This window comes from Flavobacterium sp. PL11, from assembly GCF_035985025.1.
Classification (GTDB): Bacteria; Bacteroidota; Bacteroidia; order Flavobacteriales; family Flavobacteriaceae; genus Flavobacterium.
The window spans coordinates 1-53,463 of record NZ_JAXCIA010000024.1 but is presented as its reverse complement, the minus strand read 5'-3'; the positions used below and the strand labels follow the sequence as shown (position 1 = coordinate 53,463).

The 53,463-nt window shown below is 29.5% G+C and carries 47 protein-coding genes; 28 read left to right on the top strand and 19 right to left on the bottom strand.

What is annotated here, in order from left to right:
* A partial coding sequence (locus tag RCH18_RS12500) for a transposase family protein (RefSeq protein ID WP_326937096.1) occupies window positions 1-266 on the bottom strand: 266 nt, incomplete at its 3' end.
* A gap of 113 nt (window positions 267-379) precedes the next feature.
* Entirely contained in the window at window positions 380-1,780 is a 1,401-nt protein-coding gene (locus RCH18_RS12495; protein ID WP_326937095.1) for an anthranilate synthase component I family protein, read from the bottom strand.
* Window positions 1,781-2,402: 622 nt separating this feature from the next.
* Between RCH18_RS12495 and RCH18_RS12490 the strand changes: the two genes are divergently transcribed.
* On the top strand, window positions 2,403-2,555 hold the full coding sequence (locus RCH18_RS12490; RefSeq protein WP_326937094.1) for a hypothetical protein: 153 nt from the start codon (window positions 2,403-2,405) through the stop codon (window positions 2,553-2,555).
* A gap of 275 nt (window positions 2,556-2,830) precedes the next feature.
* The gene (locus RCH18_RS12485) at window positions 2,831-3,418 is read left to right on the top strand and encodes a glutathione peroxidase (RefSeq protein ID WP_326937093.1); all 588 of its coding nucleotides are present in this window, start codon (window positions 2,831-2,833) and stop codon (window positions 3,416-3,418) included.
* A 69-nt stretch (window positions 3,419-3,487) separates the two neighbouring features.
* On the opposite strand, the gene RCH18_RS12480 is transcribed toward RCH18_RS12485, so the two are convergent.
* From RCH18_RS12480 to RCH18_RS12450, 7 genes are all read right to left on the bottom strand, one after another.
* Window positions 3,488-4,438, bottom strand: a complete 951-nt coding sequence (locus RCH18_RS12480; protein ID WP_326937092.1) for a tRNA dihydrouridine synthase — start codon at window positions 4,436-4,438, stop codon at window positions 3,488-3,490.
* A gap of 361 nt (window positions 4,439-4,799) precedes the next feature.
* Window positions 4,800-5,090: a DUF202 domain-containing protein gene (locus RCH18_RS12475; RefSeq protein WP_326937091.1), complete on the bottom strand. Its 291-nt coding sequence runs from the start codon at window positions 5,088-5,090 to the stop codon at window positions 4,800-4,802.
* Window positions 5,091-5,644: 554 nt separating this feature from the next.
* Window positions 5,645-8,053, bottom strand: coding sequence for an alpha-ketoacid dehydrogenase subunit alpha/beta (locus RCH18_RS12470; RefSeq protein WP_326937090.1), 2,409 nt, complete (start codon window positions 8,051-8,053; stop codon window positions 5,645-5,647).
* 254 nt (window positions 8,054-8,307) lie between these two features.
* Window positions 8,308-10,044, bottom strand: coding sequence for a hypothetical protein (locus RCH18_RS12465; RefSeq protein WP_326937089.1), 1,737 nt, complete (start codon window positions 10,042-10,044; stop codon window positions 8,308-8,310).
* A gap of 140 nt (window positions 10,045-10,184) precedes the next feature.
* The gene (locus RCH18_RS12460; RefSeq protein ID WP_326937088.1) at window positions 10,185-10,460 is read right to left on the bottom strand and encodes a hypothetical protein; all 276 of its coding nucleotides are present in this window, start codon (window positions 10,458-10,460) and stop codon (window positions 10,185-10,187) included.
* 177 nt (window positions 10,461-10,637) lie between these two features.
* Window positions 10,638-10,979 (bottom strand): hypothetical protein, encoded by a 342-nt coding sequence (locus RCH18_RS12455; RefSeq protein WP_326937087.1) that lies wholly within the window; start codon window positions 10,977-10,979, stop codon window positions 10,638-10,640.
* A gap of 180 nt (window positions 10,980-11,159) precedes the next feature.
* Window positions 11,160-11,888, bottom strand: coding sequence for a TIGR00730 family Rossman fold protein (locus RCH18_RS12450; protein ID WP_326937086.1), 729 nt, complete (start codon window positions 11,886-11,888; stop codon window positions 11,160-11,162).
* 895 nt (window positions 11,889-12,783) lie between these two features.
* Between RCH18_RS12450 and RCH18_RS12445 the strand changes: the two genes are divergently transcribed.
* A complete protein-coding gene (locus tag RCH18_RS12445; protein WP_326937085.1) occupies window positions 12,784-13,134 on the top strand; it encodes a heavy metal-associated domain-containing protein in 351 nt (116 codons plus the stop codon).
* 245 nt (window positions 13,135-13,379) lie between these two features.
* On the opposite strand, the gene RCH18_RS12440 is transcribed toward RCH18_RS12445, so the two are convergent.
* Window positions 13,380-13,745, bottom strand: coding sequence for a DUF559 domain-containing protein (locus tag RCH18_RS12440; RefSeq protein WP_326937097.1), 366 nt, complete (start codon window positions 13,743-13,745; stop codon window positions 13,380-13,382).
* Between the two features lie 308 nt (window positions 13,746-14,053).
* Window positions 14,054-16,885 carry an excinuclease ABC subunit UvrA gene (gene uvrA / locus RCH18_RS12435; protein ID WP_326937084.1) on the bottom strand — a complete coding sequence of 944 codons (2,832 nt, stop codon included), beginning with the start codon at window positions 16,883-16,885 and terminating at the stop codon, window positions 14,054-14,056.
* Window positions 16,886-17,021: 136 nt separating this feature from the next.
* On the opposite strand from uvrA, the gene RCH18_RS12430 reads away from it, so the two are divergent.
* From RCH18_RS12430 to RCH18_RS12405, 6 genes are all read left to right on the top strand, one after another.
* Complete coding sequence (locus tag RCH18_RS12430) at window positions 17,022-17,945, top strand: ketopantoate reductase family protein (protein ID WP_326937083.1); 924 nt, start codon at window positions 17,022-17,024, stop codon at window positions 17,943-17,945.
* 711 nt (window positions 17,946-18,656) lie between these two features.
* Window positions 18,657-19,154, top strand: a complete 498-nt coding sequence (locus tag RCH18_RS12425; protein WP_326937082.1) for a T9SS type A sorting domain-containing protein — start codon at window positions 18,657-18,659, stop codon at window positions 19,152-19,154.
* A 4-nt stretch (window positions 19,155-19,158) separates the two neighbouring features.
* On the top strand, window positions 19,159-19,896 hold the full coding sequence (locus RCH18_RS12420) for a hypothetical protein (protein ID WP_326937081.1): 738 nt from the start codon (window positions 19,159-19,161) through the stop codon (window positions 19,894-19,896).
* A complete protein-coding gene (locus tag RCH18_RS12415; RefSeq protein ID WP_326937080.1) occupies window positions 19,893-22,334 on the top strand; it encodes a fibronectin type III domain-containing protein in 2,442 nt (813 codons plus the stop codon). The genes RCH18_RS12420 and RCH18_RS12415 overlap by 4 nt, the downstream gene beginning before the upstream one ends.
* A 1,328-nt stretch (window positions 22,335-23,662) precedes the next feature.
* The gene (locus tag RCH18_RS12410) at window positions 23,663-23,893 is read left to right on the top strand and encodes a helix-turn-helix domain-containing protein (RefSeq protein ID WP_326937079.1); all 231 of its coding nucleotides are present in this window, start codon (window positions 23,663-23,665) and stop codon (window positions 23,891-23,893) included.
* A gap of 92 nt (window positions 23,894-23,985) precedes the next feature.
* Window positions 23,986-24,189, top strand: coding sequence for a helix-turn-helix domain-containing protein (locus RCH18_RS12405; RefSeq protein ID WP_326937078.1), 204 nt, complete (start codon window positions 23,986-23,988; stop codon window positions 24,187-24,189).
* A gap of 91 nt (window positions 24,190-24,280) precedes the next feature.
* On the opposite strand, the gene RCH18_RS12400 is transcribed toward RCH18_RS12405, so the two are convergent.
* A complete protein-coding gene (locus tag RCH18_RS12400) occupies window positions 24,281-24,748 on the bottom strand; it encodes a UpxY family transcription antiterminator (protein ID WP_326937077.1) in 468 nt (155 codons plus the stop codon).
* A 703-nt stretch (window positions 24,749-25,451) separates the two neighbouring features.
* On the opposite strand from RCH18_RS12400, the gene RCH18_RS12395 reads away from it, so the two are divergent.
* The 17 genes from RCH18_RS12395 to RCH18_RS12315 all read left to right on the top strand — a co-directional run bounded on the left by RCH18_RS12395 (window position 25,452) and on the right by RCH18_RS12315 (window position 43,862).
* Entirely contained in the window at window positions 25,452-26,735 is a 1,284-nt protein-coding gene (locus RCH18_RS12395) for a polysaccharide biosynthesis protein (protein ID WP_326937076.1), read from the top strand.
* A 37-nt stretch (window positions 26,736-26,772) separates the two neighbouring features.
* Window positions 26,773-27,750, top strand: coding sequence for a glycosyltransferase family 2 protein (locus RCH18_RS12390; protein WP_326937075.1), 978 nt, complete (start codon window positions 26,773-26,775; stop codon window positions 27,748-27,750).
* Between the two features lie 36 nt (window positions 27,751-27,786).
* Window positions 27,787-28,767, top strand: a complete 981-nt coding sequence (locus tag RCH18_RS12385) for a hypothetical protein (protein ID WP_326937074.1) — start codon at window positions 27,787-27,789, stop codon at window positions 28,765-28,767.
* A gap of 208 nt (window positions 28,768-28,975) precedes the next feature.
* Complete coding sequence (locus tag RCH18_RS12380; RefSeq protein ID WP_326937073.1) at window positions 28,976-29,962, top strand: glycosyltransferase family 2 protein; 987 nt, start codon at window positions 28,976-28,978, stop codon at window positions 29,960-29,962.
* A 3-nt stretch (window positions 29,963-29,965) separates the two neighbouring features.
* Window positions 29,966-31,042: a hypothetical protein gene (locus RCH18_RS12375; protein WP_326937072.1), complete on the top strand. Its 1,077-nt coding sequence runs from the start codon at window positions 29,966-29,968 to the stop codon at window positions 31,040-31,042.
* A 146-nt stretch (window positions 31,043-31,188) separates the two neighbouring features.
* Window positions 31,189-32,445, top strand: coding sequence for a glycosyltransferase family 4 protein (locus RCH18_RS12370; protein ID WP_326937071.1), 1,257 nt, complete (start codon window positions 31,189-31,191; stop codon window positions 32,443-32,445).
* 31 nt (window positions 32,446-32,476) lie between these two features.
* Entirely contained in the window at window positions 32,477-33,787 is a 1,311-nt protein-coding gene (locus RCH18_RS12365; RefSeq protein WP_326937070.1) for a hypothetical protein, read from the top strand.
* Entirely contained in the window at window positions 33,788-34,960 is a 1,173-nt protein-coding gene (locus tag RCH18_RS12360) for a glycosyltransferase (RefSeq protein ID WP_326937069.1), read from the top strand.
* Window positions 34,957-36,036: a glycosyltransferase gene (locus RCH18_RS12355; protein ID WP_326937068.1), complete on the top strand. Its 1,080-nt coding sequence runs from the start codon at window positions 34,957-34,959 to the stop codon at window positions 36,034-36,036. Before RCH18_RS12360 ends, RCH18_RS12355 begins: the two co-directional genes overlap by 4 nt.
* A gap of 60 nt (window positions 36,037-36,096) precedes the next feature.
* Window positions 36,097-36,591, top strand: coding sequence for a putative colanic acid biosynthesis acetyltransferase (locus tag RCH18_RS12350; RefSeq protein ID WP_326937067.1), 495 nt, complete (start codon window positions 36,097-36,099; stop codon window positions 36,589-36,591).
* The gene (locus RCH18_RS12345; protein ID WP_326937066.1) at window positions 36,584-37,402 is read left to right on the top strand and encodes a glycosyltransferase family 2 protein; all 819 of its coding nucleotides are present in this window, start codon (window positions 36,584-36,586) and stop codon (window positions 37,400-37,402) included. Before RCH18_RS12350 ends, RCH18_RS12345 begins: the two co-directional genes overlap by 8 nt.
* A gap of 222 nt (window positions 37,403-37,624) precedes the next feature.
* Window positions 37,625-38,371: a glycosyltransferase family 2 protein gene (locus RCH18_RS12340; protein ID WP_326937065.1), complete on the top strand. Its 747-nt coding sequence runs from the start codon at window positions 37,625-37,627 to the stop codon at window positions 38,369-38,371.
* A gap of 111 nt (window positions 38,372-38,482) precedes the next feature.
* A complete protein-coding gene (locus RCH18_RS12335) occupies window positions 38,483-39,244 on the top strand; it encodes a polysaccharide biosynthesis/export family protein (RefSeq protein ID WP_326937064.1) in 762 nt (253 codons plus the stop codon).
* A gap of 131 nt (window positions 39,245-39,375) precedes the next feature.
* A complete protein-coding gene (locus RCH18_RS12330) occupies window positions 39,376-41,703 on the top strand; it encodes an exopolysaccharide transport family protein (protein WP_326937063.1) in 2,328 nt (775 codons plus the stop codon).
* Between the two features lie 50 nt (window positions 41,704-41,753).
* Window positions 41,754-42,161: a VanZ family protein gene (locus RCH18_RS12325; protein ID WP_326937062.1), complete on the top strand. Its 408-nt coding sequence runs from the start codon at window positions 41,754-41,756 to the stop codon at window positions 42,159-42,161.
* Window positions 42,162-42,164: 3 nt separating this feature from the next.
* Window positions 42,165-43,565, top strand: a complete 1,401-nt coding sequence (locus RCH18_RS12320) for an exopolysaccharide biosynthesis polyprenyl glycosylphosphotransferase (protein ID WP_326937061.1) — start codon at window positions 42,165-42,167, stop codon at window positions 43,563-43,565.
* Window positions 43,566-43,583: 18 nt separating this feature from the next.
* Window positions 43,584-43,862: a hypothetical protein gene (locus tag RCH18_RS12315; RefSeq protein ID WP_326937060.1), complete on the top strand. Its 279-nt coding sequence runs from the start codon at window positions 43,584-43,586 to the stop codon at window positions 43,860-43,862.
* 340 nt (window positions 43,863-44,202) lie between these two features.
* Here RCH18_RS12315 and RCH18_RS12310 read toward each other — a convergent pair whose 3' ends face one another.
* Complete coding sequence (locus RCH18_RS12310; protein WP_326937059.1) at window positions 44,203-44,988, bottom strand: NYN domain-containing protein; 786 nt, start codon at window positions 44,986-44,988, stop codon at window positions 44,203-44,205.
* Between the two features lie 295 nt (window positions 44,989-45,283).
* Here RCH18_RS12310 and RCH18_RS12305 point away from each other — a divergent pair, with 295 nt between their 5' ends.
* Window positions 45,284-46,546: an aminotransferase class I/II-fold pyridoxal phosphate-dependent enzyme gene (locus RCH18_RS12305; RefSeq protein ID WP_326937058.1), complete on the top strand. Its 1,263-nt coding sequence runs from the start codon at window positions 45,284-45,286 to the stop codon at window positions 46,544-46,546.
* A gap of 181 nt (window positions 46,547-46,727) precedes the next feature.
* Here the strand turns inward: RCH18_RS12305 and RCH18_RS12300 are convergent, their stop codons facing one another.
* Genes RCH18_RS12300 through RCH18_RS12285 form a run of 4 tightly spaced genes read right to left on the bottom strand, consistent with a single transcriptional unit; the run spans window position 46,728 to window position 49,620 of the window.
* Entirely contained in the window at window positions 46,728-47,462 is a 735-nt protein-coding gene (locus RCH18_RS12300) for a head GIN domain-containing protein (protein WP_326937057.1), read from the bottom strand.
* A gap of 25 nt (window positions 47,463-47,487) precedes the next feature.
* Window positions 47,488-48,549 carry a hypothetical protein gene (locus RCH18_RS12295; RefSeq protein ID WP_326937056.1) on the bottom strand — a complete coding sequence of 354 codons (1,062 nt, stop codon included), beginning with the start codon at window positions 48,547-48,549 and terminating at the stop codon, window positions 47,488-47,490.
* Window positions 48,533-49,069: an anti-sigma factor gene (locus RCH18_RS12290; protein ID WP_326937055.1), complete on the bottom strand. Its 537-nt coding sequence runs from the start codon at window positions 49,067-49,069 to the stop codon at window positions 48,533-48,535. The genes RCH18_RS12295 and RCH18_RS12290 overlap by 17 nt, the downstream gene beginning before the upstream one ends.
* Window positions 49,066-49,620 carry an RNA polymerase sigma factor gene (locus RCH18_RS12285; protein WP_326937054.1) on the bottom strand — a complete coding sequence of 185 codons (555 nt, stop codon included), beginning with the start codon at window positions 49,618-49,620 and terminating at the stop codon, window positions 49,066-49,068. The genes RCH18_RS12290 and RCH18_RS12285 overlap by 4 nt, the downstream gene beginning before the upstream one ends.
* Before the next feature lie 174 nt (window positions 49,621-49,794).
* Between RCH18_RS12285 and RCH18_RS12280 the strand changes: the two genes are divergently transcribed.
* Window positions 49,795-50,238: an META domain-containing protein gene (locus tag RCH18_RS12280; protein ID WP_326937053.1), complete on the top strand. Its 444-nt coding sequence runs from the start codon at window positions 49,795-49,797 to the stop codon at window positions 50,236-50,238.
* 172 nt (window positions 50,239-50,410) lie between these two features.
* On the opposite strand, the gene RCH18_RS12275 is transcribed toward RCH18_RS12280, so the two are convergent.
* Together RCH18_RS12275 and RCH18_RS12270 are read right to left on the bottom strand one after the other, a co-directional pair.
* Window positions 50,411-51,532 carry an ABC transporter permease gene (locus RCH18_RS12275; RefSeq protein WP_326937052.1) on the bottom strand — a complete coding sequence of 374 codons (1,122 nt, stop codon included), beginning with the start codon at window positions 51,530-51,532 and terminating at the stop codon, window positions 50,411-50,413.
* Window positions 51,533-51,566: 34 nt separating this feature from the next.
* Window positions 51,567-52,673, bottom strand: coding sequence for an ABC transporter permease (locus RCH18_RS12270; RefSeq protein ID WP_326937051.1), 1,107 nt, complete (start codon window positions 52,671-52,673; stop codon window positions 51,567-51,569).
* Window positions 52,674-53,463 lie beyond the last annotated feature (790 nt).

Below are 53,463 nucleotides of genomic sequence, written 5' to 3'. Positions count from 1 at the left end.
ACTTTTACACCGTCCTTATTGCATTTTATTCTAGGAACTTTAATGTTTAAATAACAACGATAATCAAATAAATCCAAATGCCTAATACGTTTTACATGCCCATCATGAACCTTACATAGCTCACCACAACTTGGACATTCAAATTTTGAACCTCTTTCGTAATCGATATAAACATCAATAACTTGAGTATGATGTTGAACGTCTATCTTTTTTAAAATCCATGGAGATTTAACTCCTAGCAAAACTCCTAATCCATCTAATTCCATACCCCAAAATTAGCTAAGTTTTTAATAATCCACTAATTTAAGCGAAGAACCAATTTTTTATTACTTTAAGTTTTAAGCGCTGAACACTAAAAACGGAGTACTGACTATTTTTTTTAAATCGTCTCTGCTAAATCAAGCGCTTTATTTAACGCTAATAACTTATTATACACCTCTTGCATTTCGCTTTCTTCATCTGAACTTGCTACAATTCCAGCACCTGCTTGACTATGCAGTTGATGATTTTTACTTAAAAAAGTTCTTATCATGATTGCATGATTAAAATTCCCTTCAAAATCCATAAATCCTATTGCCCCGCCGTAAAAATTGCGATTGGTTTTTTCATATTCTTCTATTAATTGCATCGCTCGATGTTTTGGTGCTCCGCTCAAAGTACCTGCGGGGAAAGTATCCGCAACAACTTGCATTGTAGTAGCTTTTTCATGCAAATGTCCCGTAACTTTAGATACTAGATGAATTACATGAGAAAAAAACTGTACTTCTCTATATTTCTCTACATTTACGTTATGACCGTTGCGACTCAAATCATTTCTAGCTAAGTCAACAAGCATGACATGTTCGCTGTTTTCTTTCTTATCTTCTGATAATTGTTTAGCGAGAACGGCATCTTTTTCATCATCGCCTGTTCTTTTAAAAGTTCCTGCAATAGGATGAATTTCAGCTTTACGGTCTTTTACAATGATTTGGGCTTCCGGTGAAGAGCCAAATATTTTAAAATCTCCGTAATCAAAAAAGAATAAGTAGGGTGAGGGATTGATACTTCTCAAAGCTCTGTACACATTAAATTCATCTCCCTTAAAACCTTGAGTGAATCTTCGGGAAAGAACTAATTGGAACACGTCACCTCTATAGCAATGTTTTTTGGCTAAAGCCACATTATGTTTAAATTCATCGTCAGTCAAGTTAGAAAAACCTTTTCCCTCTTTTAAAAATTTGTACGAGGCTATATTTCTGGATTGTAATAATTGTTCAATCTCTGAAATATTATTGGTATCATTTATACTGTGACAAAAAATATAAGCTTCATTTTTAAAATGATTGATCGCAATTATATTTTGGTAAACAGCATAATAAATATCAGGAATGGTATTGCTATTTTCTTTTTTAGCAATAGTTACCTTTTCAAAATATCTGACAGCATCGTAAGAAATGTAACCAAACAGTCCATTGTTTATAAACTTGAAATCATTTTTCTTTGACTTAAACTGATGTGAAAACTCTTGGATAACTAGCGGAATGTTAGTTGCATCATCGATTGCAATATTTTCTGTAGATCCATCAGGGAAAGTTTTAAAAATGGATTCATTTTCTATTTTAATCGATGCAATAGGATTACAACAGATATACGAAAAACTATTGTCGTTGCCATGATAATCACTACTTTCTAGTAATAAACTATTTGGAAATTTATCTCTAATTTTAAGATACACACTTACTGGAGTAATTGTGTCAGCTAGTATTTGTTTATAATTTGTATTTAGTAAAAATGATTTCATTTTTTTATTTTTTATTTATGACTGATTTACAGTAATCAGATGTTGCTATTGAATTTCTAATTAAAACAGAAAAAGGCCTGTCGTGATGACAAGCCTTTTATATTTATAGTTTTAAATAATACTATAGGAGCTTAGTTCACGACGATTGACGTAAATTGTTCCACCACCAAGTATTTTTTAAAATTGTGTTCATGTTTTATTTTATTGGCACAAATGTATAAATGAAATTTTAATAATCAAATAAATTGTCAATTTTATTTTTTAAGAAGCTAAATTCTTTTCTGAATCGCATTTTGACTTTTAAATTATAAAAAGTTGATTTAGCCACTAACATTATAGAATCTTGAAATATCAGACTCATAATCAGTATTTTAATAAATGTTGCTATTTTTATTTACTATTTAATTAAACGATGTATGTTTCTTTTATACAAATTCTAATTTCTAGAATGCACTTTTTAAATAAAGAGTGTATTAATATTTTATCACTTTAGCAAATTTAAACGCTGAAAGTACTTTTAAAGCAATAACCTATTCGCTTTTTATCAAACCACAAAATTATTATAACTAAACTTAATACTTTAATCGAATATCTGCATTTTCGAAATAAAATACCACATAGTATGGCTGTAGAAAATATTTTTAACAATGATTGGAATGAAACTCAGTTTACAATTGAATTAAGATTACAAAATGAAAAGGAAAGCGTTGAAGAAGTTCACTTCACACCAGGAACACCCTTTTTTATAGATGGAAAAATAACTTATACTTTTTAGCTGATTGATGATTTTTGGATGTTGTAAAAACTTTACGTGTGATTCTTAATGACAAAGAAAATAATTAAATTAATTTTTTTGATTTTAGATAAATAATGGTTCTTCGCTTATTAAATATTGAAAACAGCATTTAAGAAATTATTTTATTTATTAATTAATATTTGTTAAATAACATATTAACATGGGTTTTAACTCTAAAATTTTATTTAACACTCGTTTAACTAAATTAAGTTTTAGCGCAACAGTAATTTGTTTAATTTTATAAAAAAATTGATATGAAAAATATTTTAGTTATGGCATCATGTGCTATATTTTTATTCAGCTGCCAAAATCAAGCGCAACCAAAAAAATCCGATACAAATATGAGCGAAACACCAGTAGCTAAAGAAACAATTTACCAATTTAAAGTGCAAGATTTATCTGGCGATACATTTGATTTTGCTACTTTAAAAGGTAAAAAAATTATGATTGTAAATACAGCTTCAAAATGTGGAAATACGCCACAGTATAAAGATTTAGAAGCTACTTACAAGCAATATAAGGACAAAGGCTTTGTTATTATTGGATTCCCAGCAAATAATTTTATGTCTCAAGAACCAGGAACTAATGCTGAAATTGCAACTTTTTGTCAGCAAAATTATGGTGTAACCTTTCCTATGATGGATAAAATATCTGTAAAAGGAGATGATATGGCAGCGATTTACAAGTTTTTGACCCAAAAATCGAGAAACGGATTGGAAGATTCTAAAGTAGAATGGAATTTTCAAAAGTACTTAATTAATGAAAATGGAGAATTAGCTAAAGTAGTTTCTCCAAGAACTTTAATTACTGATCCAGAAGTAATGAATTGGATAAAAGCATAACTAATAGAAGTTTTAAATTAAAAAAGCGATTTTCAGGAAAACTGAAAATCGCTTTTTTTATCACTGCATTTAAAATTTTTCATTTCTAAAAATTTCAACAACAGCGGCTTCATAGTTCCGAATGCTTTGTGCCTTTTTAATTTTTTTTAAAACTTTTTGTGGATTAGAGAATGTAACTGAAAAATATTCCCAAAGATGATACATTTTCAAAAGTATATGTGCAGAACCAGAAAGTGACTCGCTATATATGGCATACAAGATATCATGAAAAGCATTAAATAACTCTATTTTATTTTCTGGATATTCAGTGCTATTATTTCTTATCATACTCGGTAGAAAAGGATCCGCAATTAATCCTCTACCTATCATCCAGTGATCTATTGTAGGGAAGCGCTGTTGCATTTCCTTAAACTTAGCTACTGAAGTAATGTCTCCATTATAATACAATTTTTGTTTTGTATTGTCAATACACCTTTGAAATGCATCTAAATAAACACCTCCTTTATAGAGTTGCTTTCCAATACGTGCGTGAATGGCTATATTTTTTATAGGATAGCGGTCTAAAACAGGTAATACTTCAAGAATTTCCTCAGTGGTATCATAACCTAAACGCATTTTCATAGAAACTAAAATATCTGATTCTGCGTGAGCTCTTTCTAAAATATGGTTAATTTTTTCTGGATTACTTATTAAACCAGAACCCATTCCTGATTTTGTAACCATTGGGTATGGACAACCTAAATTCCAGTTTAACTCCTTGTATCCCAATTCTCTTACATATTTAGCTACGAACAAAAATTCATCAGCATCATTTGTAATTACTTGTGGAATTACCTCTAAACCAATATTATTCTCTGGCAGAAGATCTCTTTCATAAGAGGCTTTAATAATCATTTTTCCATTTAACCTTATGTAAGGCGAGTAAAAAGTATCAATTCCTCCAAAAAGTTTGTTTTGGGCATTTCTAAAACGAAAGTCAGTAAATCCTTGTAAAGGAGATGAAAGTAAGGTGTAGTCCATTAAATTTTTTAATTACGCAAATATACCATTTATTTTATCAAATTATTTTCCACAAGTGCTAAGCGACAAATACGACAAGATTTGTATTTATTATGACTTCACAATAAATTTTAGAGGTGTTAATCAAAAGCAGTTAAAATTTAATTTGTTAATGTATAAAAAGTTATCAAAAATTACTAAAGTGTAGGTGATCTCAAAATTAAAGATCACACCTGATAAGTGAAGTATAAATTATAAGAATTTAAAGTTTTTAATTAATTAGAACTTAATAAAAAAGCTACGAATTTGACAATTATAGATTATTAGTATTAAAAAATGGCTGTCCTTTATTTATTATTAATCTATTAGATATGTTTATAGATTATAATTTATAATATTCCAATTGATAATCTCCAACATGCTTTTTATTATTAATTATTGATTTTTTATGGCTTATAAAATTATAAATTCCAACCAGAAGAATAATAAATGAAATTACAAAAAATGAAATTTCTATAACTAGAGCATTTTCAATCTCTAATAAATTTCGTACACTCAAACCAGCAATCAAAAAATACATTGATGTTCTCAAAAAAGATAAAAAGGTAGATTGATTAGCTAATGTTGTACGTTGTAAAGCGAGTTTTTCTCTTAATATTAAATCTTTATTCATAATATACTTTAACTTATATTCTACTGATGTAACATTTTAAATTCTCTACAAAAATAAGTAAATTAGTTTATTTTCAAATGAATATAAACTGCTGATACTTTTTTAAAATTATTTGTAAGGATAAAATAGTTCCTTTTGCAAGAATATAAATAAAATAAAAATTTATTGCTATTTATTAGATATAATGAAAATGGACGTGGTATTTTAATAAAAAAAATTAATTTTACACTTTACATTAGCTCAAAACCATTCAATAAAGAGAAATAAAAGTTAGCTTTTGTAACTAACAAACGATACACTAATTATTTAAACTATTGCATATTTTTTTTCTTAACTAGTTTCAATAATTTACAGTTAATCCTTGTTTAATTATACAATGAGCTTTTAAAAAAAACGTAAGTAACAAAACAAAACAATACTATTTATATAGTCAATAAATAAAATCTTCTACATTACATTATAAATCCTTAATTAAAATAAGATAACTATTCATTTAATTTTAAAATTTCGGGCATAAAAAATCCCAATAATAATTGGGATTTAATAAATTTAATTTAATATAAACTAGGATATTTAGAAGGATTCACTTCATTCATCATTGCATATATTTTTTCATAAATATCCTCAGCGGATGGTTTCGAAAAATAATCACCATCTGTACCATAAGCTGGTCTATGTTCTTTAGCAGTTAAGGTTTGAGGTTTACTGTCTAAATAGTGATAGGCATCTTGCTGCTCTATAATTTGTTGTAAAATAAATGCAGACGCTCCTCCAGGCACATCTTCATCTATTATCAGAAGTCTATTTGTTTTCGCAATACTTTTTACAATATCTTGATTTTTATCAAATGGGAGTAATGATTGTAAATCAATTATTTCACAATCAATACCCATATCCATCAATTCATTTGCTGCTTGTTGAACCAATCGTAATGTAGAACCATAGGAAACTAAAGTGATATCCGATCCTTCTTTTAAGGTTTCTACAACACCAATAGGAGTCTTAAATTCTCCGTAATTTAATGGCATTTTCTCTTTTAATCGATACCCATTCAAACATTCAATCACTAGCGCTGGTTCATCACACTTTAATAAGCTATTATAAAATCCAGCCGCTTGTGTCATATTTCTAGGAACTAAAACGTGTATTCCTCTAATTGCATTAATGATCATTCCCATAGGAGAACCTGAATGCCAGATTCCTTCTAATCGATGACCACGTGTACGGATAATTAACGGTGCTTTTTGCTTACCTAATGTTCTATATTGTAATGTAGCCAAATCATCACTCATGATTTGGATGGCGTATAACAAATAATCTAAATATTGAATTTCAGCAATAGGACGTAAACCCCTTAGAGCTAACCCGATCCCTTGACCTAAAATAGTAGCTTCACGAATTCCAACATCGGCAACTCGAAGTTCACCATATTTTTCTTGCATGCCCTCTAAACCTTGATTAACATCGCCTATAGCTCCTGCATCTTCGCCAAAAATTAGCGTTTCAGGGTATTTAGTAAAAATTGCATCAAAGTTATCGCGTAAAATCATTCTCCCATCAGTATCTTCTTTTGCATCAGATTCATATTGCGGTAAAACTTTTTCAACAGAAAAAACATTGTTTTTAGTCTCAGAAAATAAATTACTACTAAAATTCTTTTGTGTTTTATGAGTATAGTTGCTAATCCAAGATGAAAGCTCATTTTTCCCTGATTCACTACTAATCAGTCTCAATATCTTACGAGCAGTGATCAGAATTTCTTTTTTAATTGGTGCTTTAATAGCCACTAAATCTGCTATATATTTTAAAATAGCTTCTTTACTTGGGCTATTAATTACAATATTTTGTAATATAGAAATTAATTCTTTTTGTTCTGCAATTATTGGTTCTAGAAAGGCATTCCAAGCTGCCTTTTTGCCCTCCATAACGTCTTTTTTTGCTTGTGCATCTACTTTATCTAACTCTTCTGGCGAAGCAATATTTATTGCAATCATCCACAATCGCATTTGGCGTACGCAATCAAATTCTTTTTCCCATGCCAGTCTGTTTCCATCTTTATAACGCTCATGTGAACCAGAGCTTGAATGTCCTTGTGGTTGCGTTAATTCATCAACGTGAATTAAAACTGGAATATGATTTTCTCTAGCAATTTTAGCCGCTTTTTCATAAGTTGCGATTAATTCTGCATAATCCCAACCTTTTACATTTAGTATTTCATAACCATTTGTATCTTCATCTTTTTGGTATCCTTTTAAAATTTCAGATATATTTTCTTTCGTAGTTTGATGTCTTGCATGTACCGAAATTCCATATTCATCATCCCAAACGCTCATCACCATCGGAACTTGTAAAACGCCAGCAGCATTGATTGTCTCAAAGAACAATCCCTCTGATGTACTTGCATTTCCTATTGTTCCCCATGCAATTTCATTTCCTTCATTCGAAAAATTAGCCGCATTTGGTATTCCCTTAACCTGCCTATAAATTTTTGATGCTTGTGCCAACCCTAACAATCGTGGCATCTGACCTGCCGTAGGAGAAATATCGGCGCTTGAATTTTTTTGTTGGGTTAGATTTTTCCACGAGCCATCGTCGTTTAAACTATGTGTTGCAAAATGTCCACCCATTTGTCTTCCAGCTGACATAGGCTCTTGCACAATATCAGTGTGCCCATATAATCCAGCAAAAAACTGTTGAATATTTAATTCGCCAATAGCCATCATAAAGGTTTGATCACGATAATATCCGGAACGGAAATCACCATTTTGGAAGGCTTTAGCCATTGCTAATTGAGGAACTTCTTTTCCATCACCAAAAATTCCAAATTTTGCTTTTCCAGTAAGTACTTCTTTACGGCCTAATAAACTGCATTCACGGCTTATTATTGCAATAGTATAATCTTTCAAAACTTCAACCTTGAAATCTTCAAATGTTAAAGCAGCATTGGCTTTTTCTTTTATCATAATTGAAAAGTGTAACTTTAGATTGCAAATTTAATCAAAAAGTACTGGTTTTCATAATTCAAATCGAAATTAGAATTTATTTTTACTATTTTATTCTGAAAAAAAGAACACTATTTTTTACCATTGTATATTTAAACTTGTTATTATCTGAGAATAATATAATATTAGGTTAAAAAGACAGCATATTAGAACCATTTTCGATTAAAAAGATTGATTAACATTTTAGGAGAAAAAGTAAAAATAAAGCGAATTTTTTAATTGTAGTTATTTTGTACATTTTCAAATCCATGACTTGAATAGATAGGAATATACAATTCAAAATAATCACTTACTAAATTGAGACGAATTCCACTATCATATATAACTCTTTGATAGCTAAATTCATTTTTTATAATTTCAATATCGCCATACGCTTCAATCCCGTTCCAAATGTTGTAACTCGCATTAAAACTTGTGATCCATCTATTAGCAAATGAAGATGCTATTTTTGACTTAAATAAACCCTCCGCTACAATATATTGCTGACTAAAAATTCCAGAATTTTCAGATCTTCCAAGGTAATTATAATCATACAGGTAATCAGTAGATCGATTTAAAGCAAAGCTAAAAAAATCGGATTGTGTTTTATTATATACAAAAGCTCCTGCATAAATACGCAAACTAAGTTGTCGGTTGCCTTCAAATAGTTTTCGGTATTCCAATTCACCAGGTATTTTGCCAAATTTTTCCGAAATTTGAATATTAGAAATAAAATTAAAGCGATTAGTCACTTCATTCTTTGTTTTTATGTATCGCGCACCAAAAACAGAATAATTTAGAGGAGAATTGTCAGTGGTCAATGAATTTTGTTCTTTATTGACGATAATTTGTCTCAATGAAATGAGCCGCTTTCGATTGTCTCTAAAGTTAGGCTGTCTAATTCTGAATTGAATTGAAGGATTTAGTCTTATATAAGTAGCATTTTCAGCATAATGAAAATAGGAACCACTAAGTGAATAACGGGCGTTGTATAACGTTTTATCTCTAAAATTTTGACTAATGACAAAAGTAGCAGAGCCAGATAGATTATTTGATTTCGTAGAATAGGAAGGATTTACATCAAAAATAAATGGTTTTTCTAATATTGTTCTATTGTGCAATCGCAACCCTGGCGTTATTCCGTCGTATAAATTATAACCTATTGAATAAATGTATACGATCTGATTATAATACGGATCCTCAAGATCTTTTATAAAAACAAACTTTATAGGACGATTAGTAGGGAAAAATCCCTCTAGTCTTTTCCAGTTATTTCTCAAGTTGTATTCAGGACCTTCGTTTTTGAGATTTAGAATTAGTTTATCAATATTACTTCTTGGAATGGTAAAAGTGCTATCGCATTCCTCGGTATCAAGCCACTGTTCAAAAATTATTTTCCCTTTTTTTAAACCATATATAGGAATTGGAAGTGGAGTTCTTGTTTTATTAAGTACTGAAAAAGTGATACTGTCTTTAGTTTTCAAAACATTTGAAAATTTATAATCTATAATCGCTCGGGATTTAATTACAGTATTAAAAAACCAATTGATATCTTTAACCGTATTGGTTTTTAAAATGGATGAAAAAGCAGAACAAGAAACTTGAATTGCTTCATTTTTTTTATAAAATTGACGAATACTTTTTTGTACAATATTATGAACCAAGTAATTATCTAAAAAACGAATACTTAACCCTGCACGATATTTACTGGCAATTTGTTCATTAAATTTTATCAAAGAATTCTTAGGACTTCCTAAGGGCTGATCTAAATTTCTGCGGGCCATCAGCATATAGAAATAACTATACTGTCCATTAAAATCTATTTTAGCTAGGTTATAACTTTTCAGCAATTTAATTGTAAAGGCATTACCAATCATTTTAGTATTGGGATAATGCTCCTCAATATACTTTATCATGGCATAAACTTGAATTCCATCATAAATCCAGTTATCTTTTCTAGGATCTAGATGCAAGCTGCTTTTCAAGAATTCATTAACATAGTTTTTTTAAAATTTTATTTCATAAATAAACTCATCTGGAAACGGACTTAAAATTGATGGTAACTGATTTAAACCATAGAATGGATTTTGTTCATAATTAATTTGAGAAATCACTATTTTTTATGAGGATAATCGCCAATCAAATCTTTAGTGAAAGCAACAATTTTATCAATTACGATTGCTTTTTGCATATCATTTAAATTATTATCTACTAAATCAGTAAGGACCTCAACTGATTTACTTTTATAACTTATGAAATTCACATTAGGTTGTATTATTAAAGTAAAATCAGGTCTATTTGTATCTGAAAGATGGTAATTTTTAAATCCGTTTATTTCAAAGGATTGTAAACACTCTAAATCAGTAATAGCAACGAGTGCAGCTGGCAATTTTAAATCTATTTCAAAATCGCTTACAGCATTAGCAATATCGTCTAAATTATAATTACTGTTCTTTATAAAACTATGGGCTTCATAACGAGCGGGTGTAATAAACCAATTTTTTAATGTAAATCCACAATTAGAATGGTATCCGTATTTTGTAAATTAGCAGTGGGAATTTTAGTTTTATAAGGTAGGCTGATTGTTATTTTTTGTGAAGGAAAAGTGGTTTTTGTAATTGTAAAATGATATAACTGGATTTTTTTCAGAACGTTCGTAATCTATGGTTTGCTCACTACTACGTATTAGTAAATCAGCAGTACCTACCCGCTCTTGCTCTTTTGCTAGATGAAAACCTCTATAAAATTCATCAGAAAAGCGCTTGGCTAATGGAGTGTTTTTAGTTGAATATGCATTGTTCCAATCATTTAAAACTATTATTCTTAAAGTATCATTGGTTTGGTTAAAAAAAGTGAGCTGTTGATTTATATATAGCACTTTACTTTTAGGATCAAGTGTAACCTCCATTTTAGAATAGTTTTGAGCATACTGTTTTGAACAGATCATCAAAACAAGAGAAACAAAAAAGATTTTATGAAATATTTTCAAGCAGTTAGCATTATGACTAAGGTCATTAAATGTAGCTATTATTCAATTGTAAATTTCAATTTGCCTCAAAAAAAAAGCTGTCGTTAAGACAGCTTTAAATTAAAAATTAGGAGATAAATCATATTTTTTATAAAATTTATCAAGAATTTCAACTACCTCATCTGCACCATCGACAATTTTAATTAAATTTAAATCATCAGCACCTACCGTAAGTTCTTTTTCTATTAATACTGTTTTAATCCAGTCAATTAATCCTGACCAAAAATCTTTGCCTACTAATATTATTGGAAATTTGGCTACTTTCTTAGTTTGAATTAAAGTTATGGCCTCAAAGAGCTCGTCTAATGTTCCAAAACCACCAGGCATAACGACAAAACCTTGTGAATATTTGACAAACATGACCTTACGGACAAAGAAGTAATCAAAATTTAAATTCTTATCACGATCAATGTAAGGGTTAAAGTGTTGCTCGAAAGGCAGCTCGATATTGAGTCCAACAGAAGCACCACCACCAAGATGAGCACCTTTATTGCCTGCTTCCATAATTCCTGGACCACCGCCAGTGATTACACCATAACCCGCTTTACTAATTTTATAAGCAATTTGTTCCGCTAATAAATAATTTGGTGCATCTGGTTTTGTTCTCGCTGATCCAAAAATTGTTACACAAGGACCTATTTGTCCCATTCTCTCATATCCATTTACAAACTCAGCCATAATTTTAAAAATCGCCCAGCTGTCATTCGTTCTAATCTCATTCCAAGTCTTTTGTTTCATTCGATCTTGGATTATTTTATCATCATCATTGTCAAAATCTTCTATTCTCATCGTATACTATTTTTTTTAATTATACTTTTTATTTTTTATTGGAGCTTTTCCTGCTTTGCGTTTCAATCTTTTGAGCTACTGGTTTTTTTTCTAAGAAATTACAAGAGCTTCCTTTGGTCGCTTTGTTATTTCAAGAAAAAATAACCACTAATTCAAAAGGATTTCCACTACAATCAGGGCTAAAATCAGTCTACTAAAGTACTTCTTTTTCTAAGAATTTCGTTGTGTCATTTTCCAATTTTTTTTCTTTCTTCTTTTTTTATACTACACCACCATACTTTATTGAAGTCATACAATTAACTTTATCTAAAGCGTAAATAAAAACGGTTTAGTGAAATGAAATCAAATGATAATTTTATACTATTGAAATCTTTTTTTTTGATTTAAAGTAAAAAAACTAGATTTTTTATATGTGTAAATGCATCTCATTATTCATTTTAAGATACTTTAATTAACAGTAAATAGGAGAATTATTCATTCTAGTATTAAATATCTTGAATACTTAGCTTTATTGCTTGAGGTGTATAAGTTCATTTAAAAAAATATTTTGCGGGAATTCAAGGCCCAATAATTCTTGTATAATTTAGAAAAACAAATTTATTTTGTTTCCTCCAGTTACAACTTTGGGATTAATTTTAGTTTGGATGAGAATTCTAAATTTTATGATCTTGACTCACAAGAAAGCAATCTTACTTTTTCATTATTCATGCAATAATTGAAAACAGTTTAATACATTAAACTAAAATAGTATTCCATTAAACTTTCCCCGGATGCAGTTTCTTCTAAAAAAATTTCCAGAAAGCGGTGTTATTTATAGACAATGTTGTTGTTACAACTTTGTTAAACTAGCGAGCCGTAATAATAAATTTAATATATTTGAGAAAAACTTAATCTCATGAAAAACTTGATAATAATTCTTTTCTTTAGTCTTTTCACCATTTCTAGCTACGCTCAAGAAACAAAGAAAAATCAAAAAGCAGTTATAAAAACGAATATTGTATGTGATCATTGTAAAGAATGTGAAACTTGTGGAGGAAATTTTCAAACTAATATGCTGAAAATTAAAGGCGTAAAAATGTACGAGCTTGATGAAAAAAATATGACAATTACTGTGTTTTACAATTCTCAAAAAACAAGTTTGGCAAATATTAAAGGTGCTATTTCCAAAATGGGTTATGATGCCGACGAAATTAAAGCTGATGCGGCAGGAGTAAGTCAACTAGACGATTGTTGTAAAAAAGTATAGATGTAAAGTTAGATTTAAGAATAAACGAATGCGCAATTTTTTTAATGTAAAAATTAAATAATTACTAAAAAATGTTTTGTTAAGATTTACGAAAATCAGTAATTATTTTATGAGTATTTAAAAAAATCTTTTTAAATATATAAACGTACTAAATACGATCATTTGACCTTAAACACGAAATCTAAAAATAATATCCTGATGCGCGAGCCAATGACATTATGTAAATAACAATGTAGTTTTCAATACTACATTCTATTCCGAGTCATTTTGGTTTCAAATTCTTTCACGATATTGTGTTCTAATTTGATCATGACATCATTGAGATCATGTTTTATCCTATTGTTGGGAATTCGGAAAAATTTGAACTGCAAGGAAACGAAATAATCTTCTCTTTTTTGGTCGTATAGCTCTTTGTTACTGTGACTAAGACCGTCAATTTCTACAATCAATCTAAAGGTTTTGACGTAAAAATCAACAATATAATTACCTATGATTCTTTGCCTGTCAAAATCTATATTCCAAAATTTTCCTTTGTGAACTTGTAACAAATAAATTATTTCTAATAAAACTCCCGCTTTTCTTAATGCTCGCGCTCTAGTTTTTAGATTAATGTTATGTGGTAAGTTTTCAGCGAAATTTCAATAGATCTGATTATTGTTGATGTAAGCTGTGATTTGGTAATCTTTTTCCATAAGTTGCCTTTTTTACGTTAAAATTATTTTATCTTTTGATGCGTAGTAATTGCGAGTAAATTTATGGAAAAAATAGGATTATTTTATAGTTAAAAAAGAAAAACCACCCCGCCCTATGGGCACCCCTCCAGTGGAGGGGAAGTAGGAGGCATCAACAATAATTTTAATAATTTGATTACAAAAGGAATAACCCCGCGCCCCACCAGCACACTCCAGCGACATGAATGTTATGCTAATTCTTTTTTTAGAAACTGCGCAGTATAACTTTTTTTGCTTTTGGCAACTTCTTCTGGTGTTCCTTTAGCAATTAGTTGTCCGCCACCTTTTCCGCCTTCTGGACCAATGTCAATAATATAATCCGCTAATTTAATCACATCCATATTATGCTCAATGATCAAAATAGTATTCCCTTTATCAACAAGTTTATTAATCACTTCCATCAAAACTCGAATATCTTCAAAATGTAATCCTGTAGTAGGTTCGTCAAGAATATAGAACGTATTTCCAGTATCTTTTTTAGATAATTCTCCTGCTAATTTAATTCGTTGGGCTTCACCACCAGAAAGCGTAGTACTTTGTTGTCCAAGTGTAATATATCCCAAACCAACATCTTGTATTGTTTTTACTTTGCGATAGATTTTTGGAATCAATTCAAAGAACGGAACCGCTTCATCAACGGTCATATTCAGCACATCTGAAATTGATTTTCCTTTATATCTTATCTCTAATGTTTCTCTATTAAAACGTTTTCCCTGACAAGTTTCACATTCTACATAAACATCCGGCAAAAAGTTCATTTCAATGGTACGCACTCCAGAGCCTTCGCAGGTTTCACAACGACCACCTTTTACATTAAAACTAAAACGTCCTGCTTTATACCCTCGAATCATACTTTCAGAAGTCATTGTAAATAGATTTCTAATTTCTGTAAAAACTTCAGTATATGTTGCAGGATTTGATCGCGGAGTTCTGCCAATTGGACTTTGATCAATATCAATAACCTTATCAATATGTTCTAATCCTTCAATTTTTTTATAAGGCTTTGGTTTTTTGACACCATTAAAATAATAAGCATTCAGAATTGGGTAAAGCGTTTCATTAATCAAAGTTGATTTTCCGCTACCCGAAACGCCTGTAACACAAATCATCTTGCCTAGTGGCAATTCAATTGAAACATTTTTCAAGTTATTTCCTGTCGCTCCAGTAAGTTTTAAAAACTTCCCGTTTCCTTCACGACGTTTTTTTGGAATTTCAATTTTCATTTCGCCATTGATATACATCGCTGTAATGGTATGGTGTTGTAAGATTTCTGCGGGTGTACCTTTACTAATAATTTCGCCACCAAATTTACCTGCTTTTGGCCCAATATCAATTACATAATCAGCACGCTCAATCATATCTTTATCATGCTCAACAACGATAACTGAGTTTCCAATATCTCGCAATTGTTCCAAAGAATGAATTAATTTTTCATTATCTCTTTGGTGTAAACCAATACTAGGTTCGTCTAAAATATATAAAACACCCACCAATTGTGAACCAATTTGGGTTGCTAATCTAATGCGTTGTGCCTCACCTCCAGATAATGATTTCGAACTTCGGCTTAAAGCCAAATAATCTAAACCTACATTCATCAAGAAGTTCAGACGATCTTTAATTTCTTTTATTACCTCAGTGGCAATGCGTTTTTGTTTATCACTCAAATGTTTATCAAGATCATTAAACCAAGCTGTCAAATCCGAGATGTCCATGTTGCATAATTCTGCAATATTCTTATTATTGATTTTAAAAAATAAAGCTTCTTTTTTTAGTCGAGACCCTTCGCAAACTGGACATTTAATTTCGTCCATAAATTCCTTTGCCCAGCGTTTAATTGCTGTTGATGTACTTTCTTCAAACTGATTTTTAATAAATTGAGAAATACCTTCAAAATCAATTTTGTATTCACGAGAAACCCCTAAATCTTTTGAATTAATGGTAAACTTTTCTTTACCACCATTCAATATCATTTCCATGGCTTCAGCAGGAATTTTATCAATGGCATCTGTTAATTTGAAACCGTATTTTTCTCCAATGATTTCAAGTTGTTTAAAAATCCAAGAGCTTTTATATTCGCCTAAAGGAGCAAAACCTCCTGCTTTGATTGTTAATTTGGAATTTGGTACAATCTTTTTCGCATTAATTTCATTTATAGTTCCTAAACCGTTGCAGTTTTCACAAGCTCCTTTTGGAGAATTAAATGAAAATAAATTAGGTTCAGGATTTTGATATGAAATTCCAGTAGTTGGACACATTAAATTTCTACTAAAGTAGCGCACTTCATTAGAATCTTGATCGAGTACCATCAATACATTTTCACCATGATGCATGGCGGTATTAATACTTTCACTCAAACGTTTTTCATTTTCAGGACTTTCGTCAATAACCATTCTATCCACCACAATTTCAATATCGTGCGTCTTATAACGGTCTAATTTCATTCCTGAAGTGATATCAACAACGACATTATTAACACGTACTTTGAGAAAACCTTGTTTGGCAATTTGTTGAAAAAGCTCAGCGTAATGACCTTTTCTAGCTCTAATTACAGGTGCTAAAATATTAATACGTTTTCCTGTAAAGTCTTTGATAATCAATTCTTTAATTTGATTATCAGAATACGAAACCATTTTTTCTCCCGTATTATAACTATAAGCATCGGCCCCACGAGCATAAAGCAAACGTAGGAAATCGTAAATTTCAGTTATGGTTCCCACAGTAGAACGTGGGCTTTTACTGGTAGTTTTTTGTTCTATGGCAATTACTGGCGAAAGTCCGTCAATTTTATCAACATCTGGACGTTCTAATCCGCCAAGAAACTGTCTAGCATAAGCCGAAAAAGTTTCAACATATCGGCGTTGCCCTTCGGCATAAATAGTATCAAAAGCGAGAGAAGATTTCCCAGAGCCAGAAAGTCCAGTGATTACCACTAGTTTTTCACGAGGAATAGAAACATCAATATTTTTAAGATTATGAACGCGAGCACCTTGAACTTCAATAGTATTATCTTTATCTAACATAATTTTTGCAAAAATGCAAAGTTACCACTTTGATTTGTTCTTTTATAACAACAGTTTAGAAGTTTATGTTAAAGATTTTGTACTTTTGAATAAATCAGAAATCGATAATTTAGTAAGTTAATTTTTTTAGTTTTTTATGAAAATAAGAATAGGAGTTATCGGTATTGGTGGAGTGGGAGGATATTTTGGTGGATTATTAGCGAAAGCATATTCAAATTCAAAATTTGTAGAAATAATATTTATTGCAAGAGGCGATATGCAAAAAGCAATCGCACAAAACGGATTAAAAATTATTACAGATACTGATGAAATAATTGTATTCCCTGATTTAGTGTCTAATGATCCAGATGTAATTGGAAAATTAGATTTTCTTATTTGTTGTACAAAAACATATCATATTGATGACAGTCTACTTTTTATAAAAAAATGCATTACTAAAAATACAGTTTTTTTACCCTTATACAATGGTGTAGATGCTCCAGAGCGAATTAGTACTTTGTTTCCTGAAAATGAAGTTTTACAAGCTTGCGTTTATATAGTTTCTATGATTGTTTCTGCAGGAGTTATTAAGAAAGTAGGTACGTACGAAAAACTATTTTTTGGCTCCACAATGGCACCTATTGCAACCTTAAATAAGTTACATTCTATTTTTAAAAGCGCAGCAATTGAAAGTTATTTGGTTGAAAATATAGAACAAACCGTTTGGGAGAAATTTATTTTCATTTCAACTTTGGCTTCAGCGACTTGTTATTTGAATCAAAATATTGGTGAAATTTTAAATACTAAAAAGAGTAGATTATTTTATATTGATTTATTAAATGAAATTACTTTGATTGCCGCCATAAAAGGATTGGATTTACCCAATGATATTATAATACAAAGTATCTTAAAACTCGAAAAATCTCCTTTTGATGCCACTTCATCAATGCATAGAGATTTATTAAAAGGAAGAAATATAGAGTTATATTCCTTAGTGGAGTTTGTTGTTAATGAAGGAGCAAAGTATGAGGTTGAAACTCCAACTTATCAAATGGTTTTGGATAAATTGTCCAAAAAATAATAGTATTGGTTGATTCAAGGTGCCTAAATGGATTACATTATTTTGTAATTTTTGCTCACTAAAACTTTTAATTTTAACGTTGGTAAAATTGAAAGTCATTTTAAAAAATTAGAGCAAAACTTAATTTTTTTGTATTAATTTATTATTTAAATAACGCACTATTTTTTACTGCTATAAAATTTATCTTTCTATATAAGTCCTTCTTACTTTAATTTCTGCACTAACTTAGGCGCAAGACCAAAAAATTTTTGTTTTAGCATTAAACATAAATAATTTTATCTTGAGAAAATTTCTTTAAAATTAAAATGCAATCTTTATTCCTACCAGCCCTAAACTATAGCGGTTCATCTTAATTTACTATAAGATAATACATTATTTTTAAAAAATAACCCACATAAATTTTGAGAAATAAATAGAATAAATTGATATTTTAATTATTGACATAATGTGAATATTTTAAAAATTAGAATTATCATTCTAATCCTCTAGTTTGTATTAATTGATTTACTAAAAATTAATGCTTGAACTATATTTGTTTTTAAATATAGGGAATAAACTATTAATAGTGTGTAAAAGATGTATTTCAACGGATTTATTACGCACTTTATCGGTATTAATGTTTAATTTCTATTTATTTGTAAATTATTAATACACCTACTAATAGTTATAAATATTGTGAAGATTAAAAATTTTTGGTTGCTAAATGTTTTTTTGCTAATAACAATTTGTTACTTTTCTCCATGTCGAAGTCAAAATTATAATCTCATCAGTGATGGTGATTTGATGATGACAATTAATACTTCGGGTAATAATGCTACTGGGACTTCTGGAACAGTTAGCTATTCTTTAGGACAAGTATTTTACACGTATACAGGACTTACAGATTATACACTCGCTGAAGGAATACAACACTTTAACATTGACAATATCTTAGCAATAAAAGAAAATAGTATTGTTATTAAAAATGAAATTTTACTTTTTCCTAATCCTGTAAACGATATTGTAAACTTAAATATTGGGGATTTCAACTCAGAAAAAGGAAAGCAGTTTTATCATCTTTATGATCTACAGGGAAGACTTTTGAGAGAAGATATAATTGAAGATCTGACTACTCAAATTAATCTTGCTGATCTTAAATCAGCGATCTATATTTTCAGTGTATTTTGTGATAATAAAGTTCTTAAAACCTTTAAAGTAATAAAAAATTAAAATAATGAAATTAACGTTTATCGTACTATTATTTGTAACGTCGATTGTAAATGTATTTGCACAATCACCAGAGAAAATGAGCTATCAGGCAATAATCAGACTGCAGGATAATACTTTAGCAATCAATTCAAATATTAATTTGAAAATTGTAATACATCAGGGTTCCATCAGTGGGACTACTGTCTATCAAGAGAATCATTCTATTAGAACAAATAGTAATGGTCTTGTAACTTTAGAAATTGGAACAGGAAAGAATTTAAATGGGAATTTTGATAAAATTGCTTGGGAAAAGGGTCCTTATTTTATAGAAACACAAGTAGATCTAGCTGGAGGTACTAATTACAATATTATTGGAAATACACAGTTATTAAGCGTGCCTTATGCTTTACATGCAAAAACAGCAGAAAATTTAGTTAGTTCAAAAGGTGCCTTTAGTTATAAAGCTAAAATTAATTCATTAGCAACTTCTAGAAATATTAGTACGTTAGATATAAATAATACAATTGAGTGCACAAAATCATCTATTTTATTATTGACATCTGGATTTAATAGTATGGAAGTAGGTGATGTAATTAATTTAGAAGCTCACAATGGAGCATTATTGACAATACAAGCAATTGAAGGTGTTTCCATTAATTATATTAAAAATGGTATTGCTAAATTTACTAGTATTGCTGGTAATGTGCGATTTGGATTTCTTAGAAAAATAAGCGAGAATGCTTATATAATTTCGGGACAATGAAATATTTAATTTTTTTTTTATTACTGACTTCAGTAGTTTTTTCTCAAAATTACAATTATGCAATTGAAGAAGCACAAGTTGATCTAATTAGTGCTCCAACAAGTTTGATAGCAAATAATATTACAGTTAATAGTGTTAACTTGTCCTGGATTGCTCCTAATTCTAACAACCCAATTTTAGAATATAAGATTTATAATAATAGCAATTTACTGGCTACCTCAGCTGGTGCTGCAACTAAATATACGTTAACTGGCTTAACCTCTGAAACTTCATATTCATTAACAATAAGAGCCACTGATTTGTCAGGGAAAATATCAGGTGATAGTAATTTTCAAGTATTTACTACGAATAGTGTATTAATAAATAATAATCAAGAAGAGGAAATAGCCTATTTCAACGCTTATTTATTACCGATATCACAAAAAGCAACCCTGCAACAGGCACTAGATCAATATAAATCGGTGCGACTAGAAAAAGGTGATTATACTGGTACTGACATTATATTGCGTAGTAATCAAAAATTATATGGTCATCCTTCATTAACTAGAGTTTCAAATATTAAAATCGCAGCAGGAAGTTCTAATGTGCATTTAGAAAATCTAGCTCCTATTGATTGTTTTATTACCTTAGAAGCAGGAGGAGTTATTTCCGGTTTTACTTTTAAAACTATAAAATGGGCTATTTTGAAAGGTACCAATGTACAATTGGTTGACAACACAATTTTAAATTTTGAAGGAGCTATTAGGCTTGATTGCAGTCAATCAGGTTATTTTAGAAACAACAAGATTATTAAGCATCAAATAGGGACCATTGCTGATATGCTTGTAATGAAAGGAAATCTTGTAACACCTAGCTACGGAAATGTAAACTTACATACTAACTTTAGAACCCCACATGGCGATGTAACAGATATTTCTGTTTTGCAATCAGCTACATTTGTTGGTGTAGATTCTGAGAGTTGGAATTATATGGGTAAAGGTTCAAAGTCTTTATTTGTTGCTCAAAATATAGACGATCTGAAAATTGCTGATTTTGGTGGTGGAAATGGTGGATCAACTTTTAAAACCCGTTCTTTTGACATTGATGCTAAAAATGCATTTGTGTTAGGTGAAACTAATAACGGCACTAAAGGAATTTTATCCAAAAATACTGATATGTTTCTAATAAATGGAATTAAATTCTATGATAGACCGCCAGGAAAAACAATCGGATATGATTTTTTAGGTAATGTAGAGGGTAGTAATGCGATTACTTATAATGGAGTTGAACAAACCGCAACTAGTAATGATAATGCCTTAGTAAATTCTCTCGCCAGTACTTTGATTGGAACGCAACGTACAACTTGGAAACGACCTAAGATGGTCAAATTACCTGATCCAATGGGTGAAAACTGGAAAACACATAGAGAAGGTAAACCAGATCAAAAAGATTTTATACAGGACTTAATTAATAAAAATGGTATTGCTGAATTACCTGCTGGTGTTTTTTATATTGGTTCTACACTATTAATGCCTCTGGATTTTAAACATGGTATTGTAGGTCAAGGTAGTGGGAAAACTATAATAGTGGGTTTAACGGATGATTTCCCATTGCTATCTTTAACCACTGGATTTGATGGTAATTTCACAATAGCAAATTTGACATTACAAGGTGGAAGTACAGGAATATATGCTTCACAGGAATATGGTCCATTGAATATTGCTTACCAATACATGAGTCATGTAATATTTAGAGATCAAAACTTTGGAATACATTTAAATAAAACTGGAGGTTTTGATAATTGTTTTTTGGATAATGTAAGTTTTATTAATTCCAAAATAGGATTTTTCAAAGAACCTATGATCGGGAATAGTGGCGAGCTAACCTCAGCTTATGTCGATAAGACAATGTTTTATAAAAACCAGTTTTTAAATTGCGACACGGCAATTTCCTTGCTGGCTACTAGAGCTGATAATTTAAATGCATGGGTAAATTGTATATTTGATGGAGGTAAAAAGGCATTTATCATGCAAGGACAAAATAATTCTCTGATCGCGAATAGTGACTTTACTAATTTCAGTGGTGATCATATTATAAAAAGTAATGCAATTTCAATTTATAGTTCTGACTTTTTTAATAACAAGATCACCGGATCAACTGTTTCCGCCGTTAATAGTAATATAGAAGGTTGCAATTTTTTAGATAACTCACCATTGTATTCACCTGTTATTTATAATAAAATAAACAATCATGTAGTTAACTCAGTTATTACTGGTAGTTTTTTAACTGTTATTCCAGAAAATCAAGGTTTTGGAGTAGAAAATTCAATTTATATTAATTGTAAATTTGAATCAAAGCCTGCCTTGAATAAATTAATTGTAAAAGTGAAGGGCGGAATTCCTACGGTAATAATTAATAAAGATTCTAATCCTTTTCCTCAACTTTTAGTTAAACATTAATATTTTAAGCGAATAATAGTACTTACTTGAGAAGTATTATTACAGCTATATTGCTTTAAAATAAGTGTTTATAAATAGCGTAAATATTATTTGTATGGATTAAATTATACAAAACAATTTTTATATGCTATGTAATTTTAATATTGCATTATCAATTGAAATAAAAATAGAATTGAAAACCTTGAAATTTTGGTAAATTACCATAGCAAATTAACTATTAATAAAATTATATCATTTTAGTATTTATACTATTAGTGCGACAGAAATAATTTTTCTTCTAAAAGCTTGAAAACTTAGGGCACCCAAACGAATTGAAATATCCGCTGTATTTTTTAAGTTTATAGTGAGCCATTCTCATTTTTAACTGACGCAAAAAATTTTAAAAACTCTGACAAGATATTTTTGATACTAATCATTTTTTAAAACCTCTTTGATTTGTGATATTAATTCAAATGCCTTGATAAATTATATACACTCGTTAAAGTTTGTGAATAAACCTATAAAAGGAGTGCTTAAAGTTTTCTAAATAATAATAGATAGTAGCAAATAGTATGTTATTCATTATTATTCATCACCACAATAAGCATATAAAACAACCACTGCTATCTATTTGCATTGTAATTTCAACCTATATTTACGCGATAAAGTTTTACTTTTCTAGAGGTTTCGATCTTGCTACTTCAGAGCAATACCTCATTAAACAAAGCTAAACTTTGGAAATTTTTTAATTCTAATGTTTAGCTAAATATTTAAAGTTTACTATACTTAGATAAATATGGTGGAGAAACTTTCTCATCTATTACTTAAAATTATGTTCAAACAATCCTCCAGTATTTATTGATTACAATGCCGTTTTCTAGTTATAACTATAATCTTTTTACAACTAGACTGTTTTTGTGTTTTTAAAACTTTTTTTCGAAAATTTCTCTTTCAATTTAAGTAGCTTTAGCTGTAATCCCTCATCTGACTTACTCCTATATCTCGACTAAGTTAATTGAATGTATTAAATTATTGTAAAATATTATTAGATTTTTTTGACCTTCTATAATGATCTTCTGGTATTACTTTTTTACGCAAAGAGGGCCAAAAATCAGGCTTTACACTAAATAATGTACTTAAACGGATTTAAAATTCCTTTGAACAGATTTATTTTTTAAATGAAACTCTGTTATATAATTTTAGCCAATAATGTAGAATAATCGATGTTAAACGGTATTTAAAGTTTACTTGAACTCATTTGAATTTATGGTTAAGTTCGAAATACTGTTTATTATTATTGATTTTAAATCCTATTATATTAATCTACTAGAATTATTTATCTATTTTTTATGAAATATAGTGTATATGAAAATATAAGAAAAATTAGAGAATTAAAAAATCTTACCAGAGAATATGTAGCTGCTGAGTTAAAGATGAGCGCTAGTGGTTATGGTAAAATTGAAAGAGGAGATGTGGATCTGACAGTTTCAAAATTAATTGAAATCTCAAAAGTATTAGAAGTGTCAACTGAGTTTGTTTTTAAATTTGATGTTTCAATATTTTTTAATGAGAGTAAATGAGGCATTGTACTAAGCTGCAATGGATTTTAAAAGTTAAGTAGCAGCCAAAATTTTAATATCGTACTTAACAAGAATCAAAAAAATATAAAACTATGGAAAACTATTATTTAAAAATTAAAGAGCACAGAATGCAATCTAATTATAGTCCAGAATTTATAGCGATTCAAATGGAGATGAGTGTTAAGAATTACAAAAACATTGAGAAAGGAATTGTTGATTTAAAACTATCAAAACTTGACAGACTTGTGAAAATTTTAGGTATCAAAGAAAGTGAAATTTTTAAAATGGAAAATTAAAAATATTACATCATCAGTGAACCACCTTTAATTTATAAAAGTAAAGTGAAAGCGCTATACTTTCAATTGATGATAAAAAATACTTTCTTATTTATTTGTGTTTTACTTTTAGCACATATCCTAAGGATTCTAAAATTAGAACATAATGTGTTTTAGTAATATCTTTAACCACAGCATGCTGTTCGCAAAAAGGACCTGAATTTAAAGTAATTTTATCTCCTATTTGATACTGCATTACAGTGATTTCAGTAGCAGTATCTCCACTTTCAAGCCATTCTTTTATAGTATCAATTTCTTTGTCTTTTACAACAGCATGTTTTCCTAGCCAAAACAAGTATCGAACCACTCCCGGTGAATGAAAAACTTGACTTCTGTCTTTTTCAGCTAATTGAACAAATATATAATGATTGAACAAGGGCACTTCCACCTTTATTTTTCTGTCTGATCTTTGCTGTATTTTTTTTATTAAAGGACAGTAACAATTTACTCCAAAGCGTGTTAATTGTTCAGTTGCTCTTTTTTCCCATTTAGGTTTAGTGTAAACTACATACCAATTCATATTTCTATTTTTTTAGTTTTTATAGTACTAATTATTTCATTTTTTTTATTAAGTAAAACTTGTTACAATTTCAATTGCTTTAAAATAAGTGAGATATAATTATATTATTTAATAGTTTATTAAAAAGAATATAATAAAACTTAATTTCTTCCAGCTTTATCTTTTGCTCCTACTCGTGTAACAATGTGTTTGTAAAATTAAATTTAGTTTCATGATTTGAATTACTATTTTAAGCCTCATTTGTCCTTATTTAGGATATTAAGTGACGAAAATTTGATTTTTTAAGATTAAATCTAATCTAAATTTGATCTTATAATTATTATTTTCATTATCGTATAAAATGCGAAGCGAAATAAACACTTATATGGTTTTTTAAAAATTGAAAGATCACATACAAATTTTATATTTTTTAATTTATGAGTAGTAAAATGTAACTATTCAAGGGGTACCCGTATCCAATTTATAAAGTATATCGTACTTTTAGTGATTATAGAGATTGACTTAAAATGAGATTAGTAATCGTTAATATATATTGTAGTATTTTTAAAATTAGTTTATAAATAATACTTACTTTACATGAATAAAATTTTTGTTATGTTTCATAAATAGTTGAATTTTATAAGTTAAAATATTCTTTTTATACTATTCACAATAGCTTTCAATAGTAGGAAATAGCAAAACATCGTTAGTTGAGACCTTATCTATGTTAAAAAATATAAAGGAATACCCACAGTATGACAAAGCGCTATATTGGATTAAATTAATTAGTATAACAGGTTCAGCGCAAATTATCGTTCAGGCTGTTGGATTTACAAGTGGTATTTTAATTATTAGATTATTATCAATACAAGAATATGCATTATATACATTAGCTAATACAATGTTAGGAACCATGACTGTCCTAGCTGATGGAGGAGTTTCTACAGGTGTTATGGCTCAGGGAGCTAAAGTATGGCAGAATAAAGAAAAGTTGGGCGCTGTATTAATAACTGGGCTTGCTTTGCGCCGAAAATTTGCTTTAGGAAGTCTCATAATTGCTACACCTATATTATTTTATTTGCTACTCAATAATGGTGCATCGTGGTTAATAACTATATTAATTATACTTTCCTTAATACCTGCTTTTTTTGCTGCTTTATCTGATTCTTTGTTAGAAATTGTTCCTAAGTTGCATCAAGATATTTCAGCATTACAAAAAAATCAGTTAACAGTGAGCCTTGGTAGATTGTTGTTAATCGGTTTAACAATGTTTATATTTCCTTGGGCATTTATTGCCATATTAGCAAGTAGTATTCCCCGAATTTATGGAAACTTTAAATTGCGAATTATTGCTGAAAAATTTATCGATAGTAAGCAACAAATTGACCTTGAAGTTCAGAAAGAAATTTTAATAATAGTAAAAAGAATACTTCCTGGTGCAGTATATTTTTGTTTCTCTAGTCAGATCACTATTTGGTTAATCTCTGTATTTGGAAACTCGACTGCGGTTGCTCAGTTAGGTGCATTAGGAAGATTAACTGTTTTATTAGGTATAATTAGTGTTTTAATTAATACTTTAATAGTTCCAAGATTTGCTCGATTAGAACCTAAAAGGAAAAATTTATTTAAAAAAGCTTTATATACCTTTATTATAGTGCTACTTATTAGTGCAATAATAATCATATTAGCTGTTTTGTTTCCAGTTCAAATACTATCAATATTAGGAAGTTCTTATGAAAATTTGTCTAAAGAAATGATCTTAAGTGTAGTAATTGGATGTGTAAATTTAGGTATTAGTGTTTTTATTTCTTTTTCTTCCTCACGAGGATGGGTGATCAATCCTTATTTGATGATGATACTTAATGTTATTGGAACTGTTTTTCCACTATTTTTTGTAGATGTTTCCACTTTAAACGGCGTTCTGCTTTTGAGTTTATATAGTTCGTTTTGGGGAATTCTAATTTATGGAGGGTATACTTTTAAAAAAATTCTAAGACTAAGTAATTAATGTTGACTTTTAATTAAATAAATAGTTTAGAACTAAAATGATCATACCAACTTATACAATTGCAATACCTGTTTATATGCGAATTTTAGGTTTTGCAAATGCTTTAGAATCTGCTCTTTCAGTTGATGGAGTATCTGAAGTGTTAGTCATTGACGATCATTCAAATCATAAGATGTTTAAAGAAATTTGCAATACATTTAAAGATGGTAGAATACGATATATTAAAAACACTGAAAATATTGGTTTATTTGCTAATTGGAATAAATGTATACAAGAGGCTCATTCGGAATTTGTATCAATTTTATGCAGTGATGACTTAATAGAATCAAATGCTTTTACATTATTTAATGAAGCTTATCAAAAAAATGCCGATATAGATGTCTTTTTCGGATCATTCACAACATTTACAGATCATAAATCCGATGCAGTTTCACACCGCAAATTCAAGAATGGCAGAATGGAGGGAACTATATTATTAAGAGATGCGATAAACAATGGCCCATGTTTTCCAGTTTTATCAATAATGCGTAAATCTAAAATGCTTCAATTTCCAATTGTTTCTAAAACGCATAGTGGTAATGATTGGTTATGGATTTATTCTAATGCAATGTCATTAAATTTATATGCGGTGGCACAAACGATAAACTATTGGAGACGTCATCCTGATCAAGATGCTGTCAAATCGCAATCCATTACTACTGATTGTTGGCCTTTAATGTTTATATTAGCTAGTAAACAATTATCTTCAGTGGACAAATCATTGTCAAATAAAGCTGTGAGAAGAGCAAAAGGGGTAGTATTGAGTTGGTTAATAAACGATTACAAGAGTAGAACAGTCTACTATCACCGCATTTTGAACGCTGAAAAAACAACTAATTATTTTATTACAGAATCACATAAATTAATAGAAAGTGACTGGTTACTCAGAAATTTATTAAATGCATCAACATCTTCCTCACTTTATTATAATATCGGTCGACTGCTAAGAAAATCAGGTTATTACCCTGCTTCATAAAATTATGCCAAAATTTTTTAATTTTTATTATTCGTAATGAAAAAACTGACTTCCTCAATTTGCACCTTGTTTGAAGGACACTATCATCACGGAGTTGCAACACTTTCTAACTCAATTTATAATTCTGGTTTTCGAGGAACAATTTATGTGGGATATAAGGGTGAACTTCCAGATTGGATAATAAAAGGGAATAAAGAAAAAATTGGAAAATGGGACGATGCAATTGTAATAAATACTGCTGATGATTTTAAACTTATTTTTTTACCCTTAGTTACTAGTAACAGTTTAACTAATTACAAGCCTGATTTTATGTTGGAATTATGGCAAGGTCCAGCGGAAGATACAGAAGCATTATTTTATTTTGATCCTGATATAGTCATTTCTGATGTGTGGTCTTGCTTCGAGCAATGGGTTCAGTGTGGCGTGGCAGTTTGTGAAGATGTTAATTCACCTTTACAAGAATACCATCCTAGAAGAGTGGGTTGGCGAAATTATTATAAAAAATATAACGTTACTTTAAAATTTGTAAACTCCATTTATGTAAATGGAGGCTTTATTGGACTAATAAAAAAAGATATTGTTTTTTTAAAGTTATGGATTAATTTACAAGAATTAATGGCAATATCAATTGGCGGATTAGATAAATCAATATTTTCTCAGCAAATTTATAGCTCTAGCATAAAGGAAATGGATGGTTTTAATTATTTTGACACTTCTGATCAGGATGCCTTAAACGCAACAATTGAAGTATTTAATGGCACTATTAGTTATATAGGGAAAAATGGGATGGGGTTTGTTCCTGGCAAAATTATGATGCATCATGCAATAGGACCAAGCAAACCATGGCAAAAAAAATATTTGTTGGCCGCACTCAAAGGGAGACCACCACGAAGCTTAGATACTGCTTACTGGTCAAATAAAAACCATCCTATTTTAGCGCATTCAAATTGGGAAATTAAACGAAAAAAAGCAGAAATGAATATAGCTAAATTTATTGGTAGATTTTATAAGACCTAAGTGTTACTAGTAAATGCTGCAATAAAGCTAATATGTTAGTGATAATCGAAAACAATTTTTTTTAAGAAATAACAGTTATTAAAAATAATAATTAAAATCCTTTGTAACCGCTTTACATTATCTAAAGAATTATTGTTGTTTTCAAATTAAGCTTGTTTATAAAATAAAAATCTTCAAATTAAAGTTTGGAAATTAATTCTTTTAAAAAATGAAGGTTATAGTTTTAACGCCAGTACGAAATGAGGATTGGATATTAGATCAATTTCTACAAATCTGTTCCTTATTTGCGGATCATATTATTATTGCGGATCAAAATTCAACTGATCGATCTATAGAAATTGCTTCAAAATTTGAAAAGGTAGTTCTTATAAAAAATGATAATTTAAATTTTAATGAAGCCGAAAGGCAAAAAATATTAATAGCGAAGGCAAGAGAGTTATACGGATTAGGAAATCTTTTATTAGCCTTAGATGCTGATGAAATAATATCAGCCGATAGTATTAACGCTGCAGGTTGGGAAATAATGAAGCAGGCACCTTTAGGTACAGTATTTTTCTTTGATAAGCCTACGCCATTATTTCAATTTTCGAAAGCACTTAGATATAAGGACGGTTTTCCTCTAGGCTTTAAAGATGATGATTCAGAACATCAGCCAACGTTGATTCATAGTACCCGAATTCCGATTCCACAACATGCATCCAAAATAGTAATACACGACATTTTATTTTTACACCTGTGTTTTGCAAGACCAAATATTCAGTTTAGTAAAAATAGATATTATTGTATTTTAGAAAATATCAATAAGTCAAGCGGACTTCGATTAAGACGATTGATATATAGTTATTATTCTTTAAAAAATTATTTGAATGGTGAATATGAGGCAATAAATCCATTATGGTTTGAAGCTTATGACAAATTGCACATCAATCTTAAAAAATTCAATGAAGAGTCTTATTATTATATGGATTTTGAAGTTTTAAAATTGTTTCAAAAATGGGGCACAAAAAGATTTTTTAATGAACCTATTTGGAAATTTGATTGGGAAAAATGCCGTTTAAAAGCGATTGATTTAAAAATTGAAGGAATTCCTACTGAGCAAATTAAAAAACCTACATTATTGCGGATCTATTTAGTAGACATCACCTTTGCTATCAGCAATATTATTACTTCATTAGTTCGAAAAATACGTAAATAAATTATGGACATACTTTTTATTTGCGGCTCTCTGGAACGTGGGCGTGATGGGGTGGGAGATTATACTCGCCGCTTAGCAGCTGAACTTATTAGAGTAGGACATGGCTGTCAAATTATTGCATTATACGATTCTTATATCAATAGTTTTACAAAAGAAGTGCAAGAGTGTGAAAATAGCTATGTAAATGTTTATAGAATTAGTGTAGATACAGGTTATAAAGCTAGATTGATCTTAACAAATGAAGTTATAGACAAAACTATTCCTGACTGTATTAGTTTGCAATTTGTTCCTTATAGCTTTAGTAAGCAAGGGCTTCCTTTTTGGTTGCCATTCTATTTAAAGAAGTTAAAAGGTAAACATAAATGGCATATTATGTTTCATGAATTATGGATTGGTATGGACAATGAATCTTCGGCTAAACATAAAATTATTGGTAGTGTTCAAAAACTATTAGTTTCTTTAATAGTACAAAGTATTAAATCTGATTTTTTAAGCACACAAAATAAATTATACCAATCCTTATTGGAATTAAATAATATTAAGGTGGGAGTATTGCCAATTTGTGGAAATATACCAGTAAAAGTATTAAAAAGTGAGAGTAAAGAATTTATGCAATTCGTCTTATTTGGAACCATTCATCCTGGAGCTCCATTTAATGATTTCATTGATGATTTAATTAATTTATTGGAAAATATAAAAAGGGAGATAAAATTTGTTTTTATTGGTGAAAATGGATCCGAAATAAATAATTATATAGCGGTTCTTAATAAAAAAAATATTTCCTGTACAATATTGGGCAAACAATCAGAAGATGTTATATCAAGGGTATTATTAGAAAGTACTTTTGGTATATCTACAACACCATATTTTCAAACTGAAAAAAGCGGTGTTTATGCTGCTTATAGAGAACATCAGTTAAATACAATTTGTATTGCTCGTAAATGGACTCCGCTCAGAGGACAATATTGTATACCTCAAATTATTAATTATAAAAAAAACGCATTAAAATTAAGTCCACTTAAGATAGAGCATTTTAGTTTAGAATTGATGGGAAAACAATTTATTACGCTTATCTCATAATTGAAACATATTTCAACATCGCAAGCTTGTAAATAGGAAAAAAAGACCTTAATTTATATAAAAAGCTGCAATAAGTATTTTAAAAAATATACAATTATTAGCGAAACTGTTGCATTTAAATAATTCTAGAAAACACAAATAAGTTTATGAAAGTAATAATTTGTCACCCAACTGCTAATTCTAATGTACGTGCCATAGTTACTAAACTTGCTCAACAAGAAAAACTATATCAATTTCACACATCGATTGCTGTATTTCCTAAAAGCAATTTGGAGCTATTAAGTAGACTTTCACTATTTAATCCACTAAAAAGAAGAACATTTAATCCGATATTAGAAAAATATACAATAACGCATCCTTTTAATGATATAGCACGAACTGTATTTTCAAAACTAGCAATTACCTATTTGACAAAACCAGAAGTTGGATGTTTTAGTGTTGAAAAAATATATCAAAATCTTGATTACAACGTGTCGACTACCTTAAAAAAAGCAAAAGAGAATGGCGTAACAGCCGTTTATGCTTATGAAGATGGTGCCTTAGAAATATTTTTACAAGCAAAGAAATTAGGTTTGATTTGTATTTATGATTTACCAATAGCCTATTGGGAAACCGGTAGAAAATTAATGCTTGAAGAAGAACAGCGGATACCAAAATGGGCACCAACCCTTGGTGGTGGAATTTCAGATAGTAAAGCTAAATTAGAGCGTAAACGAAAAGAGTTAGAATTAGCTGATGTAGTAATAGGACCAAGTTCATTTGTAATTGATTCGCTGCCTACTTGGTCTAAAGATAAAATTAAAATAATATCTCCTTTTGGTTCTCCGCAAAACTATTCGGACAGAATATTAAGCGAAAACAAAAGAGATAAACCATTGCGAGTATTATTTGTAGGATCCATGGGACAGCGTAAAGGATTAGGTGATCTCTTTGAAGCAATTAAACAATTTGAAAATACGTCTATTGAATTAGTTGTTTTAGGCTCATTATTAGCACCAATAGAATTTTATCAGTCTCAATTAAGCAATTTTAAATATGAAGCTGGTCGATCGCATGATGAGGTTTTAAAATTAATGAGAACTTGTGATGTTTTTTGTTTACCCTCCATAGTTGAAGGAAGAGCCTTAGTTATACAAGAAGCAATGAGTCAAGGATTGCCAATTATCATTACACCAAATACGGGCGGAGAAGATTTAGTAATTGAGGGAGAAACTGGTTTTTTAGTACCTATTCGCTCTCCAAATGCCATCGCATCAAAATTAAAATGGTTTTTAGAAAATAGAAATTCATTACATGTAATGGGGAAGAAAGCATCAAAACATTCAAAAAATTATACATGGGATAGTTACAGTGAAACCATTATTGAATCATTAAAAGTAATATTAGATAACCATAAAAATTGAAAAATAAGTAAACCTCGATTCAGTAAGTAAGATGGTAAATTATAGTATTAGTGATCGTTCTGTAAATGTTGATTCATACAACTCTTTAAAAATTGCTATCTGGCTTTATTTTTTTTTATGGATTTTTGAAGGAGCTTTACGCAAATGGGTATTACCTGGTTTAGCAACTCCATTGTTAATAGTAAGAGATCCAATAGCTATTTTTATTATTTTTAGAGCGCTATCTCTGAAAATTGAATTCATAAATAAATATTTAGTATTTGGTTACATATTAACAATATTATCATTAATTGTAACATTAACTTTTGGGCACGGCAATTTATTTGTTAGTCTATATGGAGCACGAATCATGTTACTTCATTTCCCTCTAATATTTATTATTGGCTTAATATTTACAAAGCAGGATATTTTAAGAGTAGGTCATGTTTTGCTTGTATTAAATATTTTTATGACTATAATTGTTTATTTACAATTTATTAGTCCACAATCTGCTTTTATTAATATAGGTTTAGGCGGAGAAGGCAGTGCAGGTTTCTCCGGAGCAATGGGATACTTTAGACCGCCAGGTACTTTTTCATTTATTACTGGATTAGCTTCCTTTTATATTTTTGTATCGGTTTACACATTTTACTTTTGGTTATCTAAAGAAAAAGTTTCCAAAATTTTACTTTTTACAAGTACGATCGCTTTAATCTTTAGTTTGCCTTTGACGGTAAGTCGCACAGCTGTTGGTGGCGTGTTATTAGTTGGCATTTTTGCGTTCATAGGATCGGCTACTACCTTTTCTAATATAATGAAAATTATTTTGACAGTATGTGTGTTGACTTTATTAATTATTGTACTGCAAGAAACCACATCAGCGTTCAATACTGGTAGCGAGGTATTTATGAGTCGCGTAAATACAGCAAGTGATCAAAGCGGAGGTTTTGAAAATTCGTTTTTTGTCAGGGCTATTGATGGTTTTATTAATCCCATTATTAATATTATCAATCTTCCATTATTTACAGGTAATCTAGGAATGGGTACTAATGCAGGCGCACAAATCTTATCTGGTAAAACTGATTTTTTGATAGCCGAAGACGAGTTAAGTAGAATTGCAGGCGAACAAGGACTTTTATTAGGTGGCGGGACTATAATATTGCGTTTAGGTTTAGCAATAAGTTTATTTATAAAATCTATGCAATTACCAGCTCAACAAAAATTACTACCATTAATCTTATGTGGTACAGCATTATTTTCACTAACTCAGGGACAATGGGCACAACCAAGTATGCTTGGTTATACAATTATTGTAACAGGAATTTTATTAGCTAGCATTAATAAAAACAAGGAAATCTTATAAATGAATATTATAATTTTCACACATCCTAAATTCTTAGCCCATCAAAGCATGCCTCGATTTGCTCAGATGCTGAAAGAGGGTATGAAGCAAAAAGGGCATCAAATTATAGAATGGAGTCCCAGACCCTTTTTTATAAAATTAGCTTTCTTAAGCAAAAAATTATCAAAGTGGTTGGGATATTTAGATCAATATTTTGTTTTTCCTATCGAAGTTTCATTAAAACTAATAGCTTACAAAAAAGAAACATTATTCGTTTTTGCTGACAACGCGTTGGGACCTTGGGTAACTCTAGTTAAAAATCGACAGCATGTGGTACATTGTCACGATTTTTTAGCGCAGCATTCAGCCTTTGATTTGATACCTGAAAACAAGATAAGTCAAAATGGAAAATATTATCAAAAATTCATTCTTTGGGGCTATCGTAAAGCCGAAAATTTTATTAGTATTTCCTATAAAACACAAAGTGATTTACATGTATTACTTGAAACTGTACCAAAAGTTTCACACGTGGTTTACAACGGTCTAAATCAAAATTTTGTACCTACACAAAATAAAATTGCTCTAAGGAAGATCTTATCTACAGAATATAATATTGATCTATCTGCAGGATTTGTATTACATGTTGGGGGTAATGCTTTTTATAAAAATAAATTGGGAGTTTTAGAAATATATGATTATTGGTCAAGCCACTATTCAGTTACTATTCCATTGATTTTAGTTGGAGAGTATCCTGAGACAGAAATAATAGCTTTTAAAGAAAAATCAAGTGTTTCAAAGTCGATTCATTTTATAGCAAATACAGAGGATTTAAGATTACAACAATTTTATCAAAGTGCTTCGGTTTTACTTTTTCCATCATTATATGAAGGTTTTGGTTGGCCAATAATAGAAGCAATGGCGTCAGGTTGTCTAGTAATAACCACTGAAAAAGATCCTATGAAGGAAGTGGCAGGTGAGGCTGGTTTCTATATTCCTAAAAAACCATTTGACGAAGCTGGTATAGTAAACTGGAAAAAAATTGCAGCTCAAGAATTACAAAAAGTGATACATCTTTCGCCAGAAGATCATTGCAAAGCAGTTGAGATATCTCTGTCACAATCTAAAAAATTTTTAACGATTGATTTTATGAATGCAATTGAAAAAATTTACTTTGAAATATTAAAAGACAAATGAAAGTTATTCATTACATAGAAAGTATTGATAAAACAGGTGGGGGGACCACAGAATATATGCGCTTGTTAAGCAAGGCTCTAAAAAAGGATATCTCATTTAGCATTGCAACTGGATTTTCAACTGACCCAATTGTTATAGATGGTGTTCGTATAAAATATTTTAACACTAAAACTATACGTTGGTTTACATTGCTTCAAGAATTTGAAAAATATTTGCACGATGAAAGACCTGATATTGTTCACATAAATGGAATTTGGAATCCGCCAAATTGGGGGTTTCAAAAAATGGCGCAACAACAAGGTATCAAAGTAATAATTTCTCCCCACGGTATGTTAGAGCCTTGGATTTTAGCTCACAATTCGTGGAAGAAAAATATAGCTCTTTTTTTATATCAAAAAAAGGCTCTAGAACAGGCAGATCTTATCCATGCTACTGCATCGATGGAAGCCAAAAATATTAAAGATTGCGGCATTAGCAGTCCAATTGAAATAATTCCAAATGGAGTTGACATTAGTGATGTAAAAGAAATTAAAAGTGTGTATGGCACTCAAAAAATAGTTTTTATCTCGCGAATTCATCCCAAAAAAGGAATTGAATTACTAATAAAGGCTTGGCGTAATTGCAATACAACTGGATGGATACTTGAAATTGCTGGAAATGGAGATAAAAATTATATAGCAAATTTAACCGAAAGCGCATTAGATCTAAATAATTTACAATTTGTGGGTAGTAAATATGGCAATGCAAAATGGGAATTTATACGTTCTGCTGATGTAATGGTTCTACCTACTCATAGTGAAAACTTTGGAATTGTAATTGCTGAATCTTTGGCAATGGGTGTTCCTGTCATAACTACTCAAGGTACGCCATGGAGTGATTTAGAAAAATATAATTGCGGCTGGTGGATTAACTTATCTGTTGCAAATTTAGAAATAATAATTAAAAAAATAATTATTACAGATCGCACAAAATTAAAAAATATGGGTATCAGAGGTAGAAATCTTATTTTAGATAAGTATGAAATCACAGAAATATCTAAGCTATTTCTAAATCTTTACAAAACAATTCTTAATTAAAAATAATATCCAAAATTGAATTTATCAAATTATAACCATTCTTTTACTCTTAAAAATAAATTGTTAAGAGTACTTTGGAATATTACTTGGTTCATTTTATTTCGTCCTTTTGCATCCCGATTATTCAAAAAATACAGAGTTTTAGTTTTGAAATGTTTTGGAGCAAAAATTGACTGGTCTTCGCATATTTATGCTTCTGTGAGAATTTGGGCGCCATGGAATCTTAGAATTGGAAAAAATTCTAGTATAGGTCCTGAGTCAGACTGTTATAATCAGGGAACAATAAGCATCGGTGACAATACAGTGATTTCACAAAAAACATATTTGTGTGCATCTACACACAACTATAATAAGACAGATTTCCCATTAATATTAAAACCAATTACTATTGGAGATGGTGTTTGGGTCGCTGCTGGAGCTTTTATAGGACCTGGTATAGTTATTAAGGATTATGCAATTGTGGCAGCTTGTTCAGTTGTATCAAAAAATGTAGATCAAAATACAATTGTAGGTGGGAATCCTGCCAAATTTATAAAATTTAGAAATTTTGAATAAAATACCTATCACTGTGATTGTTTCTGTCAAAAATGAGGCGCTTAATTTGCCTCTTTGTTTGTCAAAATTAAATCGATTTGATCAAATAATAGTTATTGATTCAGATAGTACAGACGATACAAGAGCAATAGCATTAAGCATGGGAGCAGAAGTATTACAATTTAAGTGGAATGGAAAATTTCCAAAAAAGCGCAACTGGGCTTTACAAAATGCTGCTATTAAACACGATTGGGTTCTATTTTTAGATGCTGATGAATTTGTTACCGATGACTTTGTTAATGAGATAGAATTTAAAACTAAAAACCCTAATTACAATGGTTATACAATACAATTTGAAAATTATTTTATGGGTAAAAAGTTAAAATATGGATATGGATTTAAAAAGGCAGCTCTTTTCAAAAAATCTAAAGGAGCTTATGAAAAAATTGAAGAGGATTTATGGAGTTCTTTAGATATGGAAGTACATGAACATCCTGTAATAAAGGGAAAAGTTGGAGTTATAAATGCTAAGGTTGTACATAAAGATTTTAAAGATTTAGATCATTACATCAGTAAACACAATGCTTATTCTACTTGGGAGGCTCATCGATATTACCAACTAAAACAGTCTCATCACCAACATTTGTCTTTAAATCAAAAAATAAAATATGGCCTGTTGAATACTGGTTTGTTACCAGCCTTTTATTTTATGGGAGCCTATTTTTTAAAATTAGGCTTTTTAGATGGGAAAGAGGGATTTTATTTAGCGCGTTTTAAAGCGCATTATTTCTTTCAAATTCAGACAAAAGCTGAATTGCTTAAAGTAAAATAAAATACTTTTTTCAATAATATTATTTTTAAGATAAGTATTAAAATTTAGGTATTATAATGATTTCATAATAATACTTTACCTCTGATCATCTGGCTTAAAATATTAAAATTTTATTTTAAAAATACTTTGACTTTATATATCAAAAAATTTTGGCAGATTTAATTAATGCAGTTTTTGTTTTATAAATCGGTAAAGTAATTACACCCCTAATAATCTAATATTATGAAAGTTTCTATCATTACTGTATGCTATAATAGAAAAACTACAATTGCACAAGCGATTGATAGCGTTTTAAACCAGAGCTATCCTAACGTCGAGTATATAATCATTGATGGTAATTCTACTGACGGTACTCAAGAAATAATTGAGTCTTATCAAGATAAAGTAAATATTTATGTCTCTGAGCCAGATCAAGGAATGTATGATGCAATAAACAAAGGGATTAAATTGGCAACAGGAGATATTATTGGTCTTATGCATTCTGATGATGAGTTTTATGATAAATCAGCGATTAGTAAAATTGTAGCACGTTTTAAATTTGATTCAAGTATAGATGGAGTGTATGGTGATGGTATTTATGTGTCAAATGATAGTAAGGAAAAATTAATTCGAAATCGAATTGGAGGTGCCTTTGATCGTGAAAAAATTAATATAGGATGGCTGCCTTTACATCCTACTGTTTATTTAAAGAAATCAATTATCAGTAAATATGGTTTATATAATTTAGATTTTAAAATAGCTTCAGACACTGAATTTTTACTGCGCTATTTATATCAGCATAATATTAAGATGAGTTATATCAATCAGTATTTTGTAAAAATGCGAATGGGTGGATTAAGTACTAATTCCAAAAGAGTATTTGAAGTTCTACAAGAGGATTATAAAATTTATAAATTTCATGGTTTAAAAGCATTTCAGGTTGTTTTTCTTAAAAAGGCTATCGCCTTTAAGCAGTATATAGCTCACTAATAATAAGCTTTTATATTAACTCTCCATTTCTAATTTTTTAAAAATTCAAGCCAAATTAAATTTGTTGATAAATCTAAGTTCCTTATACCTAACAATTAAATTATTATTACAATGAAAAAAATCCTACTAACCACCATTTTACTGCTTTTATTTATCTTACAATCTTGTACTACAAGAAGACAAATGTTATATGTCCAAGATTTAGATAAATACTCTAACTCGTCTATAACGTATGTTAGCACTGCTATACAACCTAATGATATTTTAAAAATTGATGTGATAGATCTTAACCCAGCGGTAGCAGCACCTTTTAATATTAATATGAATTTAGGTCAAGAAAATTCAATAGATATAATGAAATTAAAAGGATACTTAGTTACACCTCTTGGAAATATTACTATGCCAATTCTCAATGAAATTAATGTCAATAATTTAACACCATCTGATTTAGAAAAAAAAATAAAAGACCGATTAATAAATGAAGGCTATTTAGTAAATCCTACCGTTTTAGTGAGAGTACTTAACAATAAATTCACCATAATTGGGGAGGTAAATTCTCCAGGTGTAATACCTTTTACAGAAGAATCTATTAGTTTAATTGATGCTATTGGTAAGGCAGGTGATCTAACCTATTCAGGAATAAGACGAGATGTGGTATTAATTAGAGAATTAAATGGAAAAAGACAGGTTTATCATATAGACTTGACTACGGCTTCATGGATGCCTGATCCTAATTTTAGAATCAGACAAAATGATATTATTATAGTGAAACCTAACAAACTAAAGGCGAATAGTGGTGGAGTAATAAAAGATCCATTACAAGTTTTAAGTTTAGCAGCCTCGCTTTTAGCAGTCTTTTTGCTTGTAAAATAAAATTTTAGTGATAAAGTCATTTTATTTAAATAAGTATGATCTTATTAAAGTTGCAGAATTTATAAGATTCTATCTTTTAAATAGTAGCTTTTTACTTTTACAATTGTTTCATTTAAAACACAAAATATATCATGGATTTTAAAAAAAGCTTTTTTAGATATTTTCAGTTTTGGCCTTGGATTATGGGGAGTTTACTTTTATGTGTTGGTGGTGCATTCTACTTTCTTAAAACCATGCCACCATCTTATCAAACATCAGCTCTAATCAGTATTGATAAAAATAGACAAGAAGATACAAAGATTAATACTTTTAGTAAAAATGAAGTTGAAAAAAAAGAAGTAAACCTAAGTGATGAAAAGCAGTTAATCAACTCGTATGGATTTTTGGCCAAAGTAGTGGAAGATTTGCACTTAAATATCACCTATTTAGAAAAAGGTACTCTCTTGGATACAAGTGTTGAAGAAATTCCTTTTATAGTAAATAGTACTGTTTCAAATAAATTGTTGTCTAAAAAGAAATACGATATAAAAATAGTGTCAAATGGTTTATTAGTAAGTGATCCAGCTATTAATAAAAGTTATTTAATTCATGGAAATGGAGGACCTCAATCTTTTTATGGCCTGCCTTTCACGATTCAATTGACTCCATTGGGTAAAAAAAATAGTAATCAATTTTTGAGTAAAGAATATGTAGTGAATTTTGAGTCAATAACTCAAGCAGTAAAAAATCTTAAATCAGCACTTATTGTTGAAACATTAGAAGATCAAAATACCAATATGATGTTAAATCATAAAGGAGCAAATCCAGAACTTTCTCAAAAAATATTGAACGAAATAATCGTATCATTAGATAATAATATTATTGAAGGTAAACAAAAACTGTATAACAATACAGTTAATTATTTAAACCAAAGAATAGCAGTTTTTTCAAAAGAAAAAGATTCAATTGAGAGCATCAAAGAAAAATATTTGCAAAATAATGACATATTAGTTATGGACAATTACATAGCTGACAAAACTAATGAAAAAAACAGTAAACAAGAGAGTTCACTGCTAAATAAAAGACAAATTGAATTAACAAAGTATGCGATTAATGATATTAAAAAAACGGGAAATACCTCAGTTTTAGGTACAGGTTACAATTTAGAGGCACCAACAGTTAATCAACTTTTATCCAATTATAATACTAGTGTTTTAGAAAGTGATTTATTATTGCAACGCGCTCAAAAAAACAACCCAGCATACTTGAATATAGTACAGCAATTAAAAACTCAAAAACAAGCTGTCCTTAACACTTTGCAAGGTTATTTAGAGTATTTAAATCAAAATAATATAGCGAACAGATCTGAGCAAAATCGTGCCAATTCAGAAGCCAAAAGTATCCCAACAAAAGATAAAGTATTAGGAAATATTAATAATAAAATTGATTTAAAGGGTGTAACCTATTTAACATTATTACAAAAAAAGGAAGAAGCCACTTTAAATATAGCTGTTTTAGAGTCTAATTTAAAAACCTTAAACGCTCCTGAAACGGATTACTCCACTGTATTTCCACAACCAAAATCATTTATGCTCGGTGCAATTATATTTGGTTTGCTACTCCCTTTGGGAACAATATATTTTAAACTACAGCTTGATACCAAAATCCACAATGAAGAGGATATACAAAATGTATTATCTCATGTTCCATTTTTAGGTATAATTCCTAAAATAAATGCAAAGGATAATTTAGATCATACTGCAAATTCGCGTTCAACAATTGCTGAGGTAACTCGAATTTTATTCTCAAATATTTCTTATTTATTACCGAAAAAAGTGGATAATAAAGGGAATGTGCTATTGTTTTGTTCCGCTAATCAAGGGGAAGGCAAATCATTTTGCGCATTTAATAACGCAGTGACAATTAGTAATCTTAATAAAAAAGTTTTACTCATAGGAGCTGACATGCGAAATCCTCAGTTACACAACTATTTTAAAATCAGTAAAAACATTTCTGGACTTTCAAATTTTTTAGCTAATAAAAGTGAGGATTGGAAAGAATTCGTAGTTAAAGATGCTAGTTATTCCGAAAATTTAGACACATTATTTTCAGGTGAAATACCTCCTAATCCTGCTCAACTATTAACTAATTATAATTTTGAAGCATTAATAGAAGAGGCAAAATCAATGTACGATTTTATTATTATAGATTCGGCGCCCGTACAAATGGTTTCTGATACACTGATTTTTGGTAATCTAGCTGATGTCACCATATTTGTTACTAGATATGATTTTACAGAAAAAAACACATTGATCCAACTTAATAATATGATTAAAAAAAATCAATTAAATAATGTTGGTATTATCATAAATGATGTTAGCAGAAAGAGTGCTTACGGTTATAATTATGGATCAAATTACAATTATAATTATAACGAGATGAGTCTTAAAAAACCTTGGCTTAGAAGATTTGTAAGTTAAATGTTGATTGCACTATTAAAAAAAGCATAGTTAACAATAACAACTATATAATGTCCAAAAATTTAATTGTGTTTCTTTTATTTTTTGTAATCATTATAGTTTTTTACTATTCTTGGCTATCAGATTCTAGTTTTATTTCTGAAAGTTATCTCCCTCAATGGTTATTAGACTGGAGTAAAAAATATTACAATTTAAGGACATCTATTCCTTTTGTGTTTTTTGGTTTTTTACAAGCCGCTTTCTCGCAAATAAAACATTCAAAAAAAAAGAATCGCAGTAAAAACTTAATATTTCTACAAAACTTAGGTATCGCTGGAATTTTCATTTCCCTTGTTGAATTTGTACAATTTTTTATAGACGGTAGAAGTCCAGATTTAATGGATATCTATTTTGGAATCGTTGGAAGTTTAGTAGGAGCGTTATTGTATATTTTTTTTAATAAGCTAATCAAGAATTAAAAGATGCGTAATAGTCATAAAGTCAACTTCATCATTTGCTGTGCTATTTTAGACATGGTGGCTATGCTAATTGGAACTTTAATATTTCTAAAATTCATAAATGAACAGGGAGTCAATGCGCCTGCATTGTATTTCAATAAAATGGTTCTTTTTACTTTTTTTAGCTGGATCTTATCTGTATCATTTTATCGAATGTATCGATTAGAAAATGTTTTTAGTTTAGAAAATTTTTTTCACAATAGTTGTTATGCTTTTTTGGCGCAAAGAATTTTATGGCATGGCTATATGTTTTTATTTCAAGATGATATTTCACAATATTTTTTTACCAAAGCCAACTTATTTCAACTTAGTTTTTTGCTATTCTACTTTTTGTTTTCAAGAATTTTATTTATTGCATTAATTAAACAATTTAAAACTTGGGTCACTAAACCATATACGGTCGCAATTTGGGGATTTAATCAAACAAGTATTGAATTAGCCTCCTACCTAGAAGAGAATTCACTGTTTATTTGCTTTAAAGGAATTTTAAATGAAAATTCTACATTACAGTATATTAACAATAGAGACTTTAGCTTGGCGTTAACTCACGCAATACACAAGGCTTCAGATGAAGAAATTAATGAATTATATATTGTCTCAAAATCTGATCAAATTTTAGATTTGAATTATTTTTTTGAACTTGGAGATCGATACTGTATGCGATTAAAATTCATTCCTGATTTCTCATCAATTTCGAAAATTCATTTTAATAGCTGTAGTTTCAATAATTTCCATGTAATTATTCCTCGATTTGAGCCATTACAAAATCCTTATAATCGCTTAATAAAAAGACTTTTTGACATTATTTTTAGTCTTTTAGTGATTGTCTTTATTCTTTCATGGCTTTATCCTATTATAGCTCTTATTATAAAGCAACAAAGTGCTGGGCCTGTTTTATTCAAGCAATTACGCACGGGTAAAAAAAACACTTCATTTTGGTGTTATAAATTTAGAAGTATGTACATCAATAATGGTGATGAATGTAAACAAGCGGAAAAAGGAGATACTAGAATCACTCCTATAGGAAAATTTCTTCGCCAAACTAGCTTAGATGAAATGCCTCAATTTTTTAATGTTCTAGTAGGCCAAATGAGTGTTGTAGGGCCTAGACCACATATGATACAGCATACTAATGACTACAACAATCATATTAATAATTTTATGGTTCGTCATTTTGTAAAACCAGGGATTACCGGTCTTGCACAAGTTGCAGGACATAGGGGAGAAACTAAAAAAGTATCTGATATGAAAAAACGTGTCAACACAGATATTAAATATGTGCGACAATGGTCCCTTATAACTGATATTAAAATTTGTCTAATGACAGTAATTGTCATCTTCAAAGGAGATAAAAATGCTTTTTAATCAATAAAAATAAAAATTATGAATATTACTTATTATTTAATAGGTGTACTCACAGGATTTTCTCTGAGTACTTTTTTCATCGGTAAAGAATTATATAAATATTATAACAAATATAAAGTCCAGCAAAAACAGTTGGATCGTATATTAAAATTGAATGATAAAATCAAAGAGATTCATAATTTTGAAATAAATGAATCAATAAGTCTATCTAGAAATAAAAGACGAAAAAATTATCAAGCATGGAATGAGCTTACTATTCCCGATAACATCAATAAAGAGTTAGCAACGCACACTTAATTAGAGTTATGTATTTAATCTTACTTACCACTAAAAATTAATTTTTATTACTGTTCCCAAATTTTTATTTAGGCAAATTATAGAAAAAATAGAGTAAAGTTGATCTAAATGATAGCCGATGGAAGATTAATAAAATGTGAAGAAAAAAAGTAATAGTCACTAAGTAGTATTTAATAAATAATAAGTAAATAATCGTGCTATTTACTATGAAAACAAATTTTATTAAATAATTTGACTGTATCAATACTAATTGATTGCTTATTAGGTTAAAACTTAAAAAAGTATTAAAGCTTAAATTTATTTTTTAAAAGGCTTATTAAATAGTAAATGATTGCTTACCTCAACTAAAGCGCAATCTCACATACACATGTTTGATCCCTTTTTTATCGGATTCTCTTTCATCAATTTCTAAAATATCAGTCAGTGATTTTAACATTGGAGTCAATTTTGAAAAGCCATATCGTCTTGGGTCAAATTCTGGTTTTCTTTTTACAATAAGATTTCCCACATCTCCTAAAAATGCCCAACCATCATCATCGCATATATCTTCAATTGTGGTTTCAATAAGCTCAATGGTGGGAATTTCAATTTTAGTTAATGACTTCTCAACTGGTTTTTCAGTTAATTTTTCTACTTGTTTTTTAGTATCACCAGCTGGTTTCTTCGCTTTTTTCTTAATAGCACCATCTAAAACTTCAATATAAATAAAACGATCACAGGCGACAATAAAGGAGTTTGGAGTTTTTTGTTCACCAATGCCTATTACTTTCATGCCAGATTCTCTTAATCGTATTGCTAAACGTGTAAAATCAGAATCACTAGAAACTATACAAAAACCATCCACTTTATCTGAATATAACAAATCCATCGCATCTATAATCATAGCTGAATCCGATGAATTTTTTCCTACTGTATAACTATATTGTTGAATAGGGGTTATTGCATGCTCTAAAAGAACACTTTTCCAACCGCCGGCATTGGGTTTAGTCCAATCAGCGTAAATTCTTTTTGTAGTAGGTGTTCCATATTTAGCAATTTCCTCCATCATTCCTTTGACGTTGCTGTAAGGTACATTATCAGCATCGATTAAAACTGCTAATTTTAATTCTTTAGTATTTTGAGACATATTTTTAAACTTGAAAATAATATTCAAATATACAAAGAATCAGAATAAATAAATTTTTTCAAAATTCATTTTTGATAGTTATTTATTTTTTATAAATGTTTAATGAAACAATCTTATTAGATGTAAATAATATTACCTCATAAAAATTACAATAGAAAATAAAATATAAATTAAGAATTAACTTATCATAAATTACAATTTTAAACATAAAAATAAATGTGCTTATAATTCTTTTATAAATTTTAAATAATTAATTTTGCAACTTCTTAAAATTAGAAATATTACTTAATATATTATGGTAAAAGATTTATTCGAAAGAATTCAAAATAATAAGGGGCCTTTAGGAAAATGGGCTTCACAAGCTGAAGGTTATTTTGTTTTTCCAAAATTAGAAGGTGAATTAGGTCCAAGAATGCAATTTGGAGGAAAAAATATTTTGAATTGGAGTTTGAATGATTATTTGGGACTTGCAAATCATCCTGAAGTTCGTAAAGCTGACACAGATGCAGCAGCACAATACGGCGCTGCTTATCCTATGGGCGCGCGAATGATGAGTGGTCATACTAAATATCATGAGCAATTAGAAAATGAGTTAGCTGCTTTTGTTATGAAAGAATCGGCTTATTTATTGAATTTTGGTTACCAAGGAATTATGTCAACAATTGACGCCTTAGTTACGAAAAATGACGTTATTGTATATGATGTCGATGCACATGCTTGCATCATAGATGGTGTTCGGTTACACATGGGCAAACGTTTTACGTACCGTCATAATGATCTTGAAAGTATGGAAAAAAACTTGCAACGAGCAACTAAACTGGCGGAAGTTACGGGAGGTGGTATTTTGTTTATCACAGAAGGTGTTTTTGGAATGCGCGGTCAACAAGGTAAATTAAAGGAAATAGTTGCGATGAAGCAAAAATATAATTTCCGATTGTTAGTTGATGACGCTCACGGTTTTGGGACACTTGGAAAAACAGGAGCTGGAGCAGGTGAAGAGCAAGATTGTCAAGACGAAATTGATGTCTATTTCTCTACCTTTGCTAAATCCATGGCTAATATTGGTGCTTTTGTTGCTGCTGATAAAGATGTAATTGATTATTTAAAATACAATTTGCGCTCTCAAATGTTTGCAAAAGCATTGCCAATGATTCAAACCATTGGTTCTTTAAAAAGATTACAACTCTTGCGCGATCATCCAGAGTTAAAAGATAAACTATGGGAAAATGTAAATGCATTACAAAGTGGATTAAGAAGTAAAGGATTTAATATCGGAGATACTAATACTTGCGTAACTCCAGTATATCTTGAAGGTAGTGTACCAGAAGCAATGGTTATGGTTAATGATTTAAGAGAAAATTATGGCATCTTTTTATCGATTGTTATATATCCAGTAATTCCAAAAGGAATGATTTTATTACGTGTGATACCAACTGCCCCACATACTTTAGATGATATCAATGAAACCTTAGTAGCCTTTGAAGCAATTAGAGAAAAATTAGTAAATGGTACTTATAAGGAAATTGCATCACGTACTAAAGTTGATTTAGACGCATAAATAATTTTAATGTTGATGGAATATTAAAAGTAGTAAAGCCAAATATTTTATAACTTTTAGGCACAAGAAAAGGATCTAAAAACTTATCGTTTTTAGATCCTTTTCACATTTTAGTCTACTAATGCTATATAAATTTTTTATTTGCGAGTACTTAATTCTCAACTTACCACTTATAGTTCGTTTAAGATCTTTTTATAGATCCTGATCCGCTAACTTTAGTGTCTTTCTTATTGGGGTTCCCTGTATATTTTATTTCTCCCGATCCAGTAACTCGAGCATAAATGGTTTCAGTACAATTGACTGCGTTATCTCCCGATCCAGAAACTGTCACATTAGCGTTTTTAGAAGTCAATTTGCCAGCATCTATATCTCCTGATCCTTTTAAATCGCTATTTATACTTTCTGTATTTCCTGAAAGATTAATATCACCAGAGCCAGTTAAAAGGACATTTACACTATTTGCTTCTATCTTTAAATCTATATCTCCAGAACCAGTAAGTTGAACTGAAAAATTTTCTGATTTAATTGTAGTTTTCCCAACTATATCACCTGAGCCTGTTAAAGAAACATTATTTATATTTTCAATAGGTATAACAATTACAATTCCTTTCCCTTTGCTCGTAGAAATATATTTATTTTTTTCAGTGAAAATTTTTAAAACTTGATTAACAACTTCTATTTTTATCAAGGGCACTAAATTTTCTTCTCCTTTCACTGTAATAGTTCCTTCTTTGCCAGCAACTAACTCAACATCAAAAAAACCAGTGACATCAATTTTTTCATAGGACTTCGTTACTCTTTGCTCCGAAATGAAGTTACCATTGCCTTTTATTTTTTGATTAGAAAACCATTGCGCCTGCGCTAAAGTAGTTACAAGTAAAGCGCAACTAACAAGAAATTGAATTGATTTTTTCATGATAAATTTGATTTTTAATTAATGATTATTGATTTTTAGTTAATGTTACATTTCCATAATCTGAAACTATCGTAAGATAATTATTGTCTTTTTTCTTATAAAATCCGGTATATTTTTTTGAATTGGAAACCACTTCTTTTGAAAAGAAATCCAATTCGCTATTATATTTAAAATTGGCATATCTAAGTAAAATATCAAAATTGAACGTAAAATTAGGGTCAAATCCTATATTAATTCCAGTATAAGATGAATTAATGGAAACTTTATTCGCACTTGCTTTTATAACATCAATTTTTAAGGAGCTGTACTTTGTGCTTAATTTTAATGTCTCATAAACTTCTCCCAAATGGATCGTTAAATAGTTGCCTGAAGCATCTAATGTTTTAATATTATTTACCCTTATCTTACCATATTTGCTATTGTATTTAAGATTATCACAATTCAATATTTCAACATCAGTATAATCTGAAATTAAATCTAAATTTCCCGCATCAATGATCTTTAAATTGGAATATTTTGCATTAATTGTTCCTTTTTTTATAAAAGTAATCGTCGAGTTACTGCAATAATCCATTTGAATAGTACTATCATTCCATAATTTTCCTGAAATCACTTTTCCGTATTTACATTTTATTTCTGCATGACCATACAAGTCATTAGTAATTATATTGCCATACTTATTACTCAATTTAACATGTCCATTTTTTGGAATTTTAAGACTATAATTGATTTCAAAACTAGTATTTCTGCTTTGATTTTGATAACTAGAATTACCAAAAATTGTGGTGGCAGATATGATTGCCTTAAGAGCACTTATTTCAACATCTATATCATTGATCTTTTGATTTACCCACTTTTCATTATCACCACTAACCTTTATAGTAATGGCTAGCTCTATTTTATCCTCATTCCAAGTTGTCACTGAAATAGTTCCATAAGAATTTTCAATTGCAAGGGTGGCATCTGGATTTACTATGTACGCTTTATTAATTTTTTTTTGTTTGGAATAATTAAAATAATTTTCAGCTGAAAATCCTAACCATGGAATTATTAGAAGTAAAAATAGCATTTTATAAAGTCTTTTCATTTTGAATGTATATTAATTGGTCATTTTTTTCGACATGTTTTAGTACGGACTGTAGGAAAGAAATTCTAGTTTGAAGATTACTTAGCATGGCATAAATAATCTGTTTGCTTTCACCATTTCTCTCTAACTCTTTTATGATTTTTTCGTAATCCTGATCTAAAATTTTCATCTGTTTCAATGCATCAGCTATAATCTTTTTGTTTTCTGGAGATTTTTTTTCATTTAGTTTTTCTAATTCTTTATTAATTATAATTGTAAAAATAGAATCAGTTTGTTTTGTTTCTTTAGAAGCAAATTGAAATTCGGTTATTTTATTTTTCTCATTATAAAATAAAGAAAGTCCAAAAAACAGCATAATACATGCAGCGATCGCCAACAGTAAAAAATAGTTTCGTAAATATTTTATACTACTTAATTTAACCATAAAACGTTCTTTATGTCCAGTATTAAGTTCTTCAATATCCCATTGATTATCAAATTTTTTAAATAATAATTCTAAATTTTCATCTTCCTTTTTCATAATTCTTTTATTTTTTTTCTTAAGGATTCCTTTGCTCTGCTTAACGTTGTTCGAGAATTCGCGTAACTTATATTTAAAATCTCACTAATTTCTTCTGAGTCGTATCCTTCAATATAAAATAAGGTCAGCACCATTCTATAATTGTATTTTAAGGAATTGATGATTTCTAAAACTTGCTTAATTTTAAGTTCATTAAAAGATTCGTTTTCTGCTACATCAGCAGTAATCTCCTCAATCTTATAAAGAGTCGATTCAAAATCCTCTGTTTTATATTGATTATTTTTTTTATAAAAATCGATACTACAGTTTACAATAATTCGCTTTAACCATGCTCCAAAAGCGACTTCCTGTTTAAAATCATTTATTTTATTAAATGCTTTTAAGAAACCTTCTTGCATGACATCTTCGGCATAATGGGCATCCTTAACAATTCTAAACGAGACATTATACATGGCCTTAGCATAGCGATTGTATATCTCGCACTGCGCTTTTTGATTCTTCTGCTGGCAAAGCAAAATCAATTCTTCGATATTATATTGTTTGAGAGTCAAGCAGATCTGTGTGATTTATAATAAAGACGTAGAAAATTTTATTATGTTACAGTTTTAAAATTTAAAATCTATTTTTACTTACACAAAAAGGATAACCGGTACATTTTATACTATGGATTCCTATGCTTATGGATTTATTGTATATTATATTTAAGTTAAAAATTATTTAAAACTATGAAAGCTAAATTAATAATATTAATCATAACAATTTTCAGTATTGTATGTTGTAACACCATAATGAACATTAGTAAAGCTGACAATGATAATAATATTACTGAAAAATACTGGAAATTGAAAACATTGCAAGGTAGACAGGTGTCAATGACTAAGAATCAAGAACGTGAAATTTTTATTACTTTGAAAAAAGCAGATAACACTGTCATAGGTTTTGCAGGTTGTAATATATTATCAGGAAGCTACACTTTAGATGAAGGTAATAGAATAAATTTTAGAAATGTGGCAGTGACAATAAGAGCCTGTCCTGATGTGAACATAAATGAATCGGAGTTTTTGGAAGCTTTTGAATTGGCTGATAATTATACTATTGTAAATGATGTCTTAACACTAAATATAGCACGTGCACCATTAGCCGTTTTTGAAGCTGTTTATATGAATTAATAGTCTTCTTTTTAGAGGAATGTAGACCAATAATGTTAAATTAGAAAAGGTTTAGAATATTAAAAAAAAAACAAATTGACTTGAATAAATAAATTTTTATTGACAGCGTTCAGTAGTAATTTGGTTTATCAACGGTAAGAAGAATTTTGGAGTTATAAAAAGATGAACGAAATCAGTTTGTTTTCTTATAACTCCAAACTGCTAGTCCATTCATCAAAATAGCGTAGGCGCTAATGATAGCAAACTGTGGCACAATGTCAGAAAGACCAGAGCCTTTAAGCATTACCATGCGCATAACTTCCACAAAATAACGAATTGGATTAATTAGTGTTACATTTTGTGCCCATATTGGCATACTCTCAATTGGGGTAAATAAGCCACTCATCAATATAAAAATCACCATAAAAAACCAAGCGATAAACATAGCTTGTTGCTGAGTATCGGTATGATTAGATATAAAAAGACCTATTCCTAGCACTAAAAGTAAGTAAACCGCTGTGAAAAGATACACCACCAAAATATTTCCCAACATGGGAACGTTAAATATCAATTTAGCAATCACCAGACCAATTGTTAAAATAACTAGTCCTAATATCCAGAAAGGGAAAAGTTTTCCAATAATAAATTGATATTTTTTTATTGGTGTAACATTAATCTGCTCTAATGTTCCTAGTTCTTTCTCTTTTACAATATTCATTGAGGATAGAAATAAGGTGAGCATTGTTACCAATAATACCAAAATACCAGGTACCATAAAGGTTTTGTAATTCAAAGTGTTATTATACCAAAAAGAGGGAATCACAAGAATATTTTCGGGAATTTGTGTAGTATTTGAGAAATTCTGAGACTGTGTTTGAATATTTTTGTTGTAGGTATTTATTATTTGTGACACGTAAACATTCTCAACTCCTGCTGTTGCTGCATCAATCGCATTTATAATAACTGAAATATTTGTTTTTTGTTCCTTTTGTATATCACGATTAAAATGTACTGGGATGTTTACAATAATATTTGTATTTCCTTTTTGCATTTCTTCAATTGCCTCTTTTTCAGAGAAAAAAGGAGCAGTCATTTTAAAGTAGGTGGATGCTTTAAAAGATTGTATTAGTTCTCTTGACGCTGCGCTTTGATCATTGTCAACAATCGTTATATTGATATTTTTAACGTCGAAAGTCGCTGCATTTGACAAAATTAATAATTGTAAAATAGGCAAAATAAATATAAGTCGGAGCATATTTTTATCTCTAAAAATTTGCTTGAATTCTTTTTGCACGATGAATAGTATTGTTTTCATTTAGAAGTTTTTAATTGTAGCTTTTGGGACATCGCTATTCCAATCTAATCTTATATTTCTTTATACTTAGCGCAATAAAAAACACAGTCATTCCTATTAATACTAAGGTTTCTTTCCAAATATAATCTATACCAACTCCTTTTAGCATAATCGCTTTTACTATGATAATAAACCATTTTGCTGGAATAATGTTGCTTATTACTTGCATCGGCAATGGCATGCTATTTATTGGAAATATAAAGCCTGATAAAATAATTACTGGTAGCATTAAACCCATAAGTGATAGCATCATAGCGGTCTGTTGCGAATCAGATATTGTGGAAATTAATATTCCTAAAGAAAGTGCCGAGATGATAAAAAGAATACTTTCAAACATTAAAAGAAAGAGACTTCCATTAATAGGCATTTTAAAAACAAAATAGCCCAACAATAATATTACTATAGCATTAATAATAGAGAGGAAAATGTAAGGAAAAACCTTGCCAACAATTACTTGAAATGGTTTTAAAGGTGAAACGAGAAGTATTTCCATAGTGCCTAACTCTTTTTCCCGTGTGATGGAAATAGAGGTCATCATTGCTGAAACAAGCATTAAAATTACAGTCATTACACCTGGAACAAAATTAAAAACACTTTTAAGTTCTGGATTATAAAACATTCTCGATTGTACATCGACTTTTACTTCACTTGTATAGGCTTGTTTTTGTTGCATTTGATAATTCTGGATCACTGCTGCACTATAATTGGCTATAGTATTAGCAACGTTAGGCTCAGTAGCATCAGTGACAGCTTGTATTACCGCAACCTTTTTAGTAACTAAATTTTTACTGAAATCGGGTTCAAAAATAAGAACTGCTTTTACTTTTCCTTTTTTAAACTCGGATTCTATTTCTCTTTCTGATTGAATTTGATTTTCAATATTAAAATAAGGAGAGGATTTTATTTTGTTTATTATTTTTTGAGTTTCTACATCATTAGAATGATCTAAAATAGCAATATCAACATTGTTAATTTCGTTTGTTATAGCAAAACCAAAAAGTAAAATTTGGGCAATTGGCATACCAAAAAGGATAAACAAGGATCGTTTGTCACGAAATATGTGATAGAATTCTTTTTTTATAAAACCGATGAATCTTTTCATAGTATTTTTTTTAGCTTCGCAGGCAATAAATCACAAAGTTTTTAGCATTTTTCATACACAGATTATTTACAAATTTATTATGACCGCAAATTCGCAGATTTTTTTAAAGTAATATTAGCTACGGAGTTACAAAGTTTTTATTCTTTTGAAATACAGTTTTCACAGATTTTTTCAAAATTAAATAGTACCGCAGATTCGCAGATTTTTTTTTAAAGTAATATTAGCCACAGAGCCACAAAGTTTTTATTCTTTTAAAAATGCAGATCTCACATATTTTTTCAAAATTAAATAATAACGCAGATTCGCAGATTTTTTTTTAAAGTAATATTAGCCACAGAGCCACAAAGTTTTTATTCTTTTAAAAATGCAGATCTCACATATTTTTTTAAAATTAAATAGTAACGCAGATTCGCAGATTTTTTTAAAATGATATTTGCCACTGAGCCACAGATTTTTTATTCTTTTAAAAATGCAGATTTCACAGATTTTCACAGTTTATTTAGTCCTTGATGTTATCGTAAATTTTAAAATAGCGTATTGTAAACTTTTCTATTTTTCTTTCCGATAAAGTCTTAACAATTAACACTTAATACTTCATCCTTCATCTTTCATCTTTCATCTTTCATCTTTCATCTTTCATCTTTCATCTTCCATCTTTCATCTTTCATCTTTCATCTTTCCTCTTTCATCTTTCCTCTTTCCTCTTTCCTCTTTCCTCTTTCCTCTTTCCTCTTTCCTCTTTCCTCTTTCCTCTTTCCTCTTTCCTCTTTCCTCTTTCCTCTTTCCTCTT

Coding starts and splice junctions, on each gene's coding strand:
- RCH18_RS12495 (WP_326937095.1), bottom strand. CDS start 1,780: ATGAAATCATTTTTACTAAATACAAATTATAAACAAATACTAGCTGAC.
- RCH18_RS12490 (WP_326937094.1), top strand. CDS start 2,403: ATGGCTGTAGAAAATATTTTTAACAATGATTGGAATGAAACTCAGTTT.
- RCH18_RS12485 (WP_326937093.1), top strand. CDS start 2,831: ATGAAAAATATTTTAGTTATGGCATCATGTGCTATATTTTTATTCAGC.
- RCH18_RS12480 (WP_326937092.1), bottom strand. CDS start 4,438: ATGGACTACACCTTACTTTCATCTCCTTTACAAGGATTTACTGACTTT.
- RCH18_RS12475 (WP_326937091.1), bottom strand. CDS start 5,090: ATGAATAAAGATTTAATATTAAGAGAAAAACTCGCTTTACAACGTACA.
- RCH18_RS12470 (WP_326937090.1), bottom strand. CDS start 8,053: ATGATAAAAGAAAAAGCCAATGCTGCTTTAACATTTGAAGATTTCAAG.
- RCH18_RS12455 (WP_326937087.1), bottom strand. CDS start 10,979: ATGGAGGTTACACTTGATCCTAAAAGTAAAGTGCTATATATAAATCAA.
- RCH18_RS12450 (WP_326937086.1), bottom strand. CDS start 11,888: ATGAGAATAGAAGATTTTGACAATGATGATGATAAAATAATCCAAGAT.
- RCH18_RS12445 (WP_326937085.1), top strand. CDS start 12,784: ATGAAAAACTTGATAATAATTCTTTTCTTTAGTCTTTTCACCATTTCT.
- uvrA (WP_326937084.1), bottom strand. CDS start 16,885: ATGTTAGATAAAGATAATACTATTGAAGTTCAAGGTGCTCGCGTTCAT.
- RCH18_RS12430 (WP_326937083.1), top strand. CDS start 17,022: ATGAAAATAAGAATAGGAGTTATCGGTATTGGTGGAGTGGGAGGATAT.
- RCH18_RS12420 (WP_326937081.1), top strand. CDS start 19,159: ATGAAATTAACGTTTATCGTACTATTATTTGTAACGTCGATTGTAAAT.
- RCH18_RS12415 (WP_326937080.1), top strand. CDS start 19,893: ATGAAATATTTAATTTTTTTTTTATTACTGACTTCAGTAGTTTTTTCT.
- RCH18_RS12410 (WP_326937079.1), top strand. CDS start 23,663: ATGAAATATAGTGTATATGAAAATATAAGAAAAATTAGAGAATTAAAA.
- RCH18_RS12405 (WP_326937078.1), top strand. CDS start 23,986: ATGGAAAACTATTATTTAAAAATTAAAGAGCACAGAATGCAATCTAAT.
- RCH18_RS12400 (WP_326937077.1), bottom strand. CDS start 24,748: ATGAATTGGTATGTAGTTTACACTAAACCTAAATGGGAAAAAAGAGCA.
- RCH18_RS12395 (WP_326937076.1), top strand. CDS start 25,452: ATGTTAAAAAATATAAAGGAATACCCACAGTATGACAAAGCGCTATAT.
- RCH18_RS12390 (WP_326937075.1), top strand. CDS start 26,773: ATGATCATACCAACTTATACAATTGCAATACCTGTTTATATGCGAATT.
- RCH18_RS12385 (WP_326937074.1), top strand. CDS start 27,787: ATGAAAAAACTGACTTCCTCAATTTGCACCTTGTTTGAAGGACACTAT.
- RCH18_RS12380 (WP_326937073.1), top strand. CDS start 28,976: ATGAAGGTTATAGTTTTAACGCCAGTACGAAATGAGGATTGGATATTA.
- RCH18_RS12375 (WP_326937072.1), top strand. CDS start 29,966: ATGGACATACTTTTTATTTGCGGCTCTCTGGAACGTGGGCGTGATGGG.
- RCH18_RS12370 (WP_326937071.1), top strand. CDS start 31,189: ATGAAAGTAATAATTTGTCACCCAACTGCTAATTCTAATGTACGTGCC.
- RCH18_RS12365 (WP_326937070.1), top strand. CDS start 32,477: ATGGTAAATTATAGTATTAGTGATCGTTCTGTAAATGTTGATTCATAC.
- RCH18_RS12360 (WP_326937069.1), top strand. CDS start 33,788: ATGAATATTATAATTTTCACACATCCTAAATTCTTAGCCCATCAAAGC.
- RCH18_RS12355 (WP_326937068.1), top strand. CDS start 34,957: ATGAAAGTTATTCATTACATAGAAAGTATTGATAAAACAGGTGGGGGG.
- RCH18_RS12340 (WP_326937065.1), top strand. CDS start 37,625: ATGAAAGTTTCTATCATTACTGTATGCTATAATAGAAAAACTACAATT.
- RCH18_RS12335 (WP_326937064.1), top strand. CDS start 38,483: ATGAAAAAAATCCTACTAACCACCATTTTACTGCTTTTATTTATCTTA.
- RCH18_RS12330 (WP_326937063.1), top strand. CDS start 39,376: ATGGATTTTAAAAAAAGCTTTTTTAGATATTTTCAGTTTTGGCCTTGG.
- RCH18_RS12325 (WP_326937062.1), top strand. CDS start 41,754: ATGTCCAAAAATTTAATTGTGTTTCTTTTATTTTTTGTAATCATTATA.
- RCH18_RS12320 (WP_326937061.1), top strand. CDS start 42,165: ATGCGTAATAGTCATAAAGTCAACTTCATCATTTGCTGTGCTATTTTA.
- RCH18_RS12315 (WP_326937060.1), top strand. CDS start 43,584: ATGAATATTACTTATTATTTAATAGGTGTACTCACAGGATTTTCTCTG.
- RCH18_RS12310 (WP_326937059.1), bottom strand. CDS start 44,988: ATGTCTCAAAATACTAAAGAATTAAAATTAGCAGTTTTAATCGATGCT.
- RCH18_RS12305 (WP_326937058.1), top strand. CDS start 45,284: ATGGTAAAAGATTTATTCGAAAGAATTCAAAATAATAAGGGGCCTTTA.
- RCH18_RS12300 (WP_326937057.1), bottom strand. CDS start 47,462: ATGAAAAAATCAATTCAATTTCTTGTTAGTTGCGCTTTACTTGTAACT.
- RCH18_RS12295 (WP_326937056.1), bottom strand. CDS start 48,549: ATGAAAAGACTTTATAAAATGCTATTTTTACTTCTAATAATTCCATGG.
- RCH18_RS12290 (WP_326937055.1), bottom strand. CDS start 49,069: ATGAAAAAGGAAGATGAAAATTTAGAATTATTATTTAAAAAATTTGAT.
- RCH18_RS12280 (WP_326937053.1), top strand. CDS start 49,795: ATGAAAGCTAAATTAATAATATTAATCATAACAATTTTCAGTATTGTA.
- RCH18_RS12275 (WP_326937052.1), bottom strand. CDS start 51,532: ATGAAAACAATACTATTCATCGTGCAAAAAGAATTCAAGCAAATTTTT.
- RCH18_RS12270 (WP_326937051.1), bottom strand. CDS start 52,673: ATGAAAAGATTCATCGGTTTTATAAAAAAAGAATTCTATCACATATTT.